The sequence below is a fragment of the Micromonospora polyrhachis genome (assembly GCF_014203835.1).
GTDB classification, from domain to species: Bacteria; Actinomycetota; Actinomycetes; order Mycobacteriales; family Micromonosporaceae; genus Micromonospora_H; species Micromonospora_H polyrhachis.
Window position 1 is genome coordinate 2476957 of record NZ_JACHJW010000001.1, and the last position, 57671, is coordinate 2534627.

Genomic DNA, 57671 nt, shown 5'->3' on the forward strand with positions numbered 1-57671 from the left:
GACCTACGGCACGGGCCGGAAGAGCCGTACCTGCATGACGATGCGCAGGTTCGCGGCTGGCTGATGGAGTTCCAGGAACGATGCGCCCTCATCGGCTGAGAGCCGCCTCGATCCGTTCGCTCATCCGGCCACGGTCCCCATCGAGTACCGGCGTCCCGGGCCACACGGTAAGCCGCTGACGCAGAGCCCGCCTCCGACGTGTGGGCCGGGGGCAGGAAGCCGTAGGAACGCCGGGCGGTCGCAGTGCTACCCGTCGTTCTGTAGCTCGCCCCTGATCAACTGGCCGACGGCTTCGATGTCCTTTGACTGGACGAGCTCTTCTAGCGCTCGGGCCATGGCGGCTACCCCTGGTTCGGGGATGATCACCAGGTCGGTTGACCAGAAGTAGGCGCCGCCGGCAGTCTCTCCGCTGGTTCGCTGCCGCTGCAGTACTCGCTCGATGGCGGGCAGGGTGAAGAAGGTGAGGTAACGGACGGAGCCGTCGGTGAGGTGTACGTGGACATCGGCGTCCTGGACGGACTCGGGGGGCCCATTGCCGAGCAGGAAGCGTGCGGTGAAGGCTGGTCGCTCCACCATGTAGTAGGAGCCGTTCTGCACTGGCCCTCCGGATATTCAGCGGCCCTGAGGTCCGTAAGTAGAGACATCTCATTCTGGAGCATCGGTTGGCGTGCATATACCCGCAATGATCTTGACCGACCGACCGACCGACCGGCCAGGCCGACAAGTGCAGGCCCCGGTTCGGCTGGATACCCGCCTTCGACGCCAGGGAGGACATCCTGGCGACGGAGGGGATCGCGGCAAGACGGAGGTGTCGACCACACGGACCGCTGCGGCTTCCGGACCGGGCTCTACGCTTGGGTCGGGGCGACGGGGGGTGCTGTGCCGAGATGAGCCGTCTGACCGTTCTGGACAAGGTCGCCTGGGAGGGCCGGGAGCTCCCGGGTGACCGTACGGCCGCATTGTTGCGGGCGCTTGTCGGTGCCGGGCCCGGAGGGCTCAGCGAGGACGCGCTGGTCGACCAGGTGTGGGACGACAGCGTCCCGGCAAACCCCCGCAAAGCATTGCAGGTAGTGGTCTCCCGAGCGCGGTCGGCGACCTCGGCTGACGTCATCGAGCGTACCCGGAGCGGCTACCGGCTCAGTCTCGCCGTGAGCGAGGTTGACGCGTGGGCGCTGCGGCCGGAGGGGCTACGGCTGGCCGCCGAGGGTCGATACGCCGAAGCCCTGCCGCTGCTGGAGCGGGCGGCCCGTGACGACGACACCGAGGTCGTCACCGCCCTGTTGCGAGCCCTCGCGGGAGTGCGGGGCGTGCCCGCCGCGCTGGTCCGCTTCGAGGAGTACCGGACGAGGTTGGCTGACGCGCTCGGGATTGATCCGTCGCCCGAGCTGCAAGCGTTGCACGCCGAACTGTTGGCCTCCGACCGGCCGGTGCGCAATGGGTTGCGTTTCGACGCCGACCGGTTGGTGGGCCGTGAGGCCGACACCGCCGCATTGCGCGTCCTGGTCCGTACCCACCGGGTGGTCTCGATCGTCGGCTCGGGCGGCCTCGGCAAGACACGGCTGGCTCACCTGGTCGCCCGGTTGGCGGAGCAGCCCGTTGTCCACTTCGTCGAACTCGCCGGCGTCACCTCGCCGGAGGGGGTCGCGATCGAGGTGGCCGACGTGCTCGGCGTACGCGACACGGTGGCCGGCCGGGCCGTCACGTTGCGTCCGGCCGACCTGCTCACCCGTCTGGTCGACGCGGTCGGGACCGTACCGGGGCTGCTGGTGCTGGACAACTGTGAGCACCTGGTGGAGGCCGCCGCCGACCTGGTGTCCGCACTGGTCACCCGTACCCCCAACCTGACTGTGCTGGTCACGAGCCGTATCCCGCTCGGCCTGCCCGCGGAACGCACGTATCCGCTGCCGGAACTCCCGCCGGACGAGGCGGCCGTGCTGTTCGCCGAGCGGGCCACCGCGGCCCGGCCGGGGGTGGTTCTGCATCCGGCCGAGGTCCACGACCTGGTGGTCCGGCTCGACGGGCTGCCGCTCGCGCTGGAGCTGGCGGCGGCGAAAGTCCGCTCGATGAGCGTCGCCGAGATCACCCGGCGGCTGGACAACCGGTTCGCGCTGCTGCGCGGTGGCAGCCGGACCGCTCCCGAGCGTCACCAGACCCTGCTGGCGGTCATCGACTGGTCGTGGAATCTGCTCACCGAGGAGGAGCGCGTCGCGTTGCGGCGGCTGGCCGTCTTCCGGGACGGATTCTCCCTGGACGGGGCCACGGCGGTGCTGGGACACGATGCTCGTGAGGTCGTTACTGGATTGGTGGAGCACTCGCTGGTGGTGGTCCGGGAGACCTCGACGGTGCGATACCGGCTGCTGGAGACGGTACGTGAGTTCGGCCGCATGCAACTCGTCAACGCCGGTGACGACGCGTTGGCGGACCGGAGGCTGACGGCGTGGGCGGCCGAGTTGGCATCGCAAGCTGGTCGCCGGCTGCACAGCCCGGACCAGGTCGAGACGATGGCCCGGGTACGGGAGGAGGAGGGCAACCTCGTCGACGTCCTGCGCCGCGGTCTCGCCGATCGTGACGGTCCGGCCGTGACAGTGCTGTACGGGGTGCTGGCCGGCTTCTGGGTGATCGAGGGCTCCCACGCGAAGGTGTTGAGCCTCGGCTCCGCTGTCGTGGAGTTGTTGCTGTCGGCGCCGACTCCGCCGGAACTCGTCGCCGGGACCCGGGTATGCCTGGGGATCGTGGGAACCAACGAGATGATCCTTCGCCGGGCGATCAGCGAGCGCCTGCTGAACCGTCTCCGCGAGCTCGGCCCGGGACCGGAGCCGCAGGTCGCGTCGATGGTCCGGTTACTGGTGGACTGTGGTGTCGCCGCGGAGCGGCAGGTCGAGCGGTTGTCGGCGTTGGGCGATGACCCTGACTCGACCGTCGCGGGGTTGGCCCTGCTCTGGTGTTCGCACGCCTACGAGAACCTCGGCAATCTTGCCGCTGCCCGCTCCGCCGCCCGGCGGGCGCTCGACCTGTGCGACGACGCGAACGGGCCCTGGATGCGTGGCACCCTGTCGGCGACGGTCGCCGGCCTGGCACTCCAGACCGGCGATCTCGTCGAGGCCGGGGCTTACGCCCGGGCGGCGCTGCCGGTGTTGAGGTCGCTGGGCGCTTATGAGGACCATGCGCAGATCCGGGCTGGCCTGGCGATGCTGGCCCTGCACGAGGGGCGGCTCGACGAGGCTGAGCAGATCTTCGACGAGGTCGCAGCTGAGGACGGGGCGCAGGCCATATTCGGCGGTGCGATGGAACTGATGTGTGGCCGGGCCGAGTTGCTGCTCGCCCGGGGGGAGACGGACGCCGGGCTGGCGGCGTACGCGGCGGCGGTGGCCACGATCAGCGAGCGCGGGATGCCGGGCATGCAGGCTGTCGCCTTCGCACCGTGGGTGATGTTCCCCCGGGCCGCGTTGGTCACGGCCTTCACCCGGTACGGGCGGTCCGCGCGTGGCGACCGCGACGGACTCGTCCGCGAAGCCCGGGCCGTCCTCGGGCAGGAGGGCTTTCTCGACGTACCGGTGCTCGGCTGTGTCTTCTTTGCCCTGTCGGTGTGGGAGCTTACCTTCGGTGACCGCAGTGCCGGCGCGACGCTACTCGCCTACGCCGACCGGTTCGCGTTCAACCGGATACTGCCGAGCTTCGACTGGTCGTGGGCGACCTCGCTCGCGCAGCCGGCCCAGATCGCGCCCGGCGATCCGGTCCAGCTGCGCGAGCCGCTCCAGGCCCTGCTCCGGAGCCTGGGCTAGACCTTGCGGTTGTAGGAGCGTACGGCCAACGGTGCGAAGATCGCGACGATCACGGCACAGCCCAGCAGTGCCCAGGCGACGTTACGGGTGAGGGCACCGTCGTTCATGAGGTCGCGGATGGCGTTGATGACCAGCGAGACCGGGTTGGCCTTCACGAATGCCTGTAGCCAGCCGGGCAGGGTGTCAGCCGGGACGAACGCATTGGACAGGAAGGTCAGCGGAAACATGATCATCATGCCGGCACCCTGTACGGCCTGGGCCGTCCGCAGCACCGTGCCGAGCCACGCGAAGATCCAGGACAGGGACCATCCGGCGATGACGACGAGAGTCCATCCCGCCGCGACACCGACGAACCCGCCGCCGGGACGGTAGCCCATCAGCAGGCCGGTGATGATGGTCAACGTCGCGGCAATGCCATAGCGGAGCAGGTCGGCGGTCATGGGTCCGGCCAGGGGCGCGATACGCGCCATCGGCAGCGAACGGAATCGGTCGAAGACGCCCTTCTCCATGTCCTCCCGCATCTGGGTTCCGGTGGCCATGCATGCGGTCAGCGACGTCTGGACGAGGATGCCCGTGATGATCGTGGGCAGGTAGCTCTTCACGTCTCCCGCGATCGCGCCGCCGAAGATGTACGTGAACATCGCCGTGAAGAGCAGCGGCTGGATGACAACGTCGAAGAACTGCTCTGGATTGCGTTGCATCTTCTTCAGTGCCCGCCAGGCCATGGAGAAGGTGTGGCTGGCCGTCTCGCGCAGTGACGTGTGCGGGTTCAGGCGGCGTCCGGCCGCGGGAATGATCAGTGTGCTCATCGGGACTCCTGTGCGTCAGGGTTGGTGTCGGTGTAGTGGCCGGTGATGGCGAGGAAGACCTCGTCGAGGGTGGGTTGGCGGACCGATGCGGTCGAGATGCCGATCTCGGCCGTGCGCAGCGCGATCAGCACGTCGGCGGCGCGGTTCGGGTCGGGCAGGGCGATGGACAGGCCGCCCGCCTCGGGCGTGAGCGCTGGCGTCTCGTGGAGGATGCGCTCCGCCAGTCCAGCCGCCTCGGCCGCACGCTCGGCGTCGGTGAGCTGGACGTAGAGAGTGGAGTTGCCAACGCCGGCCTTGAGCTCGTTCGGTGTGCCCTCCGCCACCTTGTGACCACGGTCGATGACCGCCACCCGGTCGGCGAGCTGGTCCGCCTCGTCCAGGTACTGAGTGGTCAGCAGCACCGTGGCACCGTCGCGGATCAGGTCGCGGATGGTGTCCCACATCTGCCCGCGAGTGCGGGGGTCGAGCCCGGTCGTCGGCTCGTCGAGGAAGATCAGCGGTGGCTGGGAGATGAGCGACGCGGCCAGGTCGAGCCGGCGCCGCATACCGCCGGAGAAGGTCTTGATCTGGCGGCCGGCGGCGTCTTCCAGGCCGAACCGTCCGAGCAGTTCGGTGGCGCGCGCCTTCGCCGCCTTCGAGCGTAGGCCGAGCAACCGACCGAACAGCCAGAGGTTCTCGGCTGCGGTGAGGTTCTCGTCGACCGAGGCGTACTGCCCGGTGACGCCGACGAGTTGCCGGATCTGGTGGGGCTTCGACGCCACGTCCACGCCGAAGATGCTGGCCTCACCGCCGTCGATCGGCAGCAGCGTCGTCAACATGCGCAGCATCGTGGTCTTGCCCGCCCCGTTGGGCCCCAGTACGCCGAAGACCTCGCCGGTACGGACGGTGAGGTCGATGCCGTCGACGGCGGCGACATCACCGAAACGCTTGACGAGTCCGCGGGCCTCGACGGCCAGGTCGGCCCCGGGCGGGGAGGCTTCTGTGGCGATAGCCGGGCGGGCGATGGCCTGAGTGAGGTTCATGGCCAGCACTCTGGCGCACCCTGCCTTCACCCCGACATCACGCCGGTTTCACGGGCCTTCACCCGACCACCACGTACGTCAGCGATGGGCGCGAAGCTGGCGGATGCCGCGCCAGCCGAGGTACGACGTAGCCAAGCCACTGATGACGCCGAGCGCCGCGAGAAAGAGCACGACCAGCCAGGCGGAGCCGTACAGCTCGTGATCGTCGGCGAAGTGGATTGCGGTGTAGACCGCAGTGACGGCAATCAGCACAGTGACGATCGCGCAGAGGATTGCCACCACGATGGCCACGACGGCACCCGTTCGGGCCGGACGCCGGACAGGCAAGGGTTCTACGTTCATAAATGCACTCTACGGAGACGCCCCGATTTCGACGTCGTGGGTCACCGTCAGCCGTACCACGCCTCCTCCGATCTCCTCGATCCCTCGAATGCGCTGCCGGGCCGCAGGTCGAAGTCGACCCGGGAACCCGATCCCGGTTGAGCTGACAGGGCAACCGGGCCAGGATGCCCAGGTGCGTATCCTCTTCACCTTCGCGGGCGGGCGGGGTCACTTCGATCCACTGGCGCCCATCGCGCGAGCCGCCGAGGCGGCCGGACATCAGGTCGCCGTCGGCTGCCGCAGTTCGATGATCCCCACGATCCAGGCCGACGGCTTCGCCGTCTTCTCGGCCCAGACCGACCGAGACGTACCGCCCAAGCGCCTGCCGCTGCTGGAACTCGACCCCGACCGGGAAGACCGTGATCTCCGCGACGGGTTCGCCGGCTGGATGGCCCGGACACGCACCACCGGGGTACGGGAGCTGTGCGAGTCCTGGCAGCCCGACCTACTCGTCTGCGACGAGACCGACTTCGGGGCCATGATCGCGGCCGAGCGCCTCGGTATCCCGTACGCCAGTGTGCTGGTCCTGGTGGCCGGCTCCTTCGCCCGCCCCGAGCTCCTCGCCGACACGTTGAACCAACTCCGCGCCGAGCAGGGCCTGCCGGTCGACCCCGAGCTGGCGATGCTCAGCCGCCACCTCGTCCTCTCCCCCGGCCCGGTCAGCTTCCGCGATCCGGCGTACCCGCTGCCGGACACCGCGCACCCGCTCGGGCCGTCACCGTCCAGGGCATCCGACATCGACCATCCTGCGATCGACTGGCTCGCCAGCCGAACCGGCAACCCGACGGTCTACTTCACGCTCGGCACGATATTCAACCTGGAGTCGGGCGATCTCTTTTCCCGGGTGCTCACCGGAATCACCGAGCTGGACGTGAACCTGCTCGTCACGGTCGGGGCGCACATCGATCCCGAGGAGTTCGGTCCACAGCCGCCCAACGTCCGCGTCGAGCGGTTCGTCCCGCAGGCCGCGGTGCTGCCGTACTGCGATCTGGTGGTTTCGCACGGCGGCTCCGGCAGCGTGCTCGGCGCGCTGGCCCACGGGCTGCCGATGGTCCTGTTGCCGATGGGTGCCGACCAGCCGGCGAACGCCGCCCGCTGCGCGGACCTCGGGATCGCCGAGGTGCTGGACGCGGTGCGGGTCACCGCCGATGGTGTACGCGAGGCGGTGGCCGCCGGGTTGGCCGATCCCGACCGTCGACGGGCGGCGGTACGCCTGCGTGACGAGATCGCCACGCTGCCCGGACCGGAGTACGCGGTGACGCTGCTGGAACGGTTGCACACGACACGAGGACCGGTCGTCGCGAGCTGACCCTGCCTGTCTGGCTGACCCGACCGTCGGCCGAAGCACTCCTAAGCGGACATTCCGGGGATCGGACTTGCTGATTGGTCGGGCTGGTAGGGGCCGAGTTCGTCGATGTGCCGGTCGATCAGCGACTGGTCGGCACCGGCTTCGATGAGCAGGTCGACGGCGATCACCACGTACCAGTTGTCGGCCACGGCGTGCATCGCGGCGGCCTCGGCGAGCAGGTCGGGATCGGTGGAGACAGCGGCCAGTTCGGCCAGCGCCGCAGCGCGGGGAAAGCCTTCGCGGTAGCCACCGGCGTGATCGTTGGCGATCTCGTGAAGCGTGATGACGACCGCCCGTCGCGCGGTGGTCTCCTCCCGGCTGCTACCCATCGCCTGATTCTATTCGAACACACGTTCGAACGCCAGTCGAGCCAAGCCTCAGTCGGCACGGGCGAAGGCTTGGCCCGACTGGCCGAAGACTTGGTCGCCACGGGCGAAGGCTTGGTCGGCACGGCCGAAGTCCCGCAGACGCCGTTATCGCATAGATCATGCATCAATCTGAATATGAATCTGACTCTGCCACTGAAAGTCGAAATACGAGATATTTTATGCTCGTGTCGAGCGCCATTTCCTCACGCCCAGTCAGCGATGGATCGCATAATGCATCGCAGGTCGCCAGGCATTGGGCCAAAAGCGACATACGGAGAAGTGAGAGGTGGAGCATGAAGCTCACCTTTGTCCGCAAGACGGCGCTGTCCCAGGTAAGCAACTGCCCGTCGCTCTACCGCACTGATCGCGACACCTTCGTCGTACAGGGTTGGCGGGTGTCGGACCCGGAGGCTCTGGCGCAACTCGACATCCCCTCCCACGAGACTGTGGTCGAGGTTCCTACCGACGTACTGATAGAGATCGCTAAGACGCTGTAACAGCGGGTAGGAAAACCGGCGATCGGCTCACCGGTCAGGAGTACGCCGCCCCTTCGGGATGCACGCATCGTTTCCGGGCCGGTGAGCCGATCGAACCTATCCCCATTCCATCGGAGCCGTCCGCTGTCCACAAACTCAGTCAACTGCAATACAGCAATCAACGCCCGCAGAGCTGTACCGTGACGCCTACCTGAAGGCGGCCTAGGAGCAGGTGATGTCCGGCAATCAGACCGGCAGCGGTCGAGCGACACTCGGGGCCAGACTGCGGGAATTGCGCGCACGCGAAGGCATGTCCGGCGTAATGCTGGCCGCCCGGCTGGGTTGGGTCCAGTCCAAGGTGTCCCGGATCGAGACGGGCCGTCAGGTGCCCACGGGCGACGAGGTGCGGGCCTGGGCCGAGGCGACCCAGGCCGACGACTCGACCGTCGACGAACTGTTGCAGGGCCTTCGGACGCTACGCACCGCCTACATTCCGTGGCGACGAGGTAGCGGCCCCCACCAGTCGGGAGGTTCGCGGTCGGCGATGGAGCTGGCCGCTGAGGCGACCCTGGTCCGCAACTTCGAGGTCGGTGTCGTCCCTGGCCTGCTCCAGACCGCCGACTACGCCCGGGTACGACTCGCGGAGGAAGTGGGACTACGCGGTGCGCCCGCCGACGACCTGGAGCACACCCTCCTGTTGCGGATCCAACGGCAGCAGGTGCTCTACGACTCGACCAAGAAGTTCCAGTTCGTGGTCACCGAATCGGTCCTACGGATGTTGCTCTGTCCGGTCGAGGTGATGCGGGGCCAGCTCGACCGGCTCGCCGCACTGATCGGAATGGGCAACGTGGACCTGGGCGTCATCCCCACCAGCGTCCTGCTACCGGTGGCCCCACTGCACGGCTTCGTGATGTTCGACGACGCCATCACCATCGAAACCTGGGCCGAGGGGCAACTCCTACAGTCACCCGCCGACATCAGCCGGTTCCGCTCCATCTTCAACCGGCTACACGGGATCGCCCGACACGGCGAAGCCGCACGTCACATCATCCTCGACGCACTGACCCAACTCCGCCCGGCGGCGTAGGAACACCCCAGGGGGCCGGGAGGCCCAGCCGGTCACGCAGCTGGGCGGCGGTCAGGTCTGCACCGTAGACGGGCGTACCAGGTTGTTGGCGACGACCGCCAGTGGCCAGCATGCCGACGTCGACCGGGTCGAACCCGAGCAGTTCGACGAGGTCGAAGACCGTACGCTTGGCCCGTTCGTCGTCGCCGGAGACCGGGAGCGCGTAGCGGAACTGGGCCGAGGACTGCCGGCCGAAGTCACGCAGGTGCTCCCAGTACATGGTGTTGAACGTCTTGATCACGTAAGCGTCGCGCAGGTGTGCCTGGACCAGCTCACTGGAGGTGGTCTCGTCCCGGTCCAACTCCGGGAGGTGCCCGTCGCGCTCCGGGTAGTAGTTGGTGGTGTCGATCACCGTCTTGTCCGCCGTACCGGCCACGGGTAGCTCGGCGTAGCGGCCGAACGGCACCGACACGATCACCAGGTCGCCACCCTGGGCCGCCTCCTCGGCGGTGACCGCCCGGCCCCCCGCACCGACGAGATCGTCGACCAGGTCGACCAGGGTCTGCGGGCCGCGTGAGTTGGCGATCAGGATCTCGTGCCCGTGTTTCGCCAGCAGCCGGGCCAGGGTGCCGCCGACGTGGCCCGCGCCGATGATGCCGATCCGCATGGAGCGGCTTACCCGGCCCTCCGGGTGGCAAACGGTACGCCGAACCGATCCCGCGAACCGCTCCGGGCAGAAGACCACACCGGGCAACGCGCTCCGGTCCCGACATCGACTCCCTCTCGAACACCCCTTCGATCGGGAGAGACGAATGACGAGATGGAGACGGATGGTCCGGCGCGGGTCGGTTCCCGTCCTGGCCCTGTCCCTGGCAATGGGCGGTGCCGTACCGGCCACTGCCAGGGACAGGGCCACCGGCGGCCCTTCGGGTCCCCGTCCGGCGGCGGGTACGGGTGCCGACGAGCGGATCGTGACGCTGCTGACCGGCGACCGCGTACGGGTCAACGATGGCAGCTATCTGGTGGAGCCCGGCCCGGGACGCCAGAAGATGATCTTCCACCAGCAGCGGGTGGACGACCGCGACTACGTGATTCCCGCCGACGCGCTCGGCCTGGTCGGCTCGAAACGACTGGACCGCCGCCTGTTCGACATCACCACCCTGCTGGAGATGGGCTACGACGACCAGGCAACGGCTGACCTGCCGCTGCTGGTGATCCCGGGGGCGGGCACCGAAGCCGCCGTCGCGTCGGCCGGCACCGGTCGGCGGGTGGTCCGCGAACTGCCCAGCGTCAAGGGTCACGCGGTGCGCGTCGCCAAGCCCGAGACCGGCCGGTACTGGGCGGAACTCTCGGGCACCATGACACCGGGTGCGCGCGGCAGCGCACCAGCCACCCGGGTCTGGCTGGACGGCCGCCGCAAGGTGAGCCTCGACAAGAGCGTGTCGCAGGTGGGCGCACCCAGCGTATGGCAGGCCGGGCACACCGGTCGGGGGGTGAAGGTCGCCGTACTCGACACCGGCATCGACTCGGCGCATCCGGACTTCGCCGGGCGGATCGCCGAGACCCGCAACTTCACCGAGGACCCGGACACCAACGACCTCGTCGGTCACGGCACGCACGTGGCGTCGATCATCGCCGGCTCGGGCGCGGCCTCCGGCGGAAAGTACAAGGGCGTCGCCCCGGACGCGACCCTGCTGGCCGGCAAGGTCTGCACCTGGGACGGCTGCTCCGACTCGGCGATCATGGCCGGTATGGAGTGGGCCGCCACCAGCGGGGCCAGGGTGGTCAACCTCAGCCTGAGCGGTGGCGACACCCCCGAACTGGACCCCGTGGAGGAGGCGGTCAACAACCTGACCGCCCAGCACGGCACGCTCTTCGTCGTCGCCGCCGGCAACGAGGGCCCCGCCTCGGGTACGGTCGGCTCGCCGGCCAGCGCCGACGCGGCCCTGGCGGTGGGCGCGGTGGACGCCAACGACGACCTCGCCGTGTTTTCCAGCCGGGGACCGAGGTCGGTTGGCGGCGCGATCAAGCCGGAGATCACGGCTCCGGGGGTGGACATCGTTGCCGCCCGAGCTGCCGGCTTCCAACCGGACGATCCGGTCGGCGACTCGTATGCCCGCCTGTCCGGCACCTCCATGGCCGCCCCGCACGTCGCCGGAGCCGCCGCACTGCTGGCCCAGCAGCACACCGACTGGCGCTCCGCCGGCCTGAAGGCGACCCTGATGGGTGCGGCGGTGCCGAACCCGGAGCTGACCGTGCATGAGCAGGGGGCGGGCCGGCTCGACGTGGCCGCCGCGTCGACGCGTACGGTCCGGGTCGAGCCGGCCACCATGGACCTTGGCCTACAGCGCTGGCCGCACACCGACGACCAACCGGTGAACCGTACGCTGACGTACCACAACTCCGGCAGCGCGCCGGTCACGTTGGCCCTCGCCGCCGAGATCACCGGCCCGGACGGCAAGGCCGCACCCGCCAACATGTTCCAGGTGCAGCCGAGCCAGCTCACCGTGCCGGCCGGTGGCAGCGCCACGGCCACCCTCACCGCGGACACCCGGGTCTCCGGCGCCGAGGGCGTCTACCTCGGTAGCGTGCTGGCGACCGCGACCGGCGCATCGCTGCGTACCCTGCTCGTCGTCGACCGCGAGCTGGAGAGCTACGACCTCACGCTGACCCACCTCGACCGTACGGGCGCGCCGACCCCGGCCTACTCCACGGTCCTGGATGGCGTCACCGCCTCCGGTGCGGCGTGGCCCCACGACCCGGACGGCACGGTCACGGTACGGCTGCCCACGGGCCGCTACCACCTGACCAGCACGATCAGGGGCGAGTCCGACAGCAGCCTGTTGACCCAACCGGAGTTGAACCTCACCGGTGACACCACGATTACGCTCGACGCCCGGACGGCCCAGCGTAGCGCCACCGTCTCGGTGCCCCACCCGGGCGCAGAGTCGATCGGATCGGCCATCGGCTTCTACCGGCACCTACCGGACGGCACCCTCACCAGCACTTCGTTGTTCACCCAGGGCGGTGGTTTCGAGCCGCTGTACACCGCGCACCTGGGCGCCGCCCTACCTGCCGACCAGATGAGGGGTCGGGTGCTGAGTTGGTGGGGCGAGCCCGCCGCCAACGGCGTTGGTTTCTCGCACGTCTACAACCTGGCCTGGTATCCGCCGGGGCGGCTGCCCACCGGGTTCAACCGGCAGGTCCAACATGGCGAACTGGCGGTGGTCCAGGCGAAGCACCGCGTCGCGCAGACCGTGCAGAAGATGACCGGGCCTTCGCTGCCCGACTTCCTGGACTCCTGGCGCGGGGGCAGTCTGGTCGCCCCGCCGGGCGACCGGACCGAGTACTACACGACCGAGGGTGGCGTCCGATGGTCCTCGGAGATCTGGGGCGGCGACATCGGTCAGGAGTCCGCGCCGACCGCCTACCCGGTCGGGGAACAGACCGAGCAGTGGCTGGCGGCCCCGTTCGGTCCGGGCTTCGCCGCGCCAGCGATCCAGGGCAATTCGTGGATGTCCCGTACCGGGGACAGGATGTGGCTGATCCCGCCGATGTTCGCCGATCGGACGCTTCACCACACCGGCTCTGCCGATTACGAGTCGCGCCGGCGGGCTCTCTATCGCAACGGCGTGGCGGTGCCGCTGAACGACAACGGGGAATACGACGTGCCGCCGGAGGCGGCCAACTACCGGTTCGAGGCCGAGGACAACCGGATCGCCGGGGCGGAGCTCTCCACCCGGGTCAGCGCGACCTGGACGTTCCGTTCCGGGCACGTGTCAGGCGGCAAGACGGCCCACCTGCCGGTCATGGCCGTACGGTCGATGCCGGCGCTGGACGAGCAGGACGCGGCTCCGGCCGGTCAGCGGTTCCGCTTTCCGGTGACCGTACAGCGGCAATCCGGGGCACCGGGGGCAACCGTCGTGGGCCTGACCCTCGACATCTCCTATGACGGCGGTAGGACGTGGCAGCCCGCCCGTCTGGTCCGAAACGGCAACAACTGGACCGCCACCGTGGACCACCCGGCCGGTAACGGGTTCGCCTCGCTTCGGGCGTTCGCCGTGGACTCGGCCGGCAACACGGTACGCCAGACGATCATCGACGCGTACCGACTGAAGGGATGACCTGCGGGTGCTGTTCCGAAAAAGCGACAAGGCGGCGGCCGACGAGGAGTACACCGAGTACGTCCGCGCCACGATGGACCGTTGGCGTCGGGTGGCGTACCTGATGGCCGGCGACTGGGACCGAGGGGACGACGTCCTCCAGCAGGTGCTGACCGAGCTCTACCGAAAGTGGAACCGGGCGCGGCAGGCAGAGAGTGTCGACGCGCTCGTCCGGACGATGCTGATGCGTCGGTTCATCGACGGGCAGCGGCTCGGTTGGGCCCGGGTCCGGCTCGGCACCGAACTACCGGAACGGGCCGCGACCGAGGGGATGGACCTCACCGACCGGCTGGACCTGATGACCGCACTGCGGCAGGTGGCCCCCCGGCAACGCGCCGTCCTGGTCCTGCGCTACCTCCACGACCTGTCGGTCGAGGAGACGGCAAAGGCGTTGAACTGCTCAATCGGCACGGTCAAGAGCCAGACAGTGAAGGGTCTGGAGAAGATGCGCCGCCTGCTTCCGTCACCCGTCAGCACGCGCTGAGGAGCCAGAGATGATCGAAGAAGACAAGGAAATCACGCGGCTCATGCACGCCGACATCGAGGGAATCGAGGCACCCCGCTCGAAGTTCCTGGACGTGGACCAAGCGATGCGCACCGGCCGCCGCCAGCGCTGGTACGGCCCGACCGCCGGTGCCGCCGTACTGGTTGCCGCCCTCGCTGTCGGGGTGGCCGTCGTACCCGGTCAGCTCAGGAACGAGCCCGCCAGAAACGGCGGGACGAACATGGTCGCGGCGGGTGGCTACACGGTGCTGGCCGCGGAGTCGTCCGGGTTGGCCAGCCTGCCCCAGGCCCCGGCCGCGATCGACCCGATGGGGCTGTACCTCAGGTTCGGGTGGTTGCCTGACGGCTACGACCACCGGCAGTACCAGGCGGGTTTCGTTCCTGGCCGGACCGGCTCGGTCGCCTACCTGTCGGCGGATCAGGACCGGGATGCCAACTCCCCCAGGGGGAACTTCTCGGTCACCCTCTATCCGCGTGGGGTCACCCCGGATGCGCCGCAGCGGGACGACCGTAGTCGCGGCACCGAACTCGACGCCACGGCCGCCAAGTCGGTCAACGACAACGCCGCGTCGTGGATCATCTACAGCGACGGCGAGGGGCAGGAGACCTTCCTGCGCTGGCGGTACGCCCCCAACGGCTGGGCCCAACTCCGGTTCATGGGCAAGGACCCGAGCCTGGACGTCAAGGCCACCGCACACAAGATCGCCAGTTCGATGGAGCTGAGCACCAGCGAGAAGGTCCCGCTGCCGGTCCGGGTGGCCTCGTTGCTGTCGATCGGCTTCCAGCCAGTCAACGTGAGCATCTCCGACTCCGTACGGTCCCCCCGTTCCTGGTACGCCTCGGTCACGCTGAGCCCGAGGATCGACCCGGCACAGCCGCTCACGAACACGGTGGACATCAGCGTCTCCCCGTACAAGGAGGAGAAGGACCGGACCGAGAAGGAGAAGTTGGCTCCGGCACCCAACACCATCATCGATGGGCAGCCGGCATACCGGTTCCCCCTCCGGGGTCCCGCCACGACGGTGCGGGTCGGTAGGAGCGGAGGGGCGCTGGTCGAAGTGACCAGCAACTTCTCGGCGTCCATCGCTCCCCACCCCACGGGGACGCTGATGATGTACCGGAGGCTGGAGTTGGTCGACAATCCGGTGGACTGGTCAAGCCACCTGAAGGGCTGAGCCCGCCGACGAACACGGTGGTGGCCCGCCGGCTGATGCCGGCGGGCCACCACGCCCCCTACCCCCCGGTGGTACGCCGATCAGGAGAAACTCGCCCCGATGATCCGTTGTGCGGCAGCGGGCATCTCGCCACCCATGTGGATCGTGTTCACCGAGTAGACCAGGCGCCGGGACAGGTCCTTCGTGGCGCCCATGCCGTTGTTGTAGCCCGGCCGGTCACCGGACTTGCCCCACAGGGTCAGCGGACCGAGCGGAATGGCCATGAGGCCGGCACTGTGGGTGGCCGGCTGGTCGTTGGTCGGGTCGTCGTCACCGTCGTAGACCGGCACCGCCGGCACGCTGAACATCAGCTCCAACTGCGCTGCCGGCACCAGCCGGCCACTGAACAGTTCGACGATGAACTTGTCGAGGTCCGCTGCGGTCGAGACGATCGACGCGGCCGACCACTGCAGGGACGGGTTCGCCTCGGTGATGTCCACCCACCGGGTGCCCTCGGCGGTCTCCACCGCCTCGTAACCCCGGGCGTGCGGGCCGTGGATTCGCCGGTCGTCACTGGGTGCGGTGGTGCCGGTCAGCCCCAGCGGCCGGATGATCCGGTTGGTGACCTCCCGCTCCCAACTCCGTCCGGTGACCTTCTCGATCAGCAGGCCGGCGAGTATGTAGTCGGCGTTGCCGTACCGCTGCTTGGTGCCGGGTGGGAACGCCAGCGGCTTGGTCAGGTCGAGTTGGCTGCCCGGCTCCCAGTGGTCGTAGCGGTGCGCGAAGAACCAGTCCGGGTCCTTGTGCGGCACGCCCTTGCCGTTGATCCCGCTGGTGTAGGTCAGGACCTGCCGGACCGTGATCGTCGGGTAGTCGGCGGGCAGGTATCCGGGCAGGTAGTGCTGCACCGACCGGTCGAGGTCGAGTTCGCCATCGGCGACCAGTTGCAGTGCGACCACGGCGGTGAAGGTCTTGGTCATCGAGCCGATCCGGAACCGGCCGTCCTGTGGCACCGGCCGCCCGGTGCGCAGGTCGGCGACCCCGGAGGTGCCCTGCCAGCAGCCGGCCGAACCACGGATCTGCACCAGCGCCCCGGTGACCTCGTCGTTGGGCAGGTTGGCGATGGCGGCGGACAGTTTCTCGGCCGAGAGCCGGGGCAGGGTGGTCGGCGCGGTCGGTTCCGTCGAGCATCGGCCCTTCGGGCCGGCGACGGCGGGGGCGGCCAGGCCGACGGAGGCGACCGTGGTGGCGGCCAGTACGGCGAGCGCGCGGCGCGGCGTTTTCATGATCTGGAGCTTGCCGGCCGGGACCGGTACGGGTCATCGGGGAATCCGCCCACCGCAGCCCGGATAATTCTCTGGGGGATGTCCCGGAGGACTACGCCCGGGTGGCCGGGGCTGTCCCGGAGAGGTGTTCGGCGAACCAGGCCGCTGCCTCGTCGGCCACCTGCTCCAATGTGCCCGGTTCCTCGAACAGGTGGGTCGCCCCCGGCACCACGTGCAACTCGGAGAACCCACCCAGTGCCGCGCGCGCCTGCTCGTTGAGTTCCAGCACCTGCTCGTCCCGGCCGCCCACCAGCAGCAGGGTCGCCGCCCGTACCTCGGGTAGGTCCGGACCGGCCAGGTCCGGACGCCCGCCCCGGGACACCACCGCGGGTACGTCCTCCGGCCGGGCCGCCGCCGTCACCAGCGCTGCCGCCGCGCCGGTGCTCGCCCCGAAGAGCCCGACCGGCAGCGGTTCGCCGGCCTGCCCGGAGCGAAGCCAGTCCACGATGCCGACCAGCCGGTCGGAGAGCAGACCGATGTCGAAGCGCAGTTCGGCAGTCTGCTCGTCCACAAGTTCCTCGTCGGGGGTGAGCAGGTCGACCAGTACGGTGCCCAGGCTGTGTTGTTGGAGCGCCCCGGCGACCGCGACGTTGCGCGGGCTGTGCCGGGAACTGCCACTGCCGTGCGCGAAGAGTACGACTCCCGCCGCCCCGGGCGGGGTGGTCAGCTCCGCCGACAGGCGTACCCCGGCGGTGGGAATCATCGTCTCGGTCATTCCATCGCCCATGCCCCGGCCTCCCTCTTTACCGGCTGTCCACCGGTCGTCACGACCGGACCCGACTACCCGCCGACACGGGAGTCAGTCACCCGACCAGGCTCGGGCCTGGGTCGGCGGGGGTTTGCCGACGGGCGCGCCGGGAACGCCGGCCAGGCAGTCGGCCGGGAACGCCGGCCGGGGAAACACCAGCCAGGCAGTCGGCCGGGAACGCCGGCCGGGGAAACACCGGTCAGGCAGTCGGCCGGCCGGGGTGGGCGAGCCCTCGGGCCGCTGTCTCCGTACCCGTCCGGATCCGTCGAACGATCGTGAGGGACGCCCATGACGCGCAAGAAGACCGCCAACGCCGAGCCGAGCGGAGCCAGCGCCAAGCCGGAGAAGGACGAGATCCAGGAACGCGCCGAGCGGCGGGACTGGGCCGACGAGGCCGCCGAGGCCCGTACGGCGGACGATCCACGGGCGGTGGCGCCGCACGACCAGTCCGGTGTGCCGTCGACCGGTGACCCCCTCTGACCGATGAACCGCTCTGAGGCGATACGACGCTTCACACACGACTTCTCCTTTTACCGCCGATTCATTCGCTTCGCCCGGTAGGCTGACCTGCGGTCGCCCCCCGAGCAGCTCTCCGTCAGCTGCCTGGGAGCTGGCCGACAGGAGGAACGTGCATGTCCGTACCCGGACGTCCCCGGTCCCCACTGGCCCGGGCGCTGCTCTGTGTGACGAGTGTGTTGGCCGGGGCCGTCGTCGCCGCCGTACCCGCCGGGGCGACCCCGAGCCCCGGAGACGAGGGCGGCCCGCCGATGCTGCGGGAGGTGCTCGAATCCGCCGGGCGCAGCTACCTTGAGGCACGCACCGCGGTCACCAACTCGAACCGCCGCCACCAGGGGCTCGCCAACGACCTACGTGAGATCGAGCGACGCATCGCCGAACTGACCCCCGAGGTGGGGCTGATCGCCGCCAACGCCTACCGCACCGGCCGGCTCCGACCGGTCATGGTGCTGGTCGGCAGCAGTTCACCGGAGACCTACCTGCGGCGAGCCGAAAGCCTCGACCAGCTGGCGCTCCGCGACAACAGCCGGCTACACGAACTCCGCCAAGCCCGCAAACGGGCCACCCGGGCGAAGATCGCGATCGACGCGGAACTCGCCGAGAAGCAGAAGCAGCTCTCCATCATGACGGTCCGCAAGCGGGAGGCCGAACGGGCCCTCACCCTGGTCGGCGGCGAGAGCACCGGCGGCTGGGTCGACGCCAGATCCCCGGTCGCCCGACCCGCCCCCCGGGGCCGGAACGGTTCCTGGCCTCGGGAGTCCTGCGACCGTAAGGACCCGACCACCTCCGGCTGCGTGACGCCCCGGATGCTGCACGCCCTGGCCGAGACCCAGCGCGCCGGCTTCACCCGGTACGTCGCCTGCTACCGCCCCGGCGGGCCGTACGAACACCCCAAGGGACGGGCCTGCGACTTCTCCAGCCAGCAGAAGGGCTTCGGCGGTGACGCCCGGGGCGACGACCGGATCTACGGCAACAACCTCGCCGCCTTCCTGGTCCGCAACGCCGACCGGCTGGGCATCCTGTACGTCATCTGGTACCGCCAGATCTGGTTCCCGGCCACCGGTTGGCGCAAGTACAGCGCCGCGCACGGCGATCCGTCCAGTGACCACACCAATCACGTACACCTGTCGATGCTCTAGCCCGGAAGCAGCAGACCGGAACCCACCAACCCGAACCGTCACCAACCCGAGCCGCAGCGGCCGAACCCGCCGCTAGCCTGGCCCCGGTGGCCCGGACTCCTGGGTACGCCGGACCGGAGCCCGGCCACGCGGCTGCTGCGGCGGCGGCCCGACCGCCGGCAGCGGCGGCACCGGGCAGGTGACCGGGTTGTCACTGGTCACCTCCACCGTCTCGCCGTGGTGACGTAGCTCGATGCTGGTACCGGCGACCCCGTCCCGGATGGCGTACGTGGTCTCGTTTCGCCGTACGTCCACGTGCAGCCGGTGTCCACGCCACCGCAGCGAGAACTCCAGTCGATCGAGCCGGCTCGGCAACCGGGGCGCGAACGAGAGCGTGCCGTCGTGGTCGCGCAACCCACCGAACCCGGCCACCAGGGCGATCCACGCCCCGGCCAACGATGCCACGTGTACCCCGTCCCGGGTGTTCTGGTTGAGGTCGTGCAGGTCCATCAACGCGGCCTCACCCAGATAGTCGTGGGCGAGTTCGAGGAAGCCCACCTCGGCGGCGATGACGGCCTGGGTGCACGCCGACAGGGAGGAGTCCCGGACCGTACGCCGCTCGTAGTAGGCGAAGTTGCGGGCCTTCTGCTCGGCGGTGAACGCGTCCCCCCGCCAGTGCATCGCCAACACCAGGTCGGCCTGCTTCACCACCTGCTTGCGGTAGAGGTCCACATAGGGGTAGTTGAGCAGCAGCGGATACTTGTCCAACGGCGTGCTGTCGAAGTCCCACTCCTGGAGCCGGGTAAACCCTTCCACCTGCGGGTGCACCCCCAACTCCTCGTCGTACGGGATGTACATGTCGGCGGCGGCGTCCCGCCAGGCCGCCATCTCCTCGTCGTCGACGCCCAGCCGCCAGGCCTGCTCGCTGTGCCGGGTGGCGGCCTCGGCGGCGGCCAACAGGTTCCGCTGCGCCATCAGGTTGGTGTAGACGTTGTCGTCCTTGACCGCCGTGTACTCGTCCGGGCCGGTCAGGCCGTCCAGGTGGAACTGCCCGTGCCGGTCGTGGTGGCCGAGCGAGAGCCACAGCCGGGCGGTCTCCACCAGCAACTCCAGCCCGAACTCGCGTTCGAAGGTCTCGTCCCCGGTGACCAGCACGTACCGCCGTACCGCGTCGGCGATGTCCGCGCCGATGTGGAACCCGGCCGTGCCCGCCGGCCAGTACGCCGAACACTCCTGCCCCTGGATGGTGCGCCACGGAAAGGTCGCCCCGCGCAGGTCGAGGGTCCGGGCCCGCTCCTGGGCCAGGTTGAGGGTGGAGTGCCGCCAGCGCAGGGCGGGCGCGACCGCCGACGGGTTCGTGTAGGTGAGCACCGGCAGCACGAACGACTCGGTGTCCCAGAAGATGTGCCCGTCGTAGCCCGGCCCGGTCAGCCCCTTGGCCGCGATCGGCCGGGCCTCCGCCCGGGCACCCGCCTGGAGCACGTGGAACAGGCCGAACCGGACCGCCTGCTGCACCTCGGGATCGCCTTCGAGTCGGACGTCCGAGTTGTCCCAGAACTCGTCGAGGTACTCCCGCTGCTCGGCCAGGAGGCCGTCCCAGCCGGAGAGCTGCGCACCGGCCAACGCGCCGCTGACCTGGTCCCGCAGCGCCGGCAACGACCGGCTGCTGGACCAGCCGTACGCCATCAGTTTGACCACCCGCAGCCGCTCGCCCGGCTTCAGCTCGCAGGCGACGCTGGTCCGGGCCCAGTCCTCGTACGCCTCGGTGCCGACCCGGGTCCGCTCCGGCCCCTCGATGTCGTGCGTCATCGCCACCGCCACCCGCAGGCCGCTGGCCTTGGTGCGGTGGATGAGGATTCCGCCGGTCTCCTGGACCAGCCGCTCCTCGGCCTGAAGTGGCTGGTCCAGGACCGCCGCCACCCGGGGGTCACCGCCGTGCTTGGGCAGCTCCTCGTTGGCGACCAACTCCGACTGCACGATCAGGCGCAGTGGATGGTCGATCGCCTCCACCTCGTAGCTGATAGCGGCAACCGCCCGCTGCCGGAACGACACCAGTCGAGTGCTGTGGATACGCACCCCCTGGCCGTCCGGCGACCGCCATTCCACGTCCCGGGTCAGCGTTCCGGCCCGCAGGTCGAGCCGCCGCTCGTGGGAGATCAGTTCGCCGTACCGGACGTCGAAGGGTTCGTCCTCGACGAAGAGCCGGATGAGCTTGCCGTTGGTGACGTTGACGATCGTCTGGCCGGACTCGGGAAAGCCGTAGCCCGCCTCCGCGTAGGGCAGCGGCCGCAGCTCGAAGAACGAGTTGAGGTAGGTCCCGGGCAGGCCATGCGGATCCCCCTCGTCCAGGTTGCCGCGCAGCCCGACGTGGCCGTTGGCGAGGGCGAACACTGACTCCGACTGGGCCAGTACGTCGAGGTCGAGGCGGGTCTCCCGGACGCACCACGGCTCGACCGGGTAGGCCCGTTCTCTGATCACCGGACCACCCTCGGCTGCCGGGCACCACTCCGCACGTTCATGAAATTGCGCCTCCGGATGTCGTCAGCAGTTCGGCCAGGTCCCGCACCACAACGTCGGCACCGTGGGCGAGCAGGTCGTCTGCCTGGCCGACCCGATCCACGCCGACGACGTACCCGAACCCACCGGCCCGGCCCGCCTCGACGCCGGCGATGGCGTCCTCGAACACGACGGCCTGTGCAGGCTCCACCCCGAACAACTGGGCAGCGGCCAGGAACGTGTCGGGATGGGGCTTACCGCGTAGTCCGGTCTCCCGCGCGACCACCCCGTCGATGCGTATCTCCAGAAGATCTTCGAGCCCGGCGGCGACGACCACCGCCTGGCAGTTGGCGCTGGCCGACACCACCGCCCGGCGCAATCCGGCCCGCTGCGCTTCCAGCAGGTACGCCACCGAGCCCTCGTAGACCTGGACCCCGTCCCGCTCCAGCACGTCGAGCAAGATGATGTTCTTTCGGTTGCCGATGCCGTGGACGGTGTCGAGGTCCGGTGGATCGTCTGGTGCCCCCTCGGGCAACACGATGCCCCGGGAAGCGAGGAACGACCGTACGCCGTCGGCCCGGGCCCGGCCATCGACGTACCGGTGGTAGTCCGGTCCGGGGTCGAAGGGCCGGAACACCTCACCGCTGGCCTCTGCCTGCCGCAGCAGAAAGGCGTCGAAGGTCTGCGCCCAGGCGGCGTTGTGCACCAGGGCGGTACGGGTCAGCACCCCGTCCAGGTCGAAGAGACATGCGGTCACCTGATCAGGTAGGCCCAACATCACCTCAACCTATCCAGGGCACCCGCCGGACAAACGCCATTCCGCCCGTTTGCCCGGGTCGGCCGAGGAGTTCGATCGGGCGGGTAGGGCTCGCCTCACCAGATGCTCGCCCGCTCACCGGATCGCCCCGGCCGGTCCGCCAGTTACGGCCCGGCCGGAGGTGTTGGTGCTGGTGCCGGACTACGGTCAGCGCCAGCCCACGTCGATACGGTCGCCCCGATCGTCGAAGAAGTGCACCGCGTCCATCCGTACCGAGATGGCGAGTGGGTGCCCGGCCGACACGCCGGGATACGGCGCGAGCCGTACCGCGAGTTCGGCCGGTCGGCGGTGGTGCCGCCCCGGGTCGGAGAGCACCCCGGTTCGGATACCGCCCGTCGAGTCCTCGTTCTCGGCGGTGGGTACGGCCGCTCGACCGATGAATCGCTGGACCGCCCGGCTGAACCGCCCCGACCCAGCCGACCGCCGGGCCCGCCCGGCCGCCTGACCGCCCAACTCGTCGACGACGATGGCGGTAGCCCCGATGTCGACGAAGGCCAACGACTCGTGACCGTGGTGCTCCAGATAGCGGATTCGGCCGCGCAACACTTCGCCGGACGCGTCGGGGGCGACCGGGGCGAGCGCCTCGGCCCGCATCCCGACCACGATCCGTTCGCCGTGGTAGCGCGCCACGGCGCGCGCCCGGATGTCCTCCCAGGGCAACCGCAGCACCTGGTCGCCGAGGTGCAGCGCGACGTGCCGGTCCAGGTGGACGTAGACCGACGCCTCCAGCAGGTTCATCCGAGGGTTGCCGAGGAAGGCGGCGACATAGAGCGTCGCCGGTCGCCCGTAGACCTGGGTCGGGGTGCCGACGTCCTGGAGGACCCCCTTCCGCATGATGGCTACCCGGTCCGCCATGGTCAGCGCCTCGGCCTGGTCATGGGTGACATAGATCGTGGTCACGCCGAGTTCGCGTACCAGGCCGGAGATCTCCGCCCGCAACTCGGCTCGCAGACCGCTGTCGAGATTGGATAATGGCTCGTCCATGAGGAACAGGTTCGGTCGACGGATGATCGCCCGTCCCATCGCGACCCGCTGCCGCTGGCCGCCGGACAACTGGCCGGGCTTGCGCCCCAGCACATCCCCGATGCCCAGCGCATTCGCCACGTCCGCCACCCGCTCGGTCCGGATCGCCTCTTCTACTCCGGACAGTCGGAGCGGGAAGGCGATGTTCTCGCCGACGGTCATGTGCGGATACAGGGCGAAGTCCTGGAAGACCATGGCGATCCGCCGGTCCCGGGGGGACAGGTCGTTGACCAACTCGTTGTCGAGCAGGATGACCCCGCTGCTCGGCTGCTCCAACCCGGCCACCATGCGCAGCACGGTCGACTTGCCGCACCCCGAAGGCCCCAGTAACACCATGAACTCGCCGTCGTTGACGTCGAGGCTGATGTTGTCCACCGCCACCGTTCCGTCCGGAAACACCTTCGTGACGTCCTTGAGTGCGACGGTCGCCACCGTCACCTCCCCCAGCCTGGTCGCGGAACCCGGAATGACTGTGACCAGGATCATGGAGTACGCCTATCGGGTAAACGTGTCATGTTCCCTGGGTGACGGTCCATCTACCGCGATGAAAGGTTGAGTTCCACCTGAATCAGCGCAGCCGGAGCAGCCGGGCCCGGCCCGGCCCGTCCACCACCGCAACGGCGTACCGATCAGCCCACGGGTACTCACCCCGGAGGTCGAGGATCCAGTCCACCCCGTACCGGGTCAGCAGCTCGCGTCGGCGCGGCTCCGGGGTTCCCGCAGCGAGCATCTCGGCCTGGTCCGCCCTTCGTTGCGCCTCGTCGGGCAGCAGGGGATCCGGCCACGGTGGCACGACGGACCGGATCTCGTATGCCAGCAGCGTCCGGCTGACGTGCGGGTTGCCGGTGATCAGCACCGAACCCGGCTCGACCGCTCGCTCTACCCAGCTGTACCGGTTCGTCAGCGTAATGCCGTGCGCCGCCCGCCGGGCCGGGGGCAACTGCTCGTCGGGCAGCACCAGGAGCAGATTGCCGTACTGGGCCCGTAGCCCGGCGAGGCAGGCGACGAGCGTGACCACTATCCACAGCACCGCCGCCAGCCGGGCGGGTCCCCACCGGTCGGACCGTACACGGAGTCGGGCACCGACCCGGGCCAGTTCGACCGCGGCGGCGAGCTGGAGGCTGAGCAGCACCATCGGCCAGGCGCGACCGAGCGCGTAGGCCCCGGTCACCCCACCGACGAGTACCACCAGCCCGGAGATGCCGAAGAGCAGCACCAACGGATCGAACCGGTCCCGACGCCAGCGCAGCACCAGCGCCGGCAGGCCGACGAGGAAGCCGAGCCCGTACCGGCGGATCGGGTCGGTGTAGAGCGGCTGGTGGATCGCGTCCAGGTCGGCCGCCGAGAGCAGCAGCTCGGTGACCCGGAAATAGGGCCAGGACAGGACCACCACGGCGAGTACGCCGACCGCCGCCAGCAGTCCGGCCCAGCCGATCCGGCCCAGTCCACCCAGCCGGCCCAGTCCACCCAGCCGGCCCAGCACCAGGGCCACCGCGCCGAACGCCCCGCAGACGGCGGTGAACGGGTGGATCAGCACGATCAGGCCACCCAGCAGGCCGGCCAGCACCCATCGGCCACCCGTGGTTCGAGCCGGCACCTGCCACCACCGGTTCGATGGTGCCTCCGGCTCAGTCGTCGCCGAGACGATCAGGACCCAACAGAGCAGCACCAGCCCCAACGCCAGAGTGCTGGGATACGGCAGGGTCAGCACCAGCCCCTCCAGGGCCGGAAAGCCACTCCACCGGGTGGCCGCCGGCCCCCAGAGCAAGGGCACGAAGAACAGCGCCAGGACCGGCGCCCACCGGGAGGCGGTGAACAGCCCGACGAACCGGCGCAGCCCGTAGAGGAGCAGCACCAGGTTCACCGGTGCCGCGATGCTCAGCACGGTGGCGGCCGACCATCCGGTCAGCCGGGCCACCAGCCCCAGCAGGACCGGGTACGGCGTGAAGTAAGGGCTGGGCCCCACCGTCTCGACCATCGGATTGCCTGGCCGGGACAGGTCGTCCCGAAGCCGGGCCACCACCGAGGCGTGTATTCCGAAGTCGGTGCCCCACCGCTGGCGAGCCATGAGGGTGGCCGCCCCGAGCACCGCCACGCTGGACAGCAGAAGGTACGGCGACAGCCAGCGCAACCCGTCACGACGACGTCGGACGGGTACGACCTGACCGTCGCCCGTTCCTACCGAGCGCGGCTCGCCCAACGCGCCTCCTCACACCTCCCCACGGCTCATGGTGACCGATTCGGCCGGCGGGAGGGTCTGATTCGCGCGGGGGAGGTTGGTTCAGGACAGGGCGATCTCCGTACGGGCGTCGGAGGTGGGGCGGCCCACCGTGCCGAACTCCGGATGCTTGGGCATACCGGTCCACTGTGTGCCCCCGCCCCGCAGGAAGTACTCCAGTCCCGGGTCCCAGGTGTGGCCGTCGGACCGACGCTGGTAGATGTAGCCGAGCGGGTGGGTACGGTAGATCATGCCGCCGGCCCGCCGAACCCGGTCGATGAGCCCTCGGTCGATCGACCGGGGCACCGGCCGCCAGCCACCGACCTGTTCCAGGTCGCCCCGGCTGATCAGCATCGTGCCCCCGGCCACCACGTGGGTGAACGCCTCGGCCCGGCCGGCGTCACGCCGTACCGTCGTGTCGATCGTCTGCAGGTAGACGAACTCGGCTCCCTTGCCGACCATGGCCGCGCCGGAGTGGTGTCGGGCCAGCACCAGGTCCCAGACATGCTCCGGCCCGTACGTGTCGTCGTCGTCGAACTTGGTCACCAGGGTGCCCCGCGACCGGGCGGTGGCCACCCCGATCGCCTCGCCGAACCCGTGGCCGGGTGGCAGGGTCAGCAGTTCCACCGGCCGAGGCGAGCGGGCGACCCGGGCCCGCAGCTCCGCCGGCAGTTCCACCCCGTGCATGCAGAGCACGATCTCCAGATTGGGGTAGGTCTGCGCCTCGATGGCGGCCAGTGCATCCGGCACGTACTCCAGTCGCTTGGTGACCAGCAGGGCGCTCACCGAGGGCGGCTCGGCCAACGCCGGGAAGGCCGCGGCGGCGAGCCGCGGCAGGGCGAATCCGGTGGCATGCTGCCGCATCACCGCCCGCCGCTGCCCGACCACGCGCGCCTCCCAGTCCAGCTCCTCGTCCGAGTCGGGCAGTGGCGCGCTGATCAGGCCACGTACCTCCTCGGCCAGGTAGGCGGCGACCGCCGGGGGCAGGTCCGGCACCTGTACCAGGACCCCGGCCAGCACCAGGTGGGCCAGGAAGGTGGCCTCCTCGATCGGATGCCGGGCCGGTACGGACGGGCAGACCACCGTGCCGACCTCGGCCAGCGCCTCCCGGGTCGACTCGGGTAGCCACGGTCGGTCGACCCGGCCGGTGCAGAGGGCTCCCCGGGGTCCGGTGATCTGCCAGCCCCGACCATCGGCGGCGGTGGTGAAGTCCAGTTGCGCCCGGCCGGCCGTCGGCCCGAACGGACCGTACCGCCCACGTACCGTGACGTGTTCCAGGTCGACGAGCACCGCGTCCGGACGGGTCACGCCAGCACCGCCCGCGCCGGCGGCGAGGACCGTGCCGTACCGGTTGGCGGTGGGCGTACCGGCCGGCTCCGCCGCCCCGTCCGGCTCGGGCGCGACCGACGGTTGCGGTTCGCCGGTGGCGGTGAGCACGATGTCGTACGGCCGGATGTCCTCGTTGTCCGGCAGCTCGCCGGAGAGTGCGATCTCGTTCTGCCCGATACCCAGCCAGGCCGGGAACACATCCTGTGCCGTGACGTCCGCGCTGGCTGGATGGGGCATCGGCCGGACCGGGGTGAGCAGCGGAAGGACTGCGCTGATCACCTTCCGCAGGGGCCGGGACCACTCCATCTCGATGTCCACGACCGCGCGTCCCTCCCCGCTGCGGGGCAGCCGGAGCCGGTGGAAGAGCACGTGCGTGAGCGGGCCGAGCCGGCCGGACCAGCCGCCCTGCGGGATGGTCCAGGAGTTGACGATGATGGTGACCCGGGTCACCTCGACGAGTGAGGTCGGATCGGTCAGGAGATATCGGAGCCAGTCGACGGACTGGGCGGAGACCACCATCCGGTACACCCGGTCTCCGGGGCGGGGCCCGGAGTTCCGTCCGCCCCGGCCGGGCACCTCGGTCACGCCCGCCCCCAACAGGCTGACCGGCCCGCTACGACGCCACATGCCATTGCGGTCACCGACGACGATCCGCCAGCGGAGATAGCTATGTGCCGGTTTCTGGCTCGACAACCCGATCCCTCTCTACGTTTGGCGCTGACGCACGCCGGGTGCTGACCGTCGTAGTGCTGATCCCAGCCTACGTCCCGCCGCTGGATACACTTTCCTCGTGTCGAGCCGGGAACGCACCATGATGTCGGGGTCCTCCGCACCGCAGGTCAGACTGTTCCGTAACGACTGGAGCCCACTGACCCCCGCTGCGTTGGGCCAATGGCTGCCCACCAAGTCGGTCTCCGTGGTCATTCCTGCCTACAACTGTCAGGAATCGCTCGACCTGACACTCGCCTCGCTGAGCCAGCAGACCTATCCCACCCACCTGCTCGAAGTGGTCGTGGTCGACGACGGCAGCGAACCGCCCATCGAACTACCCAAGATCCGTCCGCTCAACTGCCGCCTCGTGCGGACGGCCGACCATTCCACCGGTTGGGGAAGGTCCAACGCGCTGCACGTCGGGGCGACGGTGAGCACCGGGGAGATCCTGCACTGGCTCGACGCTGACATGATCGTCTTTCCGGAACACGTCGAGGCGCAGGTCCGGTGGCAGCACGTCTCCGACGAGGCGGTGACCCTCGGTTACAAACGCTTCGTCGGTGACGGCTGGGCCACCCCGGAGGAGGTCGCCGAGCGGTGCGCGAAGGGCACCGTCGACACGCTCTTCCGGTTCGAGGACACCGAGCCACACGACTACGTCGAGAAACTCATCGACGACACCAAGCAGCTCCGGGGCGGTGACCACCTCAACTTCCGGGCCCATGTCGGTGCTACCGCCGCCTTGCCCCGCTCCCTCTACGAGGCGACTGGCGGGCTCAACACCGAACTACGACTCGGTGAGGACACCGAGTTCGGCTACCGCCTGGCCCAGGCCGGTGCCGTGTTCGTCCCCGAGCCACTCGCCCGCAGCTGGCACATGGGTGCTTCCCACATGATGACCAAGGGCGACGCGCTACGGCGATACAACCACCCGCACCTCGCCGACCTGATGCCCCAGCCCCGCTACCTGCGCCCGGCGGGCAACCGCTCCTGGGCCGTGCCACTGGTGACCGTGGTCGTACCGGCCGACGGCAGTTTCGAACTGGTACGTACCTGCGTCGACCGACTGTTGGCCAGCGACCAGACCGATCTGCGGATCAAGTTGGTTGCCGACTGGGACGAGATCAGTGAACGACGTCAGTCCGTCCTGAACGATCCGGTGCTGGACCGCCGCCTGATCGCCGTCACCTACCGCTCCGAACCCCGGGTCGAGCTGGTACGGTCCGCCCCCAGCACCGCGTACCCCTCCCCGTTCCTACTGCACGTCCCGCCGCACCTGGGCGTCCACGCCAACACCGTACGACGGTTGCTGAAGCTCGCCGACGAGAAGCAGATCGGGCTGATTCGGCTGCTGGCGCCCGGGGTGAAGTCACCCAACGAGGCACTGGCCCTGTGGCGCACCTCGGCCCTGAGTCGCGCGCTTCGGGTCCAGACACCCGGCGAGCCCCTCGACCGGGTGATCGCCGAGGTGGCCGGAGAACGCTGGGTCAGTGGCGACGACTTCGACGTGGTCAACCTGGACGATCTGCCGATGACGGATCTGGTCTCCCCGAAGCCGCGCCTGGTCACGATCACCGAGAAACGCAAGACGACATCCACCGGGGACACCATCCCGGTGGGCGGTATCCGCTCGCTCGCCCGCGCCACCCGGTTCGTCGCCCGCCGATACGCCGGTGGGGCGGCGCGAGAGGTCAAGCGCCGGGTGCAGAGCCCGGGCTCCTGATCGGACGGACCGGACGCTGTTGGCCGGGCACGGAGAGATCCACCAGCCCGGCCCAGGAGACCCGGTCAGGGTCGGGGCACGGTGGGCCCGATCCGCAGCGTCTCCCGTACCTGGTCCGGAAGTAGTTCCACCCGTCGGCCGCGTACCGTCACGTCCCGGGGCAACAGACGCCGGGCCGTGGCGTCGAACGGCAGATCGATCGGGCTGGTGGTCTCCGCGCACCGGTAGAGCGGCACCCAGTCGCCATCCGGCGGGCTGGCCTCACCGACCAGGGGCAGCCGGGCCGTCCACCGACCCTCGACCACGTCCGTCAGCACCTCGATGTCGGGAGGCGGCAACTCGGCCGGATCGGTGCCCTCCCGCCGCCGCAGCACCACCCGCAGGTCGCCCCAGCCGGACTGCGCGCCGGGCAACTCCCCGGTCAACGTCAGGATGCCGTCGGTCAGGTCCACGCCGTGCACCACCGGACCGGGCGGCAGCGCCCGCACCCACAGCACCTCGTCGTCCGACGGCCGGGCCACCAACTCCACGTCCCCGACGGTGTGTCGGACTCCGACGAAGTCGGGCAACACCGGCAGATCCTGGGCGTCACCACCACCCACGTCGGCGAAGCCGACCCGCCAACCGGCACCGGCCTCCCCCACCAGCACCGGACGGTCCCGCAGGCCACTGCCGGCAACCAGGTCGGCCGTTGGAATGCGGGCCGACCAGGCTGTGCCGACCTCGTCCGGTCGCACCGGATAGGTTCGCCAGGTCACCCCGGAGACCCGGGTCAGCCGGAGCACCGCGGTCGTGGGGCGAGTCAATGCCGCGCCTTCGACCAGCAGCGCGTCGCCGTCGACCCGGGTCGCGGTCACCCAGACCGCTGGGCGCTCGACCCGTAGACAGAGCCGGCCGGAGCGCGCGTACGGCACCACCCGGACACCGTCGGCGACCCACCGGGCGGGCAACGCCGGACGGGCCTCCCCCAGTCCCAGGGTCCGCCGCTGCGGGCGGGCGGCACCGAACAGCGCCACGTTGAAGCTCCAGTCACCCGCCTGCCAATCGCCGCGACCCCGCAGCCGGGCCGGATCGACCCGGATGTCGAACCCCGCCCACCCGTACGGCACCGGGCTGGGTGCCTGGGCAACGTGGTGGGCCCGGGTGGCCAGCAGGACCCTTCGCCGTTGGCCGGAGTCCTCCCGCAGCCACAGCATCCGTGCCGACCGCCAGGGTCGTTCCGCGCCCCGGGCCACGTCGTAGGCGAACCCACGCACATGTAGTTGGCCCTCCGACCAGCGGGCCTCGTGCACCTCGGTCCGGATGCCCTCGGGGGCGCGGAAGAGGTGCGCAGGCGCAGCCGGGTGCGGGTCGTCCAGAAGCGGGAGCTGGACGTAGTGGCCACGTCCCCGACGCACCACCGGCGCGATCGCGCCGGCCCGACTGGCGGCCACCACGGTGACCAACTCGGTCAGGGCTCGGGCCTGGGCGAGCCGCCAGGCCACCCGGAGCCGAGGGATCAACCGGTCCACCACCCGAGCGTCGACCCGGCTGAGGTAGTCGGCGGTCAGGTCCAGGAACTGGATCCGGTAGGCGTGGTCGACGTCGGGCAGCAGGTCGAGGAACATCCGCAGGTCGCTCTGTAGGACGGTCTCGTCGTACCAGTCCTTGAGTTTGCCGTCGCCGAGTCCGGCCAGCGACCGGCTCGCGCTGTCCACGGCGGCGAACCGGTCGATCAGATTTCGCACCTCGGTCTGCCGCTGGCTGATCGACGCCTCGGCACCTGCCTCCCGCTGCCGCCAGTAGTAGACCGGTAGGTCGATCACGTCGACCGACTCGGCCAACGCGTACGCCGGGATGGTGACCGGGATGTCCTCGTAGCGCACGCCCTCCGGGAACCGCAGTCCGTGCCGCTCCCAGAAGGAACGCCGAAAGACCTTGTTGCAGGCCAGCCGGTCGTAGACCAGGTTTCGCTGATCCTTCAGGGTGATCCGCAGACGGGTGTTCCGGTGGGTGCCCCGATGCAGCGGTGACTGGCGCAGCCCTCGCGAGGTGAACAGCGCGACGTTGCCCGTGGCGAAGTCCGAGCCGGTCTGCTCCAGCGCGCCCACCAGGACCTCCAGGGCGTACGGCGGCAGCACGTCGTCGCTGTCCACGAACGTCAGGTAGTCGCCGGTGCCGAAGTCGATTCCCACGTTGCGTGCCGCGCCCAGCCCCCGGTTGGGCTGGCGGACCAGCCGGAACCGGGAGTCGCCGGCCACCTGCCGCTGGGCCACCTCGGCGCTGCCGTCGGTCGAGCCGTCGTCGACCAGGACGATGTCCAGGTCCGGGTACGTCTGGCTGGCCAGCGAGGATAGGCACTCGGGTAGGTACCGCTCGACGTTGTAGATCGGTACGACGACGGTGATGACCGACCCCATACCTGCCCCCATCTCTCAGCTGGACTGGCCGAGGAACACCCTCCGGACGACTCGTTCCGCGGAACGACCGTCGGCCAGTGTGCAGAACCTACGCCGGAACTGACTGCGTGCCTTCGCCGCGGTGTCGTTGTCGACGCCCCCGGTACGGAACAGGTCGAGCAGGTCCGGGAAGGACGTCACGACCGCTCCCGGCGGCTCGGCGGTGACGTCGAAGTAGACACCTCGCACGAGCCGGTACGCCTGCCAGTCAGGAGCGTAGACGACGATCGGACGGTCCAGGACGGCGTAGTCGAACATGACCGACGAATAGTCGGTGACCAGCACGTCCGAGGCCAGGTAGAGCTCTTCCACACTCGGGTACGCCGACACGTCCCGGGCCCGGTCGGCCAGTCCGGTGTTGCCCGGCGCGTGGGCCCGGTCGTGGAAGTAGTGGCTGCGGATCAGCAGCCGCCCGTTCGGCCCGATCGCCGCCAGCAGTTCCGCCGGGTCGAACGGCGGGTGGTAACCGGGGTGGTGTTCCCGGTGGGTCGGCGCGTAGAGCACGACCTTCTCGCCGGGGGCGATACCCAGCTTCTCCCGGATCCGGGTCACGTCCTCGGCGGTGGCAGTGACGAGTTGGTCGTTACGGGGGTAGCCGGTCTCCAGGGTCTCGTACCGGCACGGGTAGGCCCGCTCCCACATCTGCGTGGTGAACGTGTTCGAGGTGATGCTGTAGTCCCACCGGTCGGCACGGCGCATCTGGCCGGCGAAGTCGTCGTCCTGCACGCCGCCCGGGTAGGCCTGCTGGTCCAGCCCCATCACCTTCAGCGGGGTGCCGTGGTGGGTCATCACATGCACCGAACCGGGTCGTTTCACCACGTTGTTCGGCCAGTTGACGTTGTTGATCAGCCACTTGGCCCGAGCCAGCGTGCGGTAGTAGCGCAGCGATCCGGCGATCACGTAGTCGACCCCGGGCGGCATGGTGCCGGCCTTGTCGCGGCGCACCACGAACACCCCGCGCACCCCGGGGGCCGACTGCCGGGCCTGCTCGTAGATGGCGGCCGGGTTGCAGGCGTAGCCGCGGTACCAGTAGGCGGCGTAGACGGCCAGCGACTCGTCCATCGGACGGCGCAACTGGAGGCGGTAGTAGCCGCGGTAGACGGCCTCCCGGGCCAACCGGACCGTCGACCGGGCGATGCCCCGGCCCTTGCGGGTGACCGTGCCGATGGTCTGCCGGGCCCAGTCGGCGGCGCGGAACCCGACCCGGAGCGCCTGGAAGGTCCTGTTGCGGCCACCGGCGACCAGGCGGTGTTTCAGCCCTTCCGCGCCACCGGGCATCGGATAGCCGCCCGGCGGGAGGTAGCGCCGGTAGTGCTGGGTCATCCCGGTGAAGAACCGGCCGCGCAGTGCGGGCGGCAGCCGGTCGTCGTTGCCCCGGACGATCAGGAAGTGCCAGATCATCCGGCGGAACAGCAGTTTGCGCAGCTCGGCCGCGCCGGGTCGGGAGTCGTCGAAGGTGTCGAAGACCTGGGCCCAGTTGGGGAAGATCGCGAAGTGGCCGTCCCCGACCGTCCGGGTGGCCGCGCCCGCCCGGCGCTGCCGGTAGTAGACACAGACCCGATCCAGCAGGGAGATCCGCTCAGCGGCCAGCAGCAGCCCGTACGTGAACGGGACATCCTCGTACCAGCCGGACCGGAACTGGAAGTTGAGTTTGGCCAGCACGTCCCGCCGGATGACCTTGTTCCATGGCACGTGCAGGATATCGATCGCCTTGGGCCAGTCCCGCAGGGCGAAGACCGGCGGCGCCTCGTGGAAGGTGCGTCCCGGGATGCTCGGGTCGATCTTGTTGTCCCAGTAGACCCGGGCGTAGTCGACGATCAGCACCTCGGCGTCGGTCTCCCGGAGCCGGTCGGCCACCGCCCGGATCGCCCCGTCGGCGAGCCAGTCGTCACTGTCGATGAACCAGATGTAGTCCCCGACCGCCTCGGCGAAGCCCCGGTTCCGGGCCGGTCCCTGTCCCTCGTTCCGATCCAGCGTGATCACCCGCAGTCGGGCGTCCCGGGCGGCGTACTCGGCGAGGATCTCGCCGCTGCTGTCCGGGGAACAGTCGTCGATCGCGATCACCTCGACGTCGGTGAACGACTGGGTGAGGATCGAGTCCAGGCACTCGCGCAGGTAGCCCTGCACCTGGTAGACCGGCACGACAAAGCTGATCAGAGTCATGGATTCCGTTCCCCAGCCGCCCCACGGGCTGCCACTGCCTCGGGCTGACCGGCATCTTCCAGCGGATCTGTCTGGCCTGCTGCCAGTTTGACATTAACGTCGGTGCGCTGTCGGCGGCCAACCGGAAGCCAGCCGCCCAGCGCGTTCACGATGAAGACCAGCGCCAGGTACCCGGCGAGTTCGATCATGCCGATCTCGGTCAGATCCCCCGCCCCCAGCACCGTCGCGCCGGTCAGGAAGGCGATCCGTCCGTCCCAGCCCAGCCCGAACGCGCGCAACAACGGCGGTCGTTCCCGCTTCTCCAACCGCGCGGTCAGGTCGTAGTGGTGCAGCGCCAGCACGAACGACATCGCGAAGATCACCGACGGGGTCACGTCGGTGACCACCCCGACGGCGATGACGAACAGGTACTCCGTGGCCCGCAACGCCGCCGGCACCAGCCAGTCCAGCGGCCCGGCGTGCGGTGCCGAGGCGGGCAATCCCGCCAGGAGCGCGATCACCGCGCCGCCGACCAGCCACCAGCGCAGCTCCCCGCCACCGGCTCCGACCAATCCGGCCACCACCAGCGCCGCGCTCGCCGCTGCGGCGAGCAGGGCGAAGAGCAGCGGAGCGGGCACCCGCAGCCGCCGACCGGCCGCGCCGATCCAGCCGGCCACCGGTCCGTCGTCGCGGTAGAGCCGGGTATCCACCCGGTCCAGCACCGACACCCGCATCGACCAGGCGCGCAGGGTGCGCAAGCCCCCCGTGTACGCGAACGCGAGCGTCCCCCAGGCCAGCACCGCGACCAGGGCGACCAGCGGGTTGAACAGCGCCACGGCCAGCGCGATCAGAGCCCAGCGCTCGCCGATCGGGAAGACCACGGTGCGCTTGAGCCAGTACGACAGCGAACCCGAGTCGGCCTGCACCCGGGTGGAGGCCTGGCTGAGCCGGGCACCGAGCCCACCCGCTGAAGCGGCCGGTTTCGGCCGGCGGGCCGCCTCGTCGTGCAGGGCGCCGTACCAGGTGTCGGTCATGTGTCGGACGGTCTGTAGGGAGATTGCCGCGATAGCCAGGGGCCAGCCCCAGCCGTCGGCCAGCCCGGACCGCTCGACACCGACGGCGAGGCCGGCGTAGACGAGGTATTCCTTGGCCCGGTCGGCCATGGTGTCCAGCCAGCCGCCCCAGGCGCTGAAGTTGCGGGTGTAGCGGGCCAACTGGCCGTCGACACAGTCGAGGACGAAGCCGAGATAGAGCAGGATCCCACCGGCGACCAGGGCGACCCGCTCGCCGTAGCCGAACAGGACCGCCGCCGCGATGGCGAAGAGCACCGAGATCGCGGTCACCCCGGTCGGGCCGAGGCCGATCCGGGCGGCCAGCCGGGTCACGTACGGCGACCAACTGCTGACCGCGTACGTGGTGAAGAAGTCGTCCTTCTCCTTGACCGACAGCCGCAGTTCCGCCCGCTCCTCGTCCACCGCGGCGACGGCCGCCTCGGCGGTGAGGGCGGATGGCTGGTCGGCGGCCCGATGCGCGACGAGCAGCCGTACCCGGTGGGCGAAGATCCGGGTGTCGGTCCGGGTGAAGGCGGCGAAGAGCTGGTCCAGCGGCATGTCCGCGCCATCGGCGGGGGTCGACGCCGCTGCCGTCCGGGCTGCCCCGGCCAGGGCCGGTAGGTCCTCGGGACCGACCCGTAGCGCGCCGCCGAAGACCCCGGTGGGGTCGGTTCCGTATCCGTCGGCCGGGCCGGCGGCCACCACCAGGCCCCGGTCCTCGGTCAGCACCGACTGCCCCGGCCCGGCCGGGTCGGTGAGGACCAGCGCGCCGGTCGGGCCGACCGGGCTGGTCAGCAGGTGCCGCAGTACGGCGGTGTGCGCGACCAGGTCGGCACCGCACAGCAGCAGTGTCTCGGTGCCGGCTTCGGCCAGGTCGGCCAACTCGGCGAGGTCGGTGCTGACCAGCACGTCCCGGGCCCCGGCCCGGCGCAACTGGTCGCCGAGCCGGTCAGCCAGCGCTTCCCCGCTGGCGAGGGTGATCGGTGCCGAGGCGGGGGCGGCGTTGAACAGTACGGCCAGCGTCACGTCCGGACCACGTTGTTGTACGCGTCGAGGGCCTCGCGCACAGTTCCGTCGACCTCCAACCGGCCCGCGTTGAAGTAGAGGCCCCGGGTGCAGAACCGGGTCAGGTCGTTCTCGTTGTGCGAGACCAGCACCAGTGTGCGTCCCTCGGCGAGGAGCCGCTCGATGGTGGCGTAGCACTTCTTGCGGAACTCGGCGTCGCCGACCGCCATCACCTCGTCCATGAGCAGGATCGGGTGCTGGAGGTGGGAGATCACCGAGAAGCCCAGGCGGACCTTCATGCCGGACGAGTAGTGCCGGACCGGGGTGTCGATGGCCTTCTCGCACTGCTCACCGGCGAACGAGATGATCTCGTCGAAGTTCCGCTTGAGGTAGGCGGAGCTGAGGCCGTGCAGCGAGCCGACCAGGTGCACGTTCTCCCGGCCGGTCAGGTCGTTGGAGAATCCGGCGGAGAGCTCCAGCAGCGGAGCCACGGCACCGCGTACCTTGATCCCGCCCTCGTCCGGGATCAGCACCCCGGCGATCAGCCGCAGCAGGGTGCTCTTGCCGGTGCCGTTCTTGCCGATGATGCCCATGGCGTCGCCCGGCCGGACCTGGAAGTTGACGTTGCGCAGGGGCCAGAACTCCCCGGCGTCCGGGTGACGTCCACCCTTGTGGATGAACATCTCCCGCAGCCGCAACTGCCGGCGGCGGTTGCGGACGAACCGGATGCCGAGGTTCTCGGCCTCGATGATTGGCTGGTCCACTACAGCTCCTTGAGAACGGCGGGTTCGAGCCGGCGGAACACCCACCAGCCCCCGACCAGCATCAGCAGGCTGCCGGCGAACGCGAAGGCGAGGAGCCGGGCGTCGGGGAACTCGCTCGGGTACCACACGGCGTGGTGCAGCTGGAAGATGCCGACCAGTGGGTTGATCTCGTAGACCACCTTGACCCAGTCCGGCATCGAGGAGTCCCGAACCAGGCTGAGCGGGTAGATGATCGGGGTGGCGTAGAAGAGTACCCGGGTGACCAGGCGCATCAGTCGCTCCACGTCACGCATGAGCACGTTGAGCGAGGAGAGCAACAGGGCGACGCCGACCAGCAGGGCCGCCTGGAGCAGCACCGCCAGCGGCAACGCCAGCAGGGACACTCCGATCTCGATCTTGCCGAGGACGGCGTAGACGATCGCCAGGACGGCGAGGATCGGCAGCCCGGCGATGTACTCGGCGAATCGGCCGGTGACCCGACCGATCGGGAACACCTCGCGGGGCATCCGCATGGTGGTGATCAGTCGAGCCTGCCCGGTAAGAGCGTTGGTGGCCTCGCTGATCGCCGAGTTGGTCCACATCCAGGCGAAGATGCCGGTAATCAGAAAGAGCGGATATGACTCCGCAGCGTCACCAAGGTGTCGGTTGGTGGCGTTCTGATAAAGCATCCCGAAGACGAAGAAGTAGATCGCACCCATACCGAGCGGCTCGATCAATGACCAGAAGTAACCAAGAACGGACTGCTGATACTTGACCGCAAGGTCTCGTCTGACCAGCAACCGTAGTGAATTGCGATAGGACCACAACGCACCGACGCCAGACGTCACAGCCGCCTCCAGCTCAGGATTGGGTCAGACCACCAGCACTCCGGTGACCTCTGTCGCGAACGGCCCCGACGAAGCGTGGCCCGTACGGCACACGCGTCGCGGCGGCTGACTCGCCGACGCGGGCCGCTGACGCGCCATAGGTTAGCAGTCTGTGAAGCGCCGAAGTAAGCGCATGACCCGGCTACGCTCAGCACTCGATCACGTTCACCGCGAGGCCGCCACGCGCGGTTTCCTTGTACTTGACCTTCATGTCGGCCCCGGTCTCCCGCATCGTTTTGATTACCTTGTCCAGCGAGACCGCATGCACCCCGTCGCCGCGCAGCGCCAGTCGGGCTGCGGTAATCGCCTTTATGCTGGCCACAGCGTTGCGCTCGATACACGGAATCTGCACCAGGCCACCCACCGGGTCGCAGGTGAGGCCGAGATTGTGCTCCATTCCGATTTCCGCCGCGTTCTCCACCTGAGCCGGGGTGCCGCCCATCGCCTCGGCCAGCCCGGCCGCCGCCATGGAACAGGCCGAGCCGACCTCCCCCTGGCACCCGACCTCGGCACCGGAGATCGAGGCGTTCTCCTTGAAGAGCACTCCGATGCCCGCCGCCGCGAGCAGAAACCGGATGACGCCGTCCGACGAAGCGGTGGGGACAAACCGGGTGTAGTAGTGCAGGACCGCCGGGATGATGCCAGCCGCCCCGTTCGTCGGCGCGGTCACCACCCGACCCCCCGCCGCGTTCTCCTCGTTGACCGCGAGCGCGAAGAGGGTGACCCAGTCCATCACCCGAAGCGGATCGGCCGCACCGGTGGCGGCCTGATTCGCACCGCCGACACTCCACCGGTCCGGCGCGCCGTCCGCCTCCAGGCTGCGTCGTAGCTCCGCCGCCCGGCGCCGGACCCGCAGCCCGCCGGGGAGCACGCCATCCCGCTCACAGCCCCGCTCGACGCACTCCCGCATCACCCGCCAGATCTCCAGCAGGCCCGCCCGGACGTCCGCCTCACTTCGCCAGGAACACTCGTTGGCGAGTATCACGTCACTGATCGACAGGTTGGCCTCGGTAGCGACCGTCAACAGCTCGGCACCGGTGGTGAACGGGAAGCGCACTCGGGTGCTGTCCGGCTTGATCCGGTCCGCTCCGGCCGCCGCCTCGTCCACCACGAACCCGCCGCCGACGGAGTAGTAGGTGCGGGCCCGGACCTCGTCCCCACGCGCGTCGTACGCCGCGAAGGTCATGCCATTGGGATGGAAGGGCAGCGACCGTCGGCGATGCAACAGCAGGTCGCGGTCAGCGTCAAAGTCGATCATGTGGGTGCCGAGCAGGGCGATTTGCCCGGACGTACGCACCTCGCCGACCAACTCCGGCACCCCGTCGGTGTCGACCGTCTCCGGTAGTTCGCCCGCGAGCCCGAGCAGCACCGCCCGATCACTGCCGTGGCCATGACCGGTGGCCCCGAGCGAGCCGAAGAGTTCGGCCCGTACCCGAGCGGTCTCCGTGAGCAGTCCGTCCGCCTTCAGCCCGGCCACGAACGTACGGGCCGCACGCATCGGCCCCACCGTATGCGAACTGGAGGGCCCGATCCCCACGGTGAACAGGTCGAAAGCACTGATCATCGGTCGCGGCCTCCCTGCCGTCGTAATCGGGCACCGGCCACGCTGCCGGACCCGTCGAGCGGCTGCCGACCGGCCAGCCTACCCGCTGACACCCTGACTGACATTGTTGCGCGCTGGTCGGGGTAGGCACCTACGGGTGGTGAGACGGCAAATCCATCTCGGGGCGGAGGGCACCGTGACCCGCCGTCCCTACCGTGGAATTCAGCCGTGGCGGATCGCCGCGGAGTGGGGAGAGGAAGTCATGAGCCGCAAACTGGTACGCCCCCGTGCTGGTCGGATGGTCGCTGGCGTCTGCGCCGGCCTGGCCCAACGCTTCGGCATCTCCACCGCAATGGTGCGTCTGCTCTTCCTGCTCTCCCTGTTGATCCCGGGCAGTCAGGTGATCATCTATCTGGCGCTGTGGATCATCATGCCGAACGAGGACCGCTACCTCTCGCACGCCTCGCACTGACGACAGAACCGGGGGTTCCGGGCAGCGTCAACATTCGCACGACGTCGAACCCCGGGTCCGGGGCGGCCGGCCCGCCGGCCGCCCCGGAGCCCGTCAGCGGCGGATCACCACCACGAAATCCGCTTCCAGGTCGTCGACCACCGTCCAGTACTCCGGCGCGAACTGCGCCGGAGTGAACCGCTGGCCGCCCCAGGTCCAGCCATCCGGCTTCTCGCGAAGGACGAAGATGTCGATCGGTCCGAACTCGGTCTCCCGCGAGGCGGCGGCGAACGCCTTCGGGTCGGTGGTCGCCACCAGCCGCTTGATCTCGGCGAACCGGTCGTCCCAGTGCGACAGCGTCGCCCCGGCGGTGCGATTGATGTCCAGGTATCCCGGCCAGGGCAGGTAGGAGTAGAGCCGGTCGTCAGCGGCGAGGGTGACCCGTCGGGGATCCGGCCCCAGCACCCCCTCGACCGCCTGGCGCACCTGATCCACCGGGAACCAGTCCCGCCGGCCCTCGTTCGGGGCGAACTCCGGATATCCACCGCCAGGCAGCGGCTCCTTGTGTGCGTCCAGCGCGTACCGGTTGTCCGGGGGCATCCAGGTGATGGTGAAGCCGATGGCCGACCAGGCAAGGACCACCGCAAGTAGTGCACCGGCCGCCCGGCGGGGCGGGGTCACCCGGAGCCGGCGCAGCACGATCGGCGCGACATGGGCCAGGACCAGCACCCCAGCGATGACGAACAGCACCGTGTAGAGGCGCATGGTGTAGTGCAGGAAGCCGGTGTGGCCGGTCAGCCCGAACCGGACCATCATCACCATCCGGTACGCGTACACGCCGATGATCATCACCAGGAGCGGCCGGGCCCACCACGCCGAGCGCCAAAGCCACACCAGCCCGACCAGGCCGACCAGTTGCAGGAGACCGAGCGGCGTCAACTCCAGGAACGGGAAGAGCCCCTGGTTGACCGAGGACGAGGCGTAGAGGTCGGAAACCTGCTGTCCGCCGACGGTCAAGGTGGCCCAGATGAACGGCACCACATACCAGGAGGACACCACGAAGGCGACCGCCACGACCAGTCCGAGCCGCCGCAGGTACGCCCAACGGTCCGGCTCGGTACGCCAGGCGATCACCACGAGAGCGATCAGGCCCAGGGCGGCGTAGACCATCCACGCCTGGTAGGTCATCGCGATGAAACCACCGAGCAGTCCGGCGGGCAGCCAGTGCATCCGTACCCGGGGTGTCCGGGCGAAGACCTCCAACGCCCAGGGCACGAAGACGACCAGGGTAATCACCTCGTACGCCTTACGCGGATCGGACCAGGCGACCATCGCCATGCCGGTGATCGCCAACGCCACCCAGTCGTTCACCAGGCGCCGCCACAGCAGGAACCCGACGAGGATCGAGGCCGACATGAACAGGACCTCGGCATCGGCGATCAGCTTCCACGCCGGTATGTCGAACAGCAGGGAGGCCCGGCCCACCAGCCACGTGTAGAACGGCGGATACTCCGACGGCAGCGACGGCACCAGGGTGTCGGAGCTGACGATGGTGTCGGTGTACCGGGTGGCGGACGCGGTGGTCCGGCCCATGTCGCCGTACAGTCCGCCGAACCCGAACGGTGTGCCGACCAGGGCCGCCCGCAACATCAACGTCATCCAGGCGGCAGCCAGTCCGGCGGCCAACCCGGCGACGATCTGACCGGACCAGCGACTCGCCACGATGAACCCGCCGATGGCCAGGCAGACGGCGGCGACCAGTGGCATGGTCGTGGCCCGGGAGGAAAGCGGGTCCTGGCCGATCAATGTGGGTAGGAAGAAGACCACCGGCGAGGCCACCAGCCAGGTGAGGACCGCGACCGTGCCACCGTTGATCCAGCGTCCGACCGGCCCCCGTCCGGCACCCTTGGTCGGCCGTTCCCCGGCCCTGACGTCGCCGGTCGGGGTGGCCGCGCCACCGGGCTCGTGCCCGGACTCGGCGCCAGCCAGATCGGCAGGCTGCTTTTCCCTGGCGGCAGAGTGGGCCACAGGCGTTCTCCCGGGAGTCAGATATCGGCGGCGAAGCACGCTGGGGCGCCGCAGCTGGGCGTCTCGCGCGATCTCCGGTCAGGTGACGTGACCCGACTGGCGGAGTCTTCGTCGAGCGTTCGACGATGACGGTAGAGGTTACCCGGCGAACCAGCGGCCCCGGGGACACGATTGCGGTGCGGAAGTGACGTGGGATCACTCCCGCACCGCAGCTGCCGCCTTCGCGGTCGACCGACGAGTGTCGAGGCTCAGGGGACCAGGTAGGTGATCGTGACCGTTTCGTAGCCCAGGGACCGGAGCAGACCTTCGAGCATCTTCCGGGTGTTCTCCTGGGCCCGGGTGCCGAGCCCGCTGTCCCGGGCAGCGGTGGCGATCCGCTCCTCGGCGAGCTGGTAGACCTCGCGTTGCCGGTTGGGGTCGCCGCCGAAGACGTCACCGATCCGGTTGACCAACCCCCGCTTCTCGGCGAAGACGTAGCTGTTGGCGAGGTCGAGGTTGGGCTCGCCGAGCTGGGGAGCCGGCAGCTTGATCTCCACGGTCTTCCGGTCGGCCGACTCGACCACCGCCCCTTCGGCGATCTTCCCGAAGTCGACGTACGACTCCACCCGACCCGCGCCGACGAAGAGGGTCCGCTCGCCGAGCAGGAAGTCCGGCACGTATTTGCGGTCCTTCTGGAGGTCGATCACCACCTGGAAGGTGCCTTCGGCGGCGACGTAGCGGCTGAGATCCTGGATCGACTTGAGCAGCGGCGGCTGGCTGCGGTCGGTCTGCTCCTGGGTGAACGGGTTACGCCAGCTCGGCCACAACCCGGTCGCCTGCACCCCGAGCACCAGGACGATCGCCAGCCCGACGATCCCGGCGAGCCAGAACAACCCGCGCCCGCGCCCGCCGGACGCCGAGTCGACCAGCTCCGGTCGGGCGGTCGTCGACGGGTCACCGGTCAGGTCGGGCTGATCCTCTTCTACCGTGGAGCTGCTGGCAAGACCGGGCCTGGCCTGGCCTTTTGCATATTCCGGGAATTCCCGGGTGGGCTCGTTGACATCTCCGTTACGGGACATCGCCCTCACCGTCCTCATCAGACAACCGTCTGATTGAAACGGTACGGCTCCGGTACGACACCCGCGAATCGGAGCCCGCCTCGCAACCCGGGGTCGGACCGCTCGACCCGGTAGATCAGCAGCTCAGGCGGCTCAGTACGCCCGGCAGGTCAGCAGCTCAGGCGGCTCAGTACGGCTCAGGTGAAGGCGGCCACCCCGGTCAGTCGCTGCCCGATCACCAGTTGGTGGATCTCCGAGGTCCCCTCGTAGGTCAGCACGCTCTCCAGATTGTTGGCATGACGCAGCAGCGGATACTCACCGCTGATCCCGTTCGCCCCGAGGATCGTGCGGCACTGCCGAGCAATCGCCAGCGCCTCCCGTACGTTGTTGAGCTTGCCGACGCTGACCTGCTCGGGGCGCAGCGTCCCGGCGTCAGCCAGCCGCCCCAGGTGCAACGCCAGCAGGTAGCCCTTCTGTAGCTCGACCGCCATGTCGGCCAGCTTCGCCTGGGTCAGCTGGAACCCGGCGAGCGGCCGGCCGAACTGCTCCCGGGTACGCGCGTAGTCCAGGGCGGTGTGCAGGCAGTCCCGAGCCGCGCCGAGCGCCCCCCAGACGATGCCGTACCGCGCCTCGGTCAGGCAGGAGAGCGGGGCCTTGAGCCCGGCCGCGTCCGGCAGCGCCGCGTCGGCGGGCAGGCGTACGTCGTCGAGCGCGATCTCGCCGGTCGCGGAGGCACGCAGCGACATCTTGTGCCGGATCTCCCGGACCGTCACCCCCGGGCTGGCCAGCGGTACGACGAAACCGCGTACTCCGGCCTCGGTCCGAGCCCAGACGACCGCCACCTCCGCCACCGGGGCATTGGTGATCCACGTCTTGGTACCGGTGAGCACCCAGTCGGTGCCGTCCCGCCGGGCCCGGGTGGTCATCGAGGCCGGGTCGGAGCCGTGGTCCGGTTCGGTGAGCGCGAAGCAGCCGATCACCTCGCCGGCGGCCATCCGGGGCAGCCACTGCTGCTTCTGCTCCTCGCTGCCGTAACGCCAGATGGCGTACATGGCCAGCGAGCCCTGCACCGAGACGAGGGACCGGATGCCCGAGTCGCCCGCCTCCAGCTCCAGGCAGGCCAGCCCGTAGGCGATCGCCGAGGCACCGGCGCAGCCGTACCCGGTCAGGTGCATGCCGAGTAGGCCGAGGCGACCGAACTCGCCGGCCAGCTCGCGGACCGGCGCGGTGCCGTCCTCGTACCAGCGGGCCACCTCGGGCCGAACCCGGTCGGCCACGAGCTGGCGTACGACCGCGCGGACCTGTAGCTCCTCACTGGTCAGGGAGACGTCGAGGTCGAGCAGGTCAAGCGGGGCGATGCTCATGACCGCCACCTTAACGACTATTCAGGCGTGGTCCGTCACGGCGCGGGCAGCAGCAGCACCCGAGCGTGGATCTGGTTACGCTGCTGGAGGGCGGCGCGCAGGGCGCGATGCAGCCCGTCCTCCAGGTAGAGCCCCCCGCTCCACTGCACGACGTGCGGGAACAGGTCGCCATAGAAGGTGCTGTCCTCGGCGAGGAGCTTGTCGAGAGCCAACTCCCGCTTCGTGGTGATCAACTGGTCGAGCCGCAGTGGCCGCGGCGGAATCTCGGCCCACTGCTTGAGCGTGAGCCCGTGCTCGGGGTAGGGACGCCCATCCCGAACCGCTTTGAAGATCACGACGGCACGCTCCCCTCCCCTGGCCGAGCTGACCTACCGGGTCGCTGGCGCTGTCGGCACCCGACCCCGTTCCGACACGCCGCACCGTGCGACCCGTGCCAGCCTAGCGACCACCGACGACAACACGGTTTGTTGCCGGATGTCAGTTTCGTTACTGCGACCATCCATGCTTGAACCCTGTCCAGGGTAGGTTCTCAGCTCCACTGCCCCCGATGCACGACCTGCTCGACCGGCCGGCGTCCCCGCGTCAAGGACGGCGATCGATGGTCCGGGGCCGGATAGCCGATGGTGATGGCACCGACTGGGGCGAAGCCCTCCGGTACGCCGAACACCGCCCGATACGGCGCGACCCGCTGCGGTGGGATACCGAAGAAGCAGGCTCCCAACCCCGCGTCAACCGCTGTGAGCAGCATCAACAGCGAGGCAAAGCCGGTGTCGACGAACCAGTAGGGCACCGGCCAGCGCCCCTCGTCCCGGTCCGTCCAGCCCTTGTCCGGCTCCGCGTAGCGGTCGAGGTAGGCGGCGCGGTTGGCGTGTGGCACCACGATCAACGGGGCCCGTCGCATACCGGCCAACCACCGGCCACGGCCCCGACTGCCGGCGTCCTGCACCGGGCTGGTCGCCGCCCAGAACCGTTCCCGGTCCACCGCCGTCTCCAACACCAGGAAACCCCAGCCCTGGGTGAAACCGGCCGACGGGGCACGTACGGCATGGTCCAGCAGCTGCTCCACCACCTCGGGCGGGACCGGCCGATCCGGGTCGTAGTCGCGCACCATTCGTCGTCGCCGTACGACCTTCGTGAACTCCATACCGCCCGCCGTCAGCCGAGCCGGCCGCCGGGGCGGATGCCCCAACTGGCCCGCCAGGGCTGGCCCGGCACCAGTGTGATCACATCCTGCCCGGAGCGGAACGCATCCGGTGGGCAGGTCATCGGCTCGACCGCCACGGACCGGCGGTGTCGCTCGCCAGCCAGCGAGTCGGCGGTGAACACCTGCCACCAGCCGAACTCCGGGTCGGCCCACACGCTCACCTCGGCGGCGCCGTCGGCACTGGCCAGGGTGACACCAGACCCGCCGGAGGTCTCCCGGTCGAGGTCACCGAAGGTCGTGTCGAGCACCAGACCACCGATCCGTCGGGGCGTGCTGAAGTCGTATCCGTCGCCAGCCACCTCCGCCGCACCGATGGGCAACCCGCGCCCGTCGACCAGCAGCCGACGGCGACCCGGCACCCGCAACCACAGATCGTCGACGGCCACGCCGGGTAGCCGCAGGTAGGGGTGGACCGCGAGACCGAACGGGGCCGGCTCGTCCCCCAGGTTGGTCACCTCGTGGGTGGCCCGCAGGCCGTCCGTGCCGACCTGCCAGACCGTACGTAGCAGCAGCGGCCAGGGATAGCCCGGCTGCGCCGGCAGATCCCCCTGTACGGTCACCGAGTCGGCCTCGTGCGCGACGAGCCGCCAGGGCAGCCAGTTGACCAGGCCGTGGATCGCGGTGTGCCGAGCCGGTTCGGTCAGCGGCACCTGCAACGAGCGGCCGGCGAAGGTGTACTGACCGTCGCGGATCCGGTTCGGCCACGGGGCGAGCACCTGCCCGGCGGCACCGACGCACAGCTCGTCCTCGGCATAGCCGTCGAGGTAGTCCACGCCGCCGGCCCGGTAGGCGCGCAGCCCGCCGCCGACCTGCACCACGACCGCCTCGTGCCCGTCCGCTTTGATTGTCCACTGTGCACCGGACGGGGGTCGAGGGCCCACGTCGATGTTGTCCATGGGTTGGACCATAACCGTTCCCAGCCGGCCCCGTGCCGAGCTGGCCTGACCGGCACCGGTCCCGTCACGGTCCAGCCGCCCGGTCCCGTCATGGTCCAGCCGCCCGGTCCCGTCATGGAACAGCCGCCCGGTCCCGTCACGGCCCAGCCGTCCGGTCCGCCGCCGCGACCCGGTAACGCAACAGTGCCGGGAAGGCCAGCGCCAGCAGCACGGCGAGCACCGCCGCCGCCACCCCACCGCCCACCCAGGCGGTGCCGACGCCGAAGGCGGCGGCGCTCGCCCCGGCCCGCAGGTCACCCAGCCGAGGGCCACCAGCCACCACCACGGTGTTGATGCCCTGGAGCCGGCCCCGCATCCGGTCCGGTACGTAGACCAGCAGCATGGACTGCCGGAACACCGCACTGACCAGGTCTGCCGCGCCGGCCAGGGCGAGCAGCCCGACCACCAGCCAAAGTTGCTGAGCCAGTCCGGCGAGCGCGACCGCCAGCCCCCACCCGACCACCGCGACCACCAGGGCCACGCCCTGACGGCGTACCCGGCCGATCCAGCCCGAAGTCAGTCCGCCCAGTACCGAACCGATGGCGATGGCGCTGTACAGCCAGCCCACCGCCGTACCGCCACCGAACCGTTCCTGCGCCACCTCGGGAAACAGGGTCCGGGGCATTGCCAGCACCATCGCGATGACATCGATCGCGAACGACAACAGCAGCACGGGTGCGGTGGCCAGATAGCGGAACCCGTCCAGGATGCCGCGCAGGCCGAAGGAGGCCCGCCGGCCGCTCGGTGTTCCCGACCGGCCGACCGCCGCCCCACCCGCAGGTGTCGCGTCTCGCTCCTCCGCCGGATCCGACTCCGGCGGAATGGCCGGCAGTCGAATCGTGGCCCACATGGACACGGAGAAGAGCAGCGCGTCGACCCCGTACGCGATCGGCAGCGCCACGTCGTACGACCAGGCCGCGAAGATCAGGCCGGCGGTGAGCGGACCGAACACCGCGCATGCCTGGTGGGTGGTGTAGTTGAGGGTGTTCGCAGCCGGCACCAGGGCGGTCGGCACGAGTCGCGGGATGATCGCGCCGCGAGCCGGTGAACTGACCGCAAAGGCGGTGGACTGGGCCGCGACCAGGCCGAGCAGCAGCACCGGGTTCTCCACCCCGGCCAGTGCCTGGGCCAGCAGCCCGAGTGTGGACAGCCACATCAGGGTGGAGCTGGCCAGCAGCAGGCGACGCCGGTCCACGACGTCGGCGACCGCACCACCCCAGAGGCCGAACACCAGCAGCGGCAGCAGACCGGCCAGCCCGAGCAGCCCTACCCAGAAGGAGCCGCCGGTGATGTCGTACATCTCGACGGGCACGGCAATGGCCGTGAACTGGAACCCGAACATCGATACGGCGTTTCCCAGCCACATCCGCCGGTAGGGCGGTACGCGCAGCGGGCGTACGTCGATCGCCCACCGTGAAGGAAGGGCCTTTTCTTCGCGCTTCCCGTCTTGCAGGGGGCCCTTTCTGACAATGCTCAAGGTGCCAGCCGCTCGATGGTCCACACTCCTTCGTCGGTGCGACGGTAGCGCAATCGATCATGCAACCGGCTGGTCCGCCCCTGCCAGAACTCCACGGTCTCCGGCTCGACCCGCAGCCCACCCCAGTGCGGCGGTGGAGGCACCGGCTCGCCCTCCGGAAACCGCGCCAGGGCAGCCTGGAACCGCGCGTCCAGGTCGGCCCGGTCCGGCAGCACCCGGGACTGCGGGCTCGCCCAGGCGCCGAGCTGCGATCCGCGCGGCCGACTGGCGAAGTACGCCTCGGTCTCTGCCCGGTCGACCGGTGTCACCCCACCGCAGACCACCACCTGCCGGTGCATCGGAAACCAGGGGAACACCAGACTGGCGTACGGGTTGGCGAGCGCCTCCACGCCCTTGCGCGACTCGTGGTTGGTGTAGAGGACGAATCCCCGCTGGTCGTACCCCTTGAGCAGGACGGTCCGACTGCTGGGGCGCCCGGCGGCGTCGGCGGTGGCGAACACCATCGCGTTCGGTTCGGGTAGCCGGAATTCGACGGCCTCGACGAACCACCGGTCGAACTGCGTCCACCAGTCGGCGGCCAGGCCGGTCCGGGACAGCCCGGTGTCCCCCGCGTAGTCGTCACGCATGCCTGCCGCCCGCACCGTGTCCTCCATCACACTCTCCCGGATTCGTCCCGCCGACTGGTGGACCGGTGAGCCCACCGGCGGACCGGTCGAGCGGTTTGGAAACCCACCGCCGTTGATCTGAATCACGGTCCGCGCTGTTGGGCATAGCACACCTGGGCAGGGTCGCAACCGGGTTACTCAGCAGGCAAGATGACACGAATACATCCCTGAGGGTCGCCTAAGGAGCTTTTCCGACCACGCGGACGAGCCAGAGTGCACGGACAACCAGATCCAGGAGAGAAGAATGTCCGACTTCAAGCCGGGCCTGGAGGGCGTGATCGCCTTCGAGACCGAGATCGCCGAACCCGACAAAGAGGGCGGCGCGCTGCGCTATCGCGGTGTAGACATCGAGGATCTGATCGGCCAGGTCTCGTTCGGCAACGTCTGGGCGTTGCTCGTCGACGGTCGGTTCGGCCCCGGCCTGCCCCCGGCCGAACCCTTCCCCGTACCGGTGCACTCCGGGGACATCCGGGTCGACGTCCAGTCCGCCGTGGCGATGCTCGCCCCGTACTGGGGGCTCTCCCAACTGCTGGACATCTCCGACGAGCAGGCCCGCGAGGACCTGGCCCGGGTCTCGGTCACCGCGCTCTCCTTCGTCGCCCAGTCGGCGCGTGGTCTCGGCCTGCCGGCCGTACCGCAGAAGGAGATCGACAAGGCCTCCACCATCGTCGAGCGGTTCATGAAGCGCTGGCGGGGTGAGCCGGACCCCCGGCACGTCAAGGCGGTCGACGCCTACTTCATCTCCGCCGCCGAGCACGGGCTGAACGCCTCCACCTTCACCGCCCGGATCGTCGCCTCCACCGGTGCCGACGCGGCGGCCTGCATCTCCTCCGGCATCGGGGCGCTCTCCGGCCCGCTGCACGGTGGCGCGCCGTCGCGGGTACTGCACATGATCGAGGCGGTCGAGCGCAGCGGCGACGCCGAGGGGTACGTCAAGGGCGTACTCGACCGGGGCGAACGGCTGATGGGCTTCGGCCACCGGGTCTACCGGGCCGAGGACCCCCGGGCCCGGGTGCTGCGGCGCACCGCCAAGGAGCTGGGCGCACCCCGCTTCGAGGTGGCCGAGGCGTTGGAGAAGGCGGCCCTGGCGGAACTGCACACCCGCAAGCCCGACCGGGTGCTGGCCACCAACGTCGAGTTCTGGTCGGCGGTCGTTCTCGACTTCGCCGAGGTGCCGGCGCACATGTTCACCTCGATGTTCACCTGCGCCCGGATGGGCGGCTGGAGCGCGCACATCCTGGAACAGAAGCGGCTGAGCCGACTGGTTCGGCCCTCCGCCCGCTACGTCGGGCCGGCCCCCCGTAAGCCCGCCGGGGTGGAAGGCTGGGACGCCATCCCGCACGGCGTCTGAGCGCGTCGCTCATAAGTGGTTAGGAAGGGCCCCTTCCCAGGCAGAAAACGCTGGGAAGGGGCCCTTCCTAACATCTGCGGCCGAATTGTGGGCTACACCTCAGCCCTCGCCGTGGGACCAGCAAGTCTCCGGCGAGGTCCGGATGACAGGATGGAGCCCTCCGGCAGCGCCGCCGGGTCATCCGCCCGTCCCGGCTCCACAGCGTGTCCGCGCTGGTGGAACCGTAGGCCGGGTCTGCCAGCTCAGCGGGCCCGCCGGCCCACCCGGAAGGATCTTCGTACCGTGGCTGACGTACCGACGATTCGGATTCCCGACGAGATCAAGCCCGCCGACGGACGGTTCGGCTGCGGCCCGTCCAAGGTCCGGCCGGCGGCTGTCTCCGCACTCGCCGAAGTGGCCACGACCTACCTCGGCACCTCGCACCGGCAGAAGACGGTCCGGGACCAGGTAGCCCGGCTGCGGCGCGGAATCGCCGAGTTCTTCTCCCTGCCCGAGGGCTACGAGGTGATCATCGGCAACGGTGGCACCACGGCGTTCTGGGAGGTCGCCACCTTCGGCCTGGTCCAGGACCGGGCCCAGTTCGCCAGCTTCGGCGAGTTCGGGGCGAAGTTCGCCAAGTCCGTCAAGCAGGCACCGTTCCTCGGCGAGCCCACCGTTCACAAGGCCGACCCGGGTTCGGCTCCGACGCTGGTCGCCGAGGCCGGGGTGGACGTCTACGCCCTGCCGCAGAACGAGACCTCCACCGGTGTGGCCGTACCGATCCGACGGGTAGCCGGCGCGGACGAGGGCGCGCTGATGCTGGTCGACGCCACCTCCGCCGCCGGTGGTCTCGACGTCGACGTACGCGAGAGCGATGTCTACTACTTCGCCCCACAGAAGTGCTTCGGCTCCGACGGGGGTATCTGGATCGCGCTGATGTCCCCGGCCGCCCTGGCCCGGGCCACCGCGATCAAGGAGTCCGGCCGCTACATCCCGGCCTTCCTGGACCTGGTCACCGCGATCGACAACTCGCGGCTGGAGCAGACCTACAACACCCCGGCGCTCGCCACGATCTTCCTGGCCGCCGAGCAGACCGACTGGATGAACTCCCAGGGTGGGCTGGCCTGGGCGGCCAAGCGCACGGCCGAAAGCGCCGGGATCGTGTACGGCTGGGCCGAGCGCTCCGCCGTGGCGACCCCGTTCGTGACCGATGCCACACTGCGCTCCAACGTGGTGGCGACCATCGACTTCGCTGACAGTGTCGACGCCACCGCGATCGCCAAGGCACTGCGCGCCAACGGCATCGTCGACACCGAGCCGTACCGCAAGTTGGGCCGCAACCAGCTACGGATCGCGCTGTTCCCGGCGGTGGAGCCGGCCGACGTCGAGGCCCTGACCCGCTGCATCGACTACGTCGTCGAGCGACTCTGACGCCAGGTCCGGCGGGTGTCCGAGCTGTCGGATACCCGCCGGACGATCCCGGCTGGAGATCGATCCACGCAGCTCACCGACGACATGCGGGCGTGGCCTCCCCCCACCAGGTGACACACCGGCGTACCGTGTCAAGGACGCCCGGGTGGCTGACTCGTGGCGTGATGCCCGCGGACGGCGTGGGTCCAGCGACGCGGACGGAGGCAACGAGATGCGGCCAGTACGCTTCGTCGCCCTCTCCGAGGACGGCCAGGCCTTGGTGCTCACCGACGAGGTGGGTCGCCTTCTTGCGCTGCCCATCGACGAGCGGGTGGCCACGGTTCTCCAGGCCGAGCCGGGCGGGGTTCCCCTCAGTGTGGCCACCGCCAACGACTTCGCCCCTTCCCTGTCTCCACGGGACATCCAGGCCCGGATCCGGGCCGGCGAGTCCGCCGAGGACGTCGCCCGTATCGCGGGCGTACCGGTCGACCGGGTGCTGCGCTACGCCGGACCGGTGCTCCAGGAGCGGGCCATGCTCGCCCAGCACGCCCGGCGTACCCGGCTGCGGACCTCCGACAAGAGCGTCCCGCTCTCCGAGGTCGTGGACGGCCGGCTGGCCCAGCACGGCATCGACACCGAGAAGATCTCCTGGGACGCGTTCCGCCGTGACGACGGCACGTGGCGGATCGTCGCCACCTGGCCGTCCGGCAAGGCCACCGCCCAGGCGGTCTGGGATCTCGACAAGACCCGACAGTTCGTCACGCCCCACGACGACATGGCGAAATACCTCTGCGCCGAGCGGCCAGCCGCGCCGATCCTCGGTCAGGAGCCGGTGCCGGAACGGGCCGGCGGGCACGCCCTGCCCGGCCCGTCGCGTGGCGAGCCGAGTCGGGGTGGGCACGGCCTGCCTGCGGCGGCCCCCGAGCCTCGGCCGACCCGGGATCCGATCCGGGCCGGGCGTGATGCCCTGCTCGCCTCCCTCGACCGGCCGCTCGGATCGAGTGCCGGGCGGGGTCTGGACCCGACCGCACCGGCCGCGCTCGCTGGTCAGGAGACGCCCCGCAAGCGGGCGGTCAGTGGCGGTGCGGCCGCGCTGCTCGGCGGCGGCCAGGGCTCGGCCTTCGACGATGACGCCGACGCGCCGAAGGAAGTTCCAGCGGTTCCCTCGCTGGCGGTGCTCCGTCCCCGGCGTACTGCCGGTGCCACGGCGGCTGGTGAGTCGGGTGACGCTGCCGGCAAGCCGCGCAAGCGCCTGCCGAGCTGGGACGACGTACTCTTCGGTGGCGGTCCGGCGGCTCGCGAAAGTTCCTGACCGACGCGAGGGTTCCGGCCACGCATGTGGTCGGAACTCGGGAGTTCCTGGTCGGTCCTCATCGCCTCCTGGCCGGCGCATGCCCGGTCCGCATGACAGGGTGGACCGATGGACTACACGAACCTGGGACGTACCGGTCTGTCGGTCAGCCGGCTCTGTCTGGGCACGATGAACTTCGGGCCGCAGACCAGTGAGCCGGACAGCTTCGAGATCATGGACCGGGCGCTGGAACACGGGATCAACTTCTACGACACCGCCAATGTCTACGGCTGGCAGACCGGTGAGGGCATCACCGAGAAGATCATCGGCCGCTGGTTCGCCCAGGGCGGCGGCCGCCGAGAAAAGGTCGTCCTGGCCACCAAGGTCTACGGCAAGATGGGCGACTGGCCCAACGAGCAGGGACTCTCCGCCCGACACATCATCCGGGCCTGTGAGGACTCGCTCCGTCGGCTACAGACCGACTGGATCGACCTCTACCAGATGCACCACGTCTCCCGGGCCACCCCGTGGGAGGAGATCTGGCAGGCCATGGAGACCCTGGTCGCCCAGGGCAAGGTGCTCTACGTCGGCTCGTCCAACTTCGCCGGTTGGCACCTGACCGCCGCCCAGGAGTCGGCCAACCGGCGACACTTCCTCGGGCTGGTGTCGGAGCAGTGCATCTACAACCTGATGACCCGACACGTCGAGCTTGAGGTGGTGCCGGCCGCCCAGCAGTACGGTCTCGGCATCATCCCCTGGTCGCCGCTGCACGGCGGGCTGCTCGGCGGGGCCATCCGCAAGCTGTCCGAGGGGGGCGCGGAGCGGGCCAGGAGCGGTCGCGCAGCGGACGCCCTGACCGCACACCGGCCGACCATCGAGGCGTACGAGAAGCTCTGTGCCGAACTTGGCCACGACCCGGCCGATGTCGCGCTCGGTTGGTTGTTGTCCCGCCCCGGCGTGACCGCGCCCATCGTGGGCCCCCGGACCGTCGCGCAGCTCGACGCGAACCTCGGCGCACTACAGGTGCGGCTCTCCGACGAGGTGCTGACCAAGCTGGACGAGCTGTTCCCGCCGGTCGGCCAGGGCGGTCCCGGCCCCGAAGCCTGGGCCTGGTGACCTCCGCCTGACGAGGGTCAGAGCGGCCATGACGCCAGCCGGTGGTGTAGTGAGCGATATCCGAGGTGGCTTCGTACCAGCACCATCTCGGACATCGGCCAGGACGGTCCGAAGTAGCCGTCCAGGGTCTCCCGGTCGGCCTCGACGAGGGCCGGGGTCGCCCGCTCACCGGGACGGGCCACGGTCAGGTGCGGCCGGTACGGTCGCACGTCGTAGGACACCCGGACCCGCCGCAGCTCACGTCGTACGGCGGCACCGAGCCGGCGCAGCGCCACGAGATCCCCACGTAGCCCCACCCACAGCACGGTGGAGCGGTCCTGGCCGAACCGACCGCCACCGGCCAACCGGAGCCGGGGTAGGTCATCTCCACCGGTCACGGGTACGCCTGCCGGGCCGCGCCAGCCCCGGGCGGCCCGGTCCAGCGCCGTTTCGAGGTCGGGCAGGCGGGCGTCGTCGACCTCGCCCAGGAACGCCAGGGTCACGTGGTAGGTCTCCCGGTTGGTCAGCCGGACGTTCACCCCGGTGGCAGCGAGTTCCCCGATCCGCAGTCGGACCACCTGCGCGGTGAGGTCGTCCACCGCCTCGGGAGTGGGATAGAGCGCCACAAAGAGTCGCAAGGTGCCGTCCCGGGTCTCATCGTTGCTCCCGCCGCCGTTCGGTGGTGGCGGTGGGCAGGTGCAGACCGGCCGCCTGTAGTTCACCCTCCACCCGGATCCGCTCTATCTCCAGGTCGAAGCCGTCGAGGTCGGCCAGGTGCTCCGCCACCCCCAGTGCCCGGCTGGCCATCCGGAGGCGCTCGTCGTACGCCCGCACCAACCCCTCGTGCCAGTACGACGAGCGACCGACGGCCAGGTGCGGGCGGCGCCGGCCGAGCCGCTGCCCACCGAGGCGGTGCAGGTCGGCGGCGATCCGTTCGATGGACATCCGATCCGCCTGGTCGAACACGGTGAGGTCCAGGTCACGGGAGAGTGAGTCGGCCTCGACGGCGCGGTCGAGCCGCCGGATGGTACGCCGGTCCCGCCAGGCCGTTCGCCATTCGGCGAGGGCACCTACGAACCGCTCGATCAGCTCGTCGGCACAGATGATCGCGGCAACTGCGGCGGGCAGGCACACCACCGCGAGGAGTGCCAGCGCCAGCACGAGTGCGTGCACGACGGCCATATCCTCCGACGCTAGGCGGCGGCAGAGGGGCTCGCCACCGATTTCGGGGGGTTAGGTTCTTCGGGGATCGGGAAGGGCCCCTTCCAAGGCAGAACCAATGACAAGAGGCCCTTCCCCACCCCTCAGCAGTCGGTGGGGACGACGTAGAAGCGAGGTAGCGGGACGAGCCGCAGCCGGATCCGGGCACCGGAGCGCCGCAGTTGCCAGACCAGGGCCAGCGTGGCGGCGGCCAGCGAGATCAGACCACCCATCCAGATGCTCGCCCCGGCACCGTACTTCTCGGCGACCCAGCCGATGATCGGCGCGCCGATCGGGTTGGTCCCCAGGAACACCAGCACCCACAGGGCCATCACCCGTCCCCGGAACGCGGCGTCGGTGCCGAGCTGGACCCGCTGGTTGGCTGCCTGGGCGAAGAAGACCATGAAGAAGCCGGCGAGCGGCAGCAACGCGACGACCAGCCAGTATGCCGGGGCCAAGCCGACCAGCGTGCCGGAGATGGCACACGCGACGGCGGCACCGAGGACCAGCCAGACCGAGGGACGGCTACGGCGGCCACTGCCGGCCAGCGCCCCGCCCAGCGCGCCGACGGCCAGGGCCGTGGAGAAGAGGCCGAACGAGGCGGCATCGGTGTTGAAGGTGGTCTTGGCGAGGGCTGCCAGGGTGAGCTGGAAGTTGAACAGCGTCATGCCGATCACCGACATCAGCGCCATCGGCAGAAGCAGGTCGGCTCGCTGGAAGACGTAACGCAGCCCGTCCACCACCCGGGCCGAGTCGCGTTCGTCGCGGGGTGGCAGGGTCGCCCGGTGTAGTTCCGCCGGACGCATCCGGACCACGTTCACCAGCGGGGCCACCGAGACGAGGGCGGTGAAGACGAAGACCGGACCGACGCCGAAGGCCGCGATGGCCAGGCCGGCGAGGCCGGGGCCGATGATCCGGGCGGAGTTGAAGGTCGCGGCCGACAGGGAGAGTGCGTTGGGCAGCAGCGAGGTGCCGACGAGCTCCGATACGAACGCCTGGCGGACCGGGGTCTCGACGGCGTTGGCGACACCGAGCAGGAGGGCGAAGAGGAGGACATGCCACAGCTCGACCAGATCGGTGACCACCAGCAGGCTCATGCCGAGGGCGAGCACGGTCCAGGTCGCGTTGGCGATGAAGAGCAGCAGGCGCTTGTCGTACCGGTCGGCGAGGCGACCGGAGAACAGGGTCAGCAGCAGTACGGGCGTGAACTGCAACGCGGTGACGATGCCCAGGGCACTCGCCGAGTCGTCGGACAGTTCGAGGACGAGCCAGTCCTGGGCGATGAACATCATCCAGACGCCGATCAGTTTGATCAGCTGGCCGGTGGCGAAGAGCCGGTAGTTGCGAACCTGCAGGGACTGGAACGTCGTGTTTAGCTTTGCCCGCACTCGGTGTGCGCCTCCTCGGGTCGTACGCGTCATCCACAGCGGACGAAGCGGACCGGGAGGTGTTCAGCGCCGGTCGGCGCGGGCCACCTGTTGCAGAAGCTCGGCGGCACGCAGCAGCGTGTCGCGGTCTTCCGCGGACAACTCGGCGAGCCGTTGGGCGAGCCACTCGTCGCGGGCGCGCTCGGTCTGCGCGAGCACCGCGTGGGCTGCCTCGGTCGCCGCGAGGATGACCTGCCGACCGTCGGTCGGATGGGGGGTGCGCTGCACGAGCCCGCGCTCCTCCAACTTCGCAACGATCTTGGTCATCGTCGGCGGTTGAACCCGTTCGGTGTCGGCAAGCTCACGGGGGGTCAGCGCGCCAGCCAGCCGCAGGCTGGTCAGGGCGGAGAGCTGGGTCACCGTGAGGTCACCGACCGGGCGGGTCTGCCGGACCCGCCGGTTGAGCCGGGTGATGGCGTCACGCAGCATCGTTGCCAACTGCGCAGCCGGCACGCGTTTCGCCATCACCGTCCGCTCCGTCACGGTCGTTAGCCTAACTAATAAGCCAGGCTAACGACCACTCTTTATGACAGCAGTCACCATGGACCACATCGATCCCGGTGCAGATCAGTAGACCAGCGCCTCGATCGGGCCCCGCAGGAAGAACAGGGCGAAGAGAGCGGCCACCCCGTACATCAGCGGGTGCACCTCGCGGGCCTTGCCCTTGAAGATCTTGACCACGACGTACGTGATGAGGCCCGCACCGATACCGTTCGAGATCGAGTACGTGAACGGCATCAGCACGATGGCCAGGAACGCCGGGACGGCGATCTCGTAGTCGGACCAGTCGATCGTCCGCACCTCGGCCATCATCAGGAACCCGACGACCACCAGGGCGATGGACGCCGCCTCGAAGGGCACCACCACGACCAGCGGCGCGAGGAACATCGCCAGCAGGAACAACCCGCCGGTGAACAGGTTGGCCACGCCGGTACGGGCGCCCTCGGCCACCCCGGCCGCGCTCTCGACGAACGACGTGTTGCTCGACACGCTCGCCGCACCGCCGGCCGCCGCCGCGATCGAGTCCACCAGCAGGATCTGCTTGGTACGAGGCGGCATGCCCTCCTTGTCCAGCAGGCCACCCTCCTGGCCGACGGCGACCATCGTCCCCATGGTGTCGAAGAAGTCGGTGACCAGCAGCGTGAAAATGAACATCAACACGACCAGCGGGCCGGCCTTCTCCCACGAGTTGAGGACGTTGAACTGGCCCAGCAGCGACAGGTCGGGGACGTCCAGCAGCTTCGCCGGCAGTTCCGGCACGTTCAACGCCCAGCCCGTGGGATTCGGCTTCCCGTCGATCATCGACGGTCCGGCCTTGGCGATCGCCTCGACGATGATCGCCAGCACGGTGGAACCCAGGATGCCGATCAGGATCGCGCCCCGTACCTTGCGGACCACCAGCACCAACGTCACCAACAGGCCGACCACGAACACCAGCGCCGGCCAGCTCACCAGCTTGCCGCTGATGCCCAGACCAACCGGGACGGTGGTGTTGGCGGCGTCCGGGATCCGGCGGACGAACCCGGCGTTGACCAGGCCGATGATCGTCAGGAACAGGCCGATACCCACGCCGATCGCCGTCTTCATCTGCGTCGGCACGGCACGGAAGACCGCGGTACGCAGCCCGGTCAGCACCAGCAGCGAAATGAGAAGCCCCTCGATCACCACCAGACCCATGGCGTCGGCCCAGGTCATCTGCGGGGCGATCTCGTACGCCACCATCGCGTTGACGCCGAGCCCCGCGGCCAGCCCGAGCGGGAACCGACCGACCACACCCATCAGGATGGTCATCACACCGGCTACCAGCGCGGTGGCGGCGGCCAGCGCCGGGATGGACAACTGTTTGTCGT

General features: G+C 69.6%; 47 protein-coding genes and 1 pseudogene (2 of these 48 only partly in view). 16 read left to right on the forward strand and 32 right to left on the reverse strand.

Annotation, left to right across the window (positions count from 1 at the left end; translation table 11 throughout):
- Positions 1-99, forward strand: partial view of a YxzC family protein gene (locus tag FHR38_RS10455; RefSeq protein WP_184534483.1) — the 3' portion only. 183 nt of this gene lie to the left of the window's left edge; the window shows 99 of its 282 coding nt (coding positions 184-282); its start codon lies off the left edge, out of view; its stop codon occupies positions 97-99.
- Positions 100-246: 147 nt separating this feature from the next.
- Here the strand turns inward: FHR38_RS10455 and FHR38_RS10460 are convergent, their stop codons facing one another.
- Positions 247-597, reverse strand: a complete 351-nt coding sequence (locus FHR38_RS10460) for a hypothetical protein (RefSeq protein ID WP_184534484.1) — start codon at positions 595-597, stop codon at positions 247-249.
- 290 nt (positions 598-887) lie between these two features.
- On the opposite strand from FHR38_RS10460, the gene FHR38_RS10465 reads away from it, so the two are divergent.
- On the forward strand, positions 888-3782 hold the full coding sequence (locus tag FHR38_RS10465) for an ATP-binding protein (RefSeq protein ID WP_184534485.1): 2895 nt from the start codon (positions 888-890) through the stop codon (positions 3780-3782).
- Here the strand turns inward: FHR38_RS10465 and FHR38_RS10470 are convergent.
- From FHR38_RS10470 to FHR38_RS10480, 3 genes are all read right to left on the reverse strand, one after another.
- Positions 3779-4591 (reverse strand): ABC transporter permease, encoded by an 813-nt coding sequence (locus FHR38_RS10470; RefSeq protein ID WP_184534486.1) that lies wholly within the window; start codon positions 4589-4591, stop codon positions 3779-3781. The two genes, FHR38_RS10465 and FHR38_RS10470, sit on opposite strands and share 4 nt — an antisense overlap.
- Positions 4588-5613, reverse strand: coding sequence for an ATP-binding cassette domain-containing protein (locus FHR38_RS10475; RefSeq protein WP_184534487.1), 1026 nt, complete (start codon positions 5611-5613; stop codon positions 4588-4590). The genes FHR38_RS10470 and FHR38_RS10475 overlap by 4 nt, the downstream gene beginning before the upstream one ends.
- 78 nt (positions 5614-5691) lie before the next feature.
- Complete coding sequence (locus tag FHR38_RS10480) at positions 5692-5904, reverse strand: hypothetical protein (protein WP_184534488.1); 213 nt, start codon at positions 5902-5904, stop codon at positions 5692-5694.
- 223 nt (positions 5905-6127) lie between these two features.
- Between FHR38_RS10480 and FHR38_RS10485 the strand changes: the two genes are divergently transcribed.
- The gene (locus FHR38_RS10485; RefSeq protein WP_184534489.1) at positions 6128-7303 is read left to right on the forward strand and encodes a glycosyltransferase; all 1176 of its coding nucleotides are present in this window, start codon (positions 6128-6130) and stop codon (positions 7301-7303) included.
- Between the two features lie 41 nt (positions 7304-7344).
- Here the strand turns inward: FHR38_RS10485 and FHR38_RS10490 are convergent, their stop codons facing one another.
- On the reverse strand, positions 7345-7671 hold the full coding sequence (locus FHR38_RS10490) for a hypothetical protein (protein WP_184534490.1): 327 nt from the start codon (positions 7669-7671) through the stop codon (positions 7345-7347).
- A gap of 332 nt (positions 7672-8003) precedes the next feature.
- On the opposite strand from FHR38_RS10490, the gene FHR38_RS10495 reads away from it, so the two are divergent.
- Both FHR38_RS10495 and FHR38_RS10500 read left to right on the forward strand, forming a co-directional pair.
- The gene (locus FHR38_RS10495) at positions 8004-8207 is read left to right on the forward strand and encodes a hypothetical protein (RefSeq protein ID WP_184534491.1); all 204 of its coding nucleotides are present in this window, start codon (positions 8004-8006) and stop codon (positions 8205-8207) included.
- A 214-nt stretch (positions 8208-8421) separates the two neighbouring features.
- Entirely contained in the window at positions 8422-9273 is an 852-nt protein-coding gene (locus FHR38_RS10500) for a helix-turn-helix domain-containing protein (RefSeq protein WP_184534492.1), read from the forward strand.
- On the opposite strand, the gene FHR38_RS10505 is transcribed toward FHR38_RS10500, so the two are convergent.
- Positions 9233-9919, reverse strand: coding sequence for an NADPH-dependent F420 reductase (locus FHR38_RS10505; RefSeq protein WP_184534493.1), 687 nt, complete (start codon positions 9917-9919; stop codon positions 9233-9235). The two genes, FHR38_RS10500 and FHR38_RS10505, sit on opposite strands and share 41 nt — an antisense overlap.
- A gap of 145 nt (positions 9920-10064) precedes the next feature.
- On the opposite strand from FHR38_RS10505, the gene FHR38_RS10510 reads away from it, so the two are divergent.
- Genes FHR38_RS10510 through FHR38_RS10520 form a run of 3 tightly spaced genes read left to right on the forward strand, consistent with a single transcriptional unit; the run spans position 10065 to position 15094 of the window.
- Positions 10065-13376 (forward strand): S8 family serine peptidase, encoded by a 3312-nt coding sequence (locus FHR38_RS10510; RefSeq protein ID WP_184534494.1) that lies wholly within the window; start codon positions 10065-10067, stop codon positions 13374-13376.
- A gap of 7 nt (positions 13377-13383) precedes the next feature.
- Positions 13384-13899 carry a SigE family RNA polymerase sigma factor gene (locus FHR38_RS10515; RefSeq protein WP_312882023.1) on the forward strand — a complete coding sequence of 172 codons (516 nt, stop codon included), beginning with the start codon at positions 13384-13386 and terminating at the stop codon, positions 13897-13899.
- Between the two features lie 10 nt (positions 13900-13909).
- On the forward strand, positions 13910-15094 hold the full coding sequence (locus tag FHR38_RS10520) for a hypothetical protein (protein WP_184534495.1): 1185 nt from the start codon (positions 13910-13912) through the stop codon (positions 15092-15094).
- 80 nt (positions 15095-15174) lie between these two features.
- Here FHR38_RS10520 and FHR38_RS10525 read toward each other — a convergent pair whose 3' ends face one another.
- On the reverse strand, positions 15175-16359 hold the full coding sequence (locus FHR38_RS10525; RefSeq protein ID WP_184534496.1) for a serine hydrolase domain-containing protein: 1185 nt from the start codon (positions 16357-16359) through the stop codon (positions 15175-15177).
- Positions 16360-16450: 91 nt separating this feature from the next.
- A complete protein-coding gene (locus FHR38_RS10530) occupies positions 16451-17125 on the reverse strand; it encodes a dienelactone hydrolase family protein (RefSeq protein ID WP_246446434.1) in 675 nt (224 codons plus the stop codon).
- 296 nt (positions 17126-17421) lie between these two features.
- Here FHR38_RS10530 and FHR38_RS10535 point away from each other — a divergent pair.
- Together FHR38_RS10535 and FHR38_RS10540 are read left to right on the forward strand one after the other, a co-directional pair.
- Positions 17422-17626: pseudogene (locus FHR38_RS10535) on the forward strand (hypothetical protein).
- 152 nt (positions 17627-17778) lie between these two features.
- On the forward strand, positions 17779-18801 hold the full coding sequence (locus tag FHR38_RS10540; RefSeq protein WP_184534498.1) for a coiled-coil domain-containing protein: 1023 nt from the start codon (positions 17779-17781) through the stop codon (positions 18799-18801).
- 72 nt (positions 18802-18873) lie between these two features.
- On the opposite strand, the gene FHR38_RS10545 is transcribed toward FHR38_RS10540, so the two are convergent.
- From FHR38_RS10545 to FHR38_RS10565, 5 genes are all read right to left on the reverse strand, one after another.
- Complete coding sequence (locus FHR38_RS10545; RefSeq protein ID WP_184534499.1) at positions 18874-21258, reverse strand: glycoside hydrolase family 65 protein; 2385 nt, start codon at positions 21256-21258, stop codon at positions 18874-18876.
- A gap of 37 nt (positions 21259-21295) precedes the next feature.
- A complete protein-coding gene (locus FHR38_RS10550; RefSeq protein WP_184534500.1) occupies positions 21296-22054 on the reverse strand; it encodes an HAD family hydrolase in 759 nt (252 codons plus the stop codon).
- 186 nt (positions 22055-22240) lie between these two features.
- Positions 22241-23602, reverse strand: a complete 1362-nt coding sequence (locus FHR38_RS10555; protein WP_184534501.1) for an ABC transporter ATP-binding protein — start codon at positions 23600-23602, stop codon at positions 22241-22243.
- 82 nt (positions 23603-23684) lie between these two features.
- Entirely contained in the window at positions 23685-25316 is a 1632-nt protein-coding gene (locus FHR38_RS10560) for a hypothetical protein (protein ID WP_184534502.1), read from the reverse strand.
- Positions 25317-25397: 81 nt separating this feature from the next.
- Positions 25398-27356, reverse strand: a complete 1959-nt coding sequence (locus FHR38_RS10565) for a glycosyltransferase family A protein (RefSeq protein WP_184534503.1) — start codon at positions 27354-27356, stop codon at positions 25398-25400.
- Between the two features lie 97 nt (positions 27357-27453).
- Here FHR38_RS10565 and FHR38_RS10570 point away from each other — a divergent pair, with 97 nt between their 5' ends.
- Complete coding sequence (locus FHR38_RS10570; protein WP_184534504.1) at positions 27454-29097, forward strand: glycosyltransferase family 2 protein; 1644 nt, start codon at positions 27454-27456, stop codon at positions 29095-29097.
- 65 nt (positions 29098-29162) lie between these two features.
- Here the strand turns inward: FHR38_RS10570 and FHR38_RS10575 are convergent, their stop codons facing one another.
- The 6 genes from FHR38_RS10575 to FHR38_RS10600 all read right to left on the reverse strand — a co-directional run bounded on the left by FHR38_RS10575 (position 29163) and on the right by FHR38_RS10600 (position 38928).
- Positions 29163-31496 carry a glycosyltransferase family 2 protein gene (locus FHR38_RS10575; RefSeq protein WP_184534505.1) on the reverse strand — a complete coding sequence of 778 codons (2334 nt, stop codon included), beginning with the start codon at positions 31494-31496 and terminating at the stop codon, positions 29163-29165.
- Between the two features lie 15 nt (positions 31497-31511).
- Complete coding sequence (locus FHR38_RS10580) at positions 31512-33698, reverse strand: bifunctional glycosyltransferase/CDP-glycerol:glycerophosphate glycerophosphotransferase (RefSeq protein WP_184534506.1); 2187 nt, start codon at positions 33696-33698, stop codon at positions 31512-31514.
- Complete coding sequence (locus FHR38_RS10585; RefSeq protein WP_184534507.1) at positions 33695-35755, reverse strand: DUF5941 domain-containing protein; 2061 nt, start codon at positions 35753-35755, stop codon at positions 33695-33697. The genes FHR38_RS10580 and FHR38_RS10585 overlap by 4 nt, the downstream gene beginning before the upstream one ends.
- The gene (locus tag FHR38_RS10590; RefSeq protein ID WP_184534508.1) at positions 35752-36498 is read right to left on the reverse strand and encodes an ABC transporter ATP-binding protein; all 747 of its coding nucleotides are present in this window, start codon (positions 36496-36498) and stop codon (positions 35752-35754) included. Before FHR38_RS10590 ends, FHR38_RS10585 begins: the two co-directional genes overlap by 4 nt.
- A complete protein-coding gene (locus FHR38_RS10595) occupies positions 36498-37325 on the reverse strand; it encodes an ABC transporter permease (RefSeq protein WP_184534509.1) in 828 nt (275 codons plus the stop codon). Before FHR38_RS10595 ends, FHR38_RS10590 begins: the two co-directional genes overlap by 1 nt.
- A 187-nt stretch (positions 37326-37512) precedes the next feature.
- A complete protein-coding gene (locus FHR38_RS10600; protein WP_184534510.1) occupies positions 37513-38928 on the reverse strand; it encodes an L-serine ammonia-lyase in 1416 nt (471 codons plus the stop codon).
- A 241-nt stretch (positions 38929-39169) separates the two neighbouring features.
- Between FHR38_RS10600 and FHR38_RS10605 the strand changes: the two genes are divergently transcribed.
- A complete protein-coding gene (locus FHR38_RS10605; RefSeq protein WP_184534511.1) occupies positions 39170-39379 on the forward strand; it encodes a PspC domain-containing protein in 210 nt (69 codons plus the stop codon).
- Positions 39380-39472: 93 nt separating this feature from the next.
- Here the strand turns inward: FHR38_RS10605 and FHR38_RS10610 are convergent, their stop codons facing one another.
- From FHR38_RS10610 to pdxH, 8 genes are all read right to left on the reverse strand, one after another.
- Complete coding sequence (locus FHR38_RS10610; RefSeq protein WP_184534512.1) at positions 39473-41386, reverse strand: arabinofuranosyltransferase; 1914 nt, start codon at positions 41384-41386, stop codon at positions 39473-39475.
- A gap of 248 nt (positions 41387-41634) precedes the next feature.
- Positions 41635-42462, reverse strand: a complete 828-nt coding sequence (locus FHR38_RS10615) for a DUF4230 domain-containing protein (RefSeq protein ID WP_246446437.1) — start codon at positions 42460-42462, stop codon at positions 41635-41637.
- A gap of 158 nt (positions 42463-42620) precedes the next feature.
- The gene (locus FHR38_RS10620; RefSeq protein WP_184539501.1) at positions 42621-43781 is read right to left on the reverse strand and encodes an acyl-CoA dehydrogenase family protein; all 1161 of its coding nucleotides are present in this window, start codon (positions 43779-43781) and stop codon (positions 42621-42623) included.
- Between the two features lie 41 nt (positions 43782-43822).
- Positions 43823-44122 (reverse strand): type II toxin-antitoxin system VapB family antitoxin, encoded by a 300-nt coding sequence (locus FHR38_RS10625; RefSeq protein WP_184534513.1) that lies wholly within the window; start codon positions 44120-44122, stop codon positions 43823-43825.
- A 194-nt stretch (positions 44123-44316) separates the two neighbouring features.
- Complete coding sequence (locus FHR38_RS10630) at positions 44317-44931, reverse strand: nitroreductase family protein (protein ID WP_184534514.1); 615 nt, start codon at positions 44929-44931, stop codon at positions 44317-44319.
- A gap of 11 nt (positions 44932-44942) precedes the next feature.
- Entirely contained in the window at positions 44943-45887 is a 945-nt protein-coding gene (locus FHR38_RS10635) for an aldose 1-epimerase family protein (protein ID WP_184534515.1), read from the reverse strand.
- A 136-nt stretch (positions 45888-46023) separates the two neighbouring features.
- On the reverse strand, positions 46024-47397 hold the full coding sequence (locus FHR38_RS10640) for an MFS transporter (protein ID WP_312882537.1): 1374 nt from the start codon (positions 47395-47397) through the stop codon (positions 46024-46026).
- Positions 47398-47399: 2 nt separating this feature from the next.
- A complete protein-coding gene (gene pdxH / locus FHR38_RS10645; RefSeq protein WP_246446439.1) occupies positions 47400-48056 on the reverse strand; it encodes a pyridoxamine 5'-phosphate oxidase in 657 nt (218 codons plus the stop codon).
- Between the two features lie 256 nt (positions 48057-48312).
- Here pdxH and FHR38_RS10650 point away from each other — a divergent pair, with 256 nt between their 5' ends.
- The 4 genes from FHR38_RS10650 to FHR38_RS10665 all read left to right on the forward strand — a co-directional run bounded on the left by FHR38_RS10650 (position 48313) and on the right by FHR38_RS10665 (position 53215).
- A complete protein-coding gene (locus FHR38_RS10650) occupies positions 48313-49419 on the forward strand; it encodes a citrate synthase 2 (protein ID WP_184534516.1) in 1107 nt (368 codons plus the stop codon).
- Positions 49420-49701: 282 nt separating this feature from the next.
- The gene (serC, locus tag FHR38_RS10655; protein ID WP_184534517.1) at positions 49702-50829 is read left to right on the forward strand and encodes a phosphoserine transaminase; all 1128 of its coding nucleotides are present in this window, start codon (positions 49702-49704) and stop codon (positions 50827-50829) included.
- Between the two features lie 211 nt (positions 50830-51040).
- Positions 51041-52120 carry a septation protein SepH gene (sepH, locus tag FHR38_RS10660; protein WP_184534518.1) on the forward strand — a complete coding sequence of 360 codons (1080 nt, stop codon included), beginning with the start codon at positions 51041-51043 and terminating at the stop codon, positions 52118-52120.
- A gap of 108 nt (positions 52121-52228) precedes the next feature.
- Positions 52229-53215 carry an aldo/keto reductase gene (locus FHR38_RS10665; RefSeq protein WP_184534519.1) on the forward strand — a complete coding sequence of 329 codons (987 nt, stop codon included), beginning with the start codon at positions 52229-52231 and terminating at the stop codon, positions 53213-53215.
- 17 nt (positions 53216-53232) lie between these two features.
- Here FHR38_RS10665 and thpR read toward each other — a convergent pair whose 3' ends face one another.
- The 5 genes from thpR to FHR38_RS10690 form a co-directional block, all read right to left on the reverse strand.
- On the reverse strand, positions 53233-53832 hold the full coding sequence (gene thpR / locus FHR38_RS10670; protein ID WP_184534520.1) for an RNA 2',3'-cyclic phosphodiesterase: 600 nt from the start codon (positions 53830-53832) through the stop codon (positions 53233-53235).
- 16 nt (positions 53833-53848) lie between these two features.
- Positions 53849-54376: a hypothetical protein gene (locus tag FHR38_RS10675; protein WP_184534521.1), complete on the reverse strand. Its 528-nt coding sequence runs from the start codon at positions 54374-54376 to the stop codon at positions 53849-53851.
- Between the two features lie 122 nt (positions 54377-54498).
- On the reverse strand, positions 54499-55782 hold the full coding sequence (locus tag FHR38_RS10680; RefSeq protein ID WP_184534522.1) for an MFS transporter: 1284 nt from the start codon (positions 55780-55782) through the stop codon (positions 54499-54501).
- A 63-nt stretch (positions 55783-55845) separates the two neighbouring features.
- Positions 55846-56304: a MarR family winged helix-turn-helix transcriptional regulator gene (locus FHR38_RS10685; RefSeq protein WP_184534523.1), complete on the reverse strand. Its 459-nt coding sequence runs from the start codon at positions 56302-56304 to the stop codon at positions 55846-55848.
- An 84-nt stretch (positions 56305-56388) separates the two neighbouring features.
- A protein-coding gene (locus FHR38_RS10690; protein ID WP_184534524.1) for an NCS2 family permease crosses the window boundary here: on the reverse strand, positions 56389-57671 show its 3' portion. 196 nt of this gene lie beyond the right edge of the window; only the last 1283 of its 1479 coding nucleotides appear in the window; its start codon lies off the right edge, out of view; its stop codon occupies positions 56389-56391.

Bases quoted from the DNA above. Each gene is read 5' to 3' on its own strand.
- FHR38_RS10555 (WP_184534501.1), bottom strand. From the start codon at position 23,602: ATGATCCTGGTCACAGTCATTCCGGGTTCCGCGACCAGGCTGGGGGAG.
- FHR38_RS10470 (WP_184534486.1), bottom strand. From the start codon at position 4,591: ATGAGCACACTGATCATTCCCGCGGCCGGACGCCGCCTGAACCCGCAC.
- FHR38_RS10675 (WP_184534521.1), bottom strand. From the start codon at position 54,376: ATGGCCGTCGTGCACGCACTCGTGCTGGCGCTGGCACTCCTCGCGGTG.
- FHR38_RS10550 (WP_184534500.1), bottom strand. From the start codon at position 22,054: ATGTTGGGCCTACCTGATCAGGTGACCGCATGTCTCTTCGACCTGGAC.
- FHR38_RS10505 (WP_184534493.1), bottom strand. From the start codon at position 9,919: ATGCGGATCGGCATCATCGGCGCGGGCCACGTCGGCGGCACCCTGGCC.
- FHR38_RS10525 (WP_184534496.1), bottom strand. From the start codon at position 16,359: ATGAAAACGCCGCGCCGCGCGCTCGCCGTACTGGCCGCCACCACGGTC.
- FHR38_RS10615 (WP_246446437.1), bottom strand. From the start codon at position 42,462: ATGAGGACGGTGAGGGCGATGTCCCGTAACGGAGATGTCAACGAGCCC.
- FHR38_RS10500 (WP_184534492.1), top strand. From the start codon at position 8,422: ATGTCCGGCAATCAGACCGGCAGCGGTCGAGCGACACTCGGGGCCAGA.
- FHR38_RS10650 (WP_184534516.1), top strand. From the start codon at position 48,313: ATGTCCGACTTCAAGCCGGGCCTGGAGGGCGTGATCGCCTTCGAGACC.
- FHR38_RS10605 (WP_184534511.1), top strand. From the start codon at position 39,170: ATGAGCCGCAAACTGGTACGCCCCCGTGCTGGTCGGATGGTCGCTGGC.
- FHR38_RS10575 (WP_184534505.1), bottom strand. From the start codon at position 31,496: ATGGGGTCGGTCATCACCGTCGTCGTACCGATCTACAACGTCGAGCGG.
- FHR38_RS10600 (WP_184534510.1), bottom strand. From the start codon at position 38,928: ATGATCAGTGCTTTCGACCTGTTCACCGTGGGGATCGGGCCCTCCAGT.
- FHR38_RS10490 (WP_184534490.1), bottom strand. From the start codon at position 7,671: ATGGGTAGCAGCCGGGAGGAGACCACCGCGCGACGGGCGGTCGTCATC.
- FHR38_RS10495 (WP_184534491.1), top strand. From the start codon at position 8,004: ATGAAGCTCACCTTTGTCCGCAAGACGGCGCTGTCCCAGGTAAGCAAC.
- FHR38_RS10635 (WP_184534515.1), bottom strand. From the start codon at position 45,887: ATGGACAACATCGACGTGGGCCCTCGACCCCCGTCCGGTGCACAGTGG.
- FHR38_RS10520 (WP_184534495.1), top strand. From the start codon at position 13,910: ATGATCGAAGAAGACAAGGAAATCACGCGGCTCATGCACGCCGACATC.
- FHR38_RS10465 (WP_184534485.1), top strand. From the start codon at position 888: ATGAGCCGTCTGACCGTTCTGGACAAGGTCGCCTGGGAGGGCCGGGAG.
- sepH (WP_184534518.1), top strand. From the start codon at position 51,041: ATGCGGCCAGTACGCTTCGTCGCCCTCTCCGAGGACGGCCAGGCCTTG.
- pdxH (WP_246446439.1), bottom strand. From the start codon at position 48,056: ATGGAGGACACGGTGCGGGCGGCAGGCATGCGTGACGACTACGCGGGG.
- FHR38_RS10540 (WP_184534498.1), top strand. From the start codon at position 17,779: ATGTCCGTACCCGGACGTCCCCGGTCCCCACTGGCCCGGGCGCTGCTC.
- FHR38_RS10580 (WP_184534506.1), bottom strand. From the start codon at position 33,698: ATGACTCTGATCAGCTTTGTCGTGCCGGTCTACCAGGTGCAGGGCTAC.
- FHR38_RS10530 (WP_246446434.1), bottom strand. From the start codon at position 17,125: ATGGGCGATGGAATGACCGAGACGATGATTCCCACCGCCGGGGTACGC.
- FHR38_RS10665 (WP_184534519.1), top strand. From the start codon at position 52,229: ATGGACTACACGAACCTGGGACGTACCGGTCTGTCGGTCAGCCGGCTC.
- FHR38_RS10475 (WP_184534487.1), bottom strand. From the start codon at position 5,613: ATGAACCTCACTCAGGCCATCGCCCGCCCGGCTATCGCCACAGAAGCC.
- FHR38_RS10510 (WP_184534494.1), top strand. From the start codon at position 10,065: ATGACGAGATGGAGACGGATGGTCCGGCGCGGGTCGGTTCCCGTCCTG.
- FHR38_RS10630 (WP_184534514.1), bottom strand. From the start codon at position 44,931: ATGGAGTTCACGAAGGTCGTACGGCGACGACGAATGGTGCGCGACTAC.